This window comes from Streptomyces sp. NPDC101151, assembly GCF_044768335.1.
GTDB lineage: Bacteria > Actinomycetota > Actinomycetes > Streptomycetales > Streptomycetaceae > Streptomyces.
The window spans coordinates 1-56192 of sequence record NZ_JBIWPP010000029.1; the positions used below are offsets into that span (position 1 = coordinate 1).

Annotated in this window: 53 protein-coding genes, 1 pseudogene and 1 riboswitch (1 of these 55 running past the window's edge); of the genes and pseudogenes, 13 read left to right on the forward strand and 41 right to left on the reverse strand. The window is 70.8% G+C overall.

The features are described from left to right. Positions 1–244: 244 nt before the first annotated feature. From serA to ACIRU3_RS35725, 6 genes are all read right to left on the reverse strand, one after another. Positions 245–1834 carry a phosphoglycerate dehydrogenase gene (gene serA, locus ACIRU3_RS35700; RefSeq protein ID WP_404065546.1) on the reverse strand — a complete coding sequence of 530 codons (1590 nt, stop codon included), beginning with the start codon at positions 1832–1834 and terminating at the stop codon, positions 245–247. A 228-nt stretch (positions 1835–2062) separates the two neighbouring features. Next, the gene (ilvC, locus tag ACIRU3_RS35705) at positions 2063–3061 is read right to left on the reverse strand and encodes a ketol-acid reductoisomerase (protein WP_404065547.1); all 999 of its coding nucleotides are present in this window, start codon (positions 3059–3061) and stop codon (positions 2063–2065) included. A 112-nt stretch (positions 3062–3173) separates the two neighbouring features. Next, positions 3174–3698 (reverse strand): acetolactate synthase small subunit, encoded by a 525-nt coding sequence (ilvN, locus tag ACIRU3_RS35710; protein ID WP_317445551.1) that lies wholly within the window; start codon positions 3696–3698, stop codon positions 3174–3176. 29 nt (positions 3699–3727) lie between these two features. Then, positions 3728–5581 carry an acetolactate synthase large subunit gene (locus ACIRU3_RS35715; RefSeq protein ID WP_404065549.1) on the reverse strand — a complete coding sequence of 618 codons (1854 nt, stop codon included), beginning with the start codon at positions 5579–5581 and terminating at the stop codon, positions 3728–3730. Between the two features lie 237 nt (positions 5582–5818). Then, positions 5819–8839: a putative bifunctional diguanylate cyclase/phosphodiesterase gene (locus ACIRU3_RS35720; protein ID WP_404065551.1), complete on the reverse strand. Its 3021-nt coding sequence runs from the start codon at positions 8837–8839 to the stop codon at positions 5819–5821. A 374-nt stretch (positions 8840–9213) separates the two neighbouring features. After that, a complete protein-coding gene (locus ACIRU3_RS35725) occupies positions 9214–10167 on the reverse strand; it encodes a 2-hydroxyacid dehydrogenase (RefSeq protein WP_404065553.1) in 954 nt (317 codons plus the stop codon). A gap of 74 nt (positions 10168–10241) precedes the next feature. Between ACIRU3_RS35725 and ACIRU3_RS35730 the strand changes: the two genes are divergently transcribed. Both ACIRU3_RS35730 and ACIRU3_RS35735 read left to right on the forward strand, forming a co-directional pair. Further along, positions 10242–11237, forward strand: a complete 996-nt coding sequence (locus ACIRU3_RS35730) for an aldo/keto reductase (protein ID WP_404065556.1) — start codon at positions 10242–10244, stop codon at positions 11235–11237. 100 nt (positions 11238–11337) lie between these two features. Then, complete coding sequence (locus ACIRU3_RS35735; protein WP_404065558.1) at positions 11338–12498, forward strand: PQQ-dependent sugar dehydrogenase; 1161 nt, start codon at positions 11338–11340, stop codon at positions 12496–12498. A 20-nt stretch (positions 12499–12518) separates the two neighbouring features. Here the strand turns inward: ACIRU3_RS35735 and ACIRU3_RS35740 are convergent, their stop codons facing one another. From ACIRU3_RS35740 to ACIRU3_RS35795, 12 genes are all read right to left on the reverse strand, one after another. Continuing rightward, positions 12519–12719: a DUF6191 domain-containing protein gene (locus ACIRU3_RS35740; protein ID WP_404065561.1), complete on the reverse strand. Its 201-nt coding sequence runs from the start codon at positions 12717–12719 to the stop codon at positions 12519–12521. A gap of 37 nt (positions 12720–12756) precedes the next feature. Further along, positions 12757–15801 (reverse strand): AAA family ATPase, encoded by a 3045-nt coding sequence (locus ACIRU3_RS35745; protein WP_404065564.1) that lies wholly within the window; start codon positions 15799–15801, stop codon positions 12757–12759. A 194-nt stretch (positions 15802–15995) separates the two neighbouring features. Next, complete coding sequence (locus ACIRU3_RS35750) at positions 15996–16187, reverse strand: hypothetical protein (protein ID WP_404065566.1); 192 nt, start codon at positions 16185–16187, stop codon at positions 15996–15998. A gap of 196 nt (positions 16188–16383) precedes the next feature. Continuing rightward, positions 16384–16959 carry a hypothetical protein gene (locus ACIRU3_RS35755; RefSeq protein ID WP_404065569.1) on the reverse strand — a complete coding sequence of 192 codons (576 nt, stop codon included), beginning with the start codon at positions 16957–16959 and terminating at the stop codon, positions 16384–16386. 54 nt (positions 16960–17013) lie between these two features. Further along, positions 17014–17568 (reverse strand): GNAT family N-acetyltransferase, encoded by a 555-nt coding sequence (locus ACIRU3_RS35760; RefSeq protein WP_404065572.1) that lies wholly within the window; start codon positions 17566–17568, stop codon positions 17014–17016. Between the two features lie 153 nt (positions 17569–17721). Beyond that, the gene (locus tag ACIRU3_RS35765; protein WP_404065575.1) at positions 17722–18036 is read right to left on the reverse strand and encodes a hypothetical protein; all 315 of its coding nucleotides are present in this window, start codon (positions 18034–18036) and stop codon (positions 17722–17724) included. A 189-nt stretch (positions 18037–18225) separates the two neighbouring features. After that, the gene (gatB, locus tag ACIRU3_RS35770; RefSeq protein WP_404065577.1) at positions 18226–19740 is read right to left on the reverse strand and encodes an Asp-tRNA(Asn)/Glu-tRNA(Gln) amidotransferase subunit GatB; all 1515 of its coding nucleotides are present in this window, start codon (positions 19738–19740) and stop codon (positions 18226–18228) included. A gap of 16 nt (positions 19741–19756) precedes the next feature. Next, positions 19757–19996: a hypothetical protein gene (locus tag ACIRU3_RS35775; protein ID WP_020942391.1), complete on the reverse strand. Its 240-nt coding sequence runs from the start codon at positions 19994–19996 to the stop codon at positions 19757–19759. Next, the gene (gene gatA, locus ACIRU3_RS35780; RefSeq protein WP_404065579.1) at positions 19993–21486 is read right to left on the reverse strand and encodes an Asp-tRNA(Asn)/Glu-tRNA(Gln) amidotransferase subunit GatA; all 1494 of its coding nucleotides are present in this window, start codon (positions 21484–21486) and stop codon (positions 19993–19995) included. Before gatA ends, ACIRU3_RS35775 begins: the two co-directional genes overlap by 4 nt. 2 nt (positions 21487–21488) lie before the next feature. Then, positions 21489–21785 (reverse strand): Asp-tRNA(Asn)/Glu-tRNA(Gln) amidotransferase subunit GatC, encoded by a 297-nt coding sequence (gene gatC / locus ACIRU3_RS35785; RefSeq protein ID WP_018531282.1) that lies wholly within the window; start codon positions 21783–21785, stop codon positions 21489–21491. Between the two features lie 106 nt (positions 21786–21891). Then, a complete protein-coding gene (locus ACIRU3_RS35790) occupies positions 21892–22386 on the reverse strand; it encodes a cupin domain-containing protein (protein ID WP_404065582.1) in 495 nt (164 codons plus the stop codon). Positions 22387–22418: 32 nt separating this feature from the next. Next, the gene (locus tag ACIRU3_RS35795; RefSeq protein ID WP_404065584.1) at positions 22419–22790 is read right to left on the reverse strand and encodes a DUF4267 domain-containing protein; all 372 of its coding nucleotides are present in this window, start codon (positions 22788–22790) and stop codon (positions 22419–22421) included. A gap of 87 nt (positions 22791–22877) precedes the next feature. Between ACIRU3_RS35795 and ACIRU3_RS35800 the strand changes: the two genes are divergently transcribed. Next, positions 22878–23456, forward strand: coding sequence for a TetR/AcrR family transcriptional regulator (locus ACIRU3_RS35800; protein ID WP_404065587.1), 579 nt, complete (start codon positions 22878–22880; stop codon positions 23454–23456). Between the two features lie 98 nt (positions 23457–23554). Here ACIRU3_RS35800 and ACIRU3_RS35805 read toward each other — a convergent pair whose 3' ends face one another. From ACIRU3_RS35805 to ACIRU3_RS35830, 6 genes are all read right to left on the reverse strand, one after another. Then, complete coding sequence (locus ACIRU3_RS35805; protein WP_404065590.1) at positions 23555–25795, reverse strand: putative bifunctional diguanylate cyclase/phosphodiesterase; 2241 nt, start codon at positions 25793–25795, stop codon at positions 23555–23557. A gap of 259 nt (positions 25796–26054) precedes the next feature. Next, the gene (ligA, locus tag ACIRU3_RS35810; RefSeq protein ID WP_404065593.1) at positions 26055–28253 is read right to left on the reverse strand and encodes an NAD-dependent DNA ligase LigA; all 2199 of its coding nucleotides are present in this window, start codon (positions 28251–28253) and stop codon (positions 26055–26057) included. A 15-nt stretch (positions 28254–28268) separates the two neighbouring features. Continuing rightward, positions 28269–29276 carry a methionine synthase gene (locus tag ACIRU3_RS35815; RefSeq protein ID WP_404065596.1) on the reverse strand — a complete coding sequence of 336 codons (1008 nt, stop codon included), beginning with the start codon at positions 29274–29276 and terminating at the stop codon, positions 28269–28271. A gap of 32 nt (positions 29277–29308) precedes the next feature. After that, entirely contained in the window at positions 29309–29707 is a 399-nt protein-coding gene (locus tag ACIRU3_RS35820) for a hypothetical protein (protein ID WP_404065598.1), read from the reverse strand. Beyond that, positions 29704–30402 (reverse strand): SDR family oxidoreductase, encoded by a 699-nt coding sequence (locus ACIRU3_RS35825; protein ID WP_404065601.1) that lies wholly within the window; start codon positions 30400–30402, stop codon positions 29704–29706. The genes ACIRU3_RS35820 and ACIRU3_RS35825 overlap by 4 nt, the downstream gene beginning before the upstream one ends. Positions 30403–30409: 7 nt before the next feature. Next, complete coding sequence (locus ACIRU3_RS35830; RefSeq protein WP_404065604.1) at positions 30410–30949, reverse strand: TIGR00730 family Rossman fold protein; 540 nt, start codon at positions 30947–30949, stop codon at positions 30410–30412. 51 nt (positions 30950–31000) lie between these two features. Between ACIRU3_RS35830 and ACIRU3_RS35835 the strand changes: the two genes are divergently transcribed. After that, positions 31001–31324 (forward strand): DUF427 domain-containing protein, encoded by a 324-nt coding sequence (locus ACIRU3_RS35835; protein WP_404065607.1) that lies wholly within the window; start codon positions 31001–31003, stop codon positions 31322–31324. A 63-nt stretch (positions 31325–31387) separates the two neighbouring features. Next, positions 31388–32170 (forward strand): alpha/beta fold hydrolase, encoded by a 783-nt coding sequence (locus ACIRU3_RS35840; protein WP_404065610.1) that lies wholly within the window; start codon positions 31388–31390, stop codon positions 32168–32170. Positions 32171–32215: 45 nt separating this feature from the next. On the opposite strand, the gene mnmA is transcribed toward ACIRU3_RS35840, so the two are convergent. Beyond that, entirely contained in the window at positions 32216–33346 is a 1131-nt protein-coding gene (mnmA, locus tag ACIRU3_RS35845) for a tRNA 2-thiouridine(34) synthase MnmA (RefSeq protein WP_404065613.1), read from the reverse strand. Between the two features lie 60 nt (positions 33347–33406). Between mnmA and ACIRU3_RS35850 the strand changes: the two genes are divergently transcribed. Next, on the forward strand, positions 33407–34069 hold the full coding sequence (locus ACIRU3_RS35850; RefSeq protein ID WP_404065616.1) for an N-acetylmuramoyl-L-alanine amidase: 663 nt from the start codon (positions 33407–33409) through the stop codon (positions 34067–34069). Positions 34070–34167: 98 nt separating this feature from the next. Here ACIRU3_RS35850 and ACIRU3_RS35855 read toward each other — a convergent pair whose 3' ends face one another. The 3 genes from ACIRU3_RS35855 to ACIRU3_RS35865 all read right to left on the reverse strand — a co-directional run bounded on the left by ACIRU3_RS35855 (position 34168) and on the right by ACIRU3_RS35865 (position 35981). Next, positions 34168–35337: a cysteine desulfurase family protein gene (locus ACIRU3_RS35855; protein ID WP_404065618.1), complete on the reverse strand. Its 1170-nt coding sequence runs from the start codon at positions 35335–35337 to the stop codon at positions 34168–34170. Positions 35338–35502: 165 nt separating this feature from the next. Then, entirely contained in the window at positions 35503–35781 is a 279-nt protein-coding gene (locus ACIRU3_RS35860; protein WP_404065620.1) for a DUF4190 domain-containing protein, read from the reverse strand. 32 nt (positions 35782–35813) lie between these two features. Beyond that, positions 35814–35981: a hypothetical protein gene (locus ACIRU3_RS35865; protein WP_404065622.1), complete on the reverse strand. Its 168-nt coding sequence runs from the start codon at positions 35979–35981 to the stop codon at positions 35814–35816. 145 nt (positions 35982–36126) lie between these two features. Here ACIRU3_RS35865 and ACIRU3_RS35870 point away from each other — a divergent pair, with 145 nt between their 5' ends. Further along, on the forward strand, positions 36127–36753 hold the full coding sequence (locus ACIRU3_RS35870; protein ID WP_404065625.1) for a TetR family transcriptional regulator: 627 nt from the start codon (positions 36127–36129) through the stop codon (positions 36751–36753). Between the two features lie 31 nt (positions 36754–36784). On the opposite strand, the gene ACIRU3_RS35875 is transcribed toward ACIRU3_RS35870, so the two are convergent. Next, positions 36785–37174: a hypothetical protein gene (locus tag ACIRU3_RS35875; protein WP_404065628.1), complete on the reverse strand. Its 390-nt coding sequence runs from the start codon at positions 37172–37174 to the stop codon at positions 36785–36787. A 94-nt stretch (positions 37175–37268) separates the two neighbouring features. Next, positions 37269–37966: pseudogene (locus ACIRU3_RS35880) on the reverse strand (helix-turn-helix transcriptional regulator); the annotation flags it as partial. Positions 37967–37980: 14 nt separating this feature from the next. Between ACIRU3_RS35880 and ACIRU3_RS35885 the strand changes: the two are divergent. Next, on the forward strand, positions 37981–38277 hold the full coding sequence (locus tag ACIRU3_RS35885) for a hypothetical protein (protein WP_404065631.1): 297 nt from the start codon (positions 37981–37983) through the stop codon (positions 38275–38277). On the opposite strand, the gene ACIRU3_RS35890 is transcribed toward ACIRU3_RS35885, so the two are convergent. Beyond that, positions 38264–39160, reverse strand: coding sequence for a thioesterase family protein (locus ACIRU3_RS35890; protein ID WP_404065634.1), 897 nt, complete (start codon positions 39158–39160; stop codon positions 38264–38266). The two genes, ACIRU3_RS35885 and ACIRU3_RS35890, sit on opposite strands and share 14 nt — an antisense overlap. A gap of 186 nt (positions 39161–39346) precedes the next feature. On the opposite strand from ACIRU3_RS35890, the gene ACIRU3_RS35895 reads away from it, so the two are divergent. Continuing rightward, positions 39347–40603: an alpha/beta hydrolase gene (locus ACIRU3_RS35895; protein ID WP_404065637.1), complete on the forward strand. Its 1257-nt coding sequence runs from the start codon at positions 39347–39349 to the stop codon at positions 40601–40603. On the opposite strand, the gene ACIRU3_RS35900 is transcribed toward ACIRU3_RS35895, so the two are convergent. The 7 genes from ACIRU3_RS35900 to ACIRU3_RS35930 form a co-directional block, all read right to left on the reverse strand. Beyond that, positions 40512–41171, reverse strand: a complete 660-nt coding sequence (locus ACIRU3_RS35900; protein WP_404065640.1) for a trimeric intracellular cation channel family protein — start codon at positions 41169–41171, stop codon at positions 40512–40514. The genes ACIRU3_RS35895 and ACIRU3_RS35900 overlap by 92 nt on opposite strands. 47 nt (positions 41172–41218) lie before the next feature. Beyond that, entirely contained in the window at positions 41219–42610 is a 1392-nt protein-coding gene (locus ACIRU3_RS35905) for a M1 family metallopeptidase (protein ID WP_404065643.1), read from the reverse strand. A gap of 96 nt (positions 42611–42706) precedes the next feature. Then, on the reverse strand, positions 42707–44101 hold the full coding sequence (locus ACIRU3_RS35910) for a dipeptide ABC transporter ATP-binding protein (RefSeq protein WP_404065645.1): 1395 nt from the start codon (positions 44099–44101) through the stop codon (positions 42707–42709). Between the two features lie 23 nt (positions 44102–44124). After that, positions 44125–45222: an ABC transporter ATP-binding protein gene (locus tag ACIRU3_RS35915; RefSeq protein ID WP_404065647.1), complete on the reverse strand. Its 1098-nt coding sequence runs from the start codon at positions 45220–45222 to the stop codon at positions 44125–44127. Further along, positions 45219–46217, reverse strand: coding sequence for an ABC transporter permease (locus ACIRU3_RS35920; RefSeq protein WP_404065650.1), 999 nt, complete (start codon positions 46215–46217; stop codon positions 45219–45221). Before ACIRU3_RS35920 ends, ACIRU3_RS35915 begins: the two co-directional genes overlap by 4 nt. Positions 46218–46327: 110 nt before the next feature. Continuing rightward, complete coding sequence (locus tag ACIRU3_RS35925) at positions 46328–48121, reverse strand: ABC transporter substrate-binding protein (protein ID WP_404065653.1); 1794 nt, start codon at positions 48119–48121, stop codon at positions 46328–46330. Between the two features lie 69 nt (positions 48122–48190). Next, positions 48191–49198, reverse strand: a complete 1008-nt coding sequence (locus ACIRU3_RS35930) for an ABC transporter permease (RefSeq protein WP_404065656.1) — start codon at positions 49196–49198, stop codon at positions 48191–48193. A 622-nt stretch (positions 49199–49820) separates the two neighbouring features. Here ACIRU3_RS35930 and ACIRU3_RS35935 point away from each other — a divergent pair. Then, a complete protein-coding gene (locus ACIRU3_RS35935; RefSeq protein WP_404065658.1) occupies positions 49821–50369 on the forward strand; it encodes a hypothetical protein in 549 nt (182 codons plus the stop codon). Positions 50370–50435: 66 nt separating this feature from the next. Here ACIRU3_RS35935 and ACIRU3_RS35940 read toward each other — a convergent pair whose 3' ends face one another. From ACIRU3_RS35940 to ACIRU3_RS35950, 3 genes are all read right to left on the reverse strand, one after another. Then, positions 50436–51215 (reverse strand): enhanced serine sensitivity protein SseB C-terminal domain-containing protein, encoded by a 780-nt coding sequence (locus ACIRU3_RS35940; RefSeq protein ID WP_404065765.1) that lies wholly within the window; start codon positions 51213–51215, stop codon positions 50436–50438. A 211-nt stretch (positions 51216–51426) separates the two neighbouring features. Then, positions 51427–52218, reverse strand: a complete 792-nt coding sequence (locus ACIRU3_RS35945) for an enhanced serine sensitivity protein SseB (protein ID WP_404065661.1) — start codon at positions 52216–52218, stop codon at positions 51427–51429. 73 nt (positions 52219–52291) lie between these two features. Then, a complete protein-coding gene (locus ACIRU3_RS35950) occupies positions 52292–52957 on the reverse strand; it encodes an AAA family ATPase (RefSeq protein WP_404065664.1) in 666 nt (221 codons plus the stop codon). Between the two features lie 177 nt (positions 52958–53134). Further along, a riboswitch (glycine riboswitch) is annotated at positions 53135–53232 on the forward strand. Positions 53233–53388: 156 nt separating this feature from the next. Between ACIRU3_RS35950 and gcvT the strand changes: the two genes are divergently transcribed. The 3 genes from gcvT to glyA all read left to right on the forward strand — a co-directional run. Continuing rightward, positions 53389–54507 carry a glycine cleavage system aminomethyltransferase GcvT gene (gcvT, locus tag ACIRU3_RS35955; protein WP_404065667.1) on the forward strand — a complete coding sequence of 373 codons (1119 nt, stop codon included), beginning with the start codon at positions 53389–53391 and terminating at the stop codon, positions 54505–54507. A 117-nt stretch (positions 54508–54624) separates the two neighbouring features. Continuing rightward, positions 54625–55002, forward strand: coding sequence for a glycine cleavage system protein GcvH (gcvH, locus tag ACIRU3_RS35960; RefSeq protein ID WP_404065670.1), 378 nt, complete (start codon positions 54625–54627; stop codon positions 55000–55002). Between the two features lie 14 nt (positions 55003–55016). Beyond that, positions 55017–56192, forward strand: partial view of a serine hydroxymethyltransferase gene (glyA, locus tag ACIRU3_RS35965; RefSeq protein WP_404065674.1) — the 5' portion only. Its footprint extends 102 nt past the window's final position; only the first 1176 of its 1278 coding nucleotides appear in the window; it begins with the start codon at positions 55017–55019; its stop codon lies off the right edge, out of view.

Consider the following 56192-nt stretch of genomic DNA (forward strand, 5'->3'; position numbering starts at 1 on the left):
GCTCGTTGTTTGTTTGGGGGGGGGGGGGGGGGGCGGGGGGGGGGGGGGGGGGGGGGGGGGGGGGGGGGGGGGCCCCCGCCCCCCCCCCCCCCCCGGGGGGGGGGGGGGCCCCACCCCCCCCCCCCCCCCCGGCGCTCTGCACCACTGCGATCGGCCGGCGGTTCGGCCCGTCCGCCGTCGGGGGACGAGGCCGTTCGGCCGAAGCGGGGGTCCGGGGGGCCGCAGCCCCCCGGTGACGGCGACCTCAGACCAGGTTGACCGAGCGTGCGGACGTGGCCCCGATCTCCTCCGCGACCTCGGCCAGCACACCGGCGGCAACCGTGGTGTCCACGGTCAGCACCGCCAGCGCCTGTCCGCCCACCACGTCACGAGCGACCTGCATGCCGGCGATGTTGATGCCCGCCTCGCCGAGGATGCGGCCGACGGTGCCGACGACACCCGGGCGGTCCTCGTAGCGCAGGACGACCATGTGCTCGGCGAGGGCGAGGTCGACGTCGTAGTCGCCGACCGCGACGATCTTCTGGACGTGCTTCGGACCGGCCAGCGTGCCGGAGACCGACACCTCCTCGCCATTACCGAGCGTGCCGCGCACGGTCACCACGTTGCGGTGGTCGGCGGACTCGGAGCTGGTGGTCAGGCGCACCTCGACGCCACGCTCCTGCGCGAACAGCGGCGCGTTGACGTACGACACCGTCTCGTCGACGACGTCCTCGAAGACACCCTTGAGCGCCGACAGCTCCAGCACCTTGACGTCGTGCTGGGTGATCTCGCCGTAGACCTCGACGTCGAGGCGGACCGCGACCTCGCCCGCGAGCGCGGTGAAGATGCGGCCGAGACGCTCGGCGAGCGGCAGACCCGGCTTGACGTCCTCGGCGATGACGCCGCCCTGGACGTTCACCGCGTCCGGCACCAGCTCACCGGCGAGCGCGAGGCGCACCGACTTGGCGACGGCGATACCGGCCTTCTCCTGCGCCTCGTCCGTCGAAGCGCCGAGGTGCGGGGTGGCCACGACCTGGTCGAACTCGAACAGCGGGGAGTCCGTGCACGGCTCCTTGGCGTACACGTCCAGACCCGCGCCCGCGACGCGGCCCTCCTTGAGCGCCGAGTACAGCGCCTCCTCGTCGACGATGCCGCCGCGCGCGGCGTTGACGATGCGCACGCCGGGCTTGACCTTGCGCAGCGCCTCGTCACCGATCAGGCCGAGGGTCTCGGGGGTTTTGGGCAGGTGGACGGTGATGAAGTCGGAGACCTCGAGCAGCTCGTCCAGGGACAGCACCTTGACGCCCATCTGGGCGGCCCGCGCGGGCTGCACATAGGGGTCGTAGGCGACGACCTTCATACCGAAGGCGGACATGCGCTGCGCGACGAGCGCACCGATGCGGCCCAGGCCCACGACGCCCAGCGTCTTCTCGGCCAGCTCGACACCCGTGTACTTGCTGCGCTTCCACTCGCCGTTCTTGAGCGCGGCGTTCGCCTGCGGGATGTTGCGCGCGGTGGCGACGATCAGGCCGCAGGCCAGCTCGGCGGCCGTGACGATGTTGGAGGTGGGGGCGTTGACGACCATCACGCCGGCCTTGGTGGCGGCGGAGACGTCGACGTTGTCGAGGCCGACGCCGGCTCGGGCGACGACCTTGAGCTTCTTGGCGGCGGCGATGGCCTCGGCGTCGACCTTGGTGGCGGAACGGACCAGGATCGCGTCGACCTCGGCGATGGCGGGGAGCAGTTCGGCTCGGTCGGCTCCGTTGCAGTGCCGGATCTCGAAGTCCGGGCCGAGCGCATCGACGGTCGCGGGCGACAGCTCTTCAGCGATGAGTACGACGGGTTTCGAGCTCACGTGAGTCCTCACAAGTCCAATGCGGACGGCCGTCCCGACGGCCGCTGGCGGTGGAGGGGCTAGCCGCGGAAGACGCACGACGCTGTGGGCCTGACGCGTATGTTGTGCAGCAGTGTAGTGGCGTGACGGAGGCCGTCTTGCGCCGCTGCGGAAGGATCACCCGTCCGGGGCTGGACGGGATGGACAACGGGGGCCGGAGCAGTCTGCCCCGACCCCCTGACGTGGGGCTTACGCCTCCTCGTTCACCCAGCTCATCAGCTTGCGCAGCTGCTTGCCGGTGGTCTCCAGCAGGTGCTCGGCGTCCTGCGTCTTGTACTCGTTGTACTTCTTCAGACCGCCGTGGTACTCGTCCATCCAGTTCTGGGCGAAGGTGCCGTCCTGGATCTCCGTGAGGACCTGCTTCATCTCGGCCTTGGTGGCGTCGGTGATGATGCGCGGGCCGGTGACGTAGTCGCCCCACTCGGCGGTCTCGGAAACGGACCAGCGCATCTTCTCCAGGCCGCCCTCGTACATGAGGTCGACGATCAGCTTCAGCTCGTGCAGGCACTCGAAGTAGGCGATCTCCGGCTGGTAGCCCGCCTCGACCAGGGTCTCGAAGCCGGCCTTGACCAGGGCGGAGGTGCCGCCGCACAGCACGGCCTGCTCGCCGAACAGGTCGGTCTCGGTCTCCTCGGTGAAGGTCGTCTTGATGACACCCGCGCGGGTGCCGCCGATGGCCTTGGCGTACGACAGGGCCAGCGGGAAGGCGTTGCCGGTGGCGTCCTGCTCGACGGCGGCGATCGCCGGAACGCCACGGCCCTCCTCGTACTGGCGGCGCACCAGGTGGCCCGGGCCCTTGGGGGCGACCAGGGCGACGTCGACGCCGGCCGGGGGCTTGATGAAGCCGAAGCGGATGTTGAAGCCGTGGGCGAAGAACAGCGCGTCGCCGTCCTTCAGGTTCGGGGCGATCGACTCCTCGTAGACCTGGGCCTGGATCGGGTCCGGGATGAGGATCATGATGACGTCGGCCTCGGCGGCGGCCTCGGCCGGAGTCACCACGCGCAGGCCCTGCTCCTCGGCCTTGGCCTTGGACTTGGAGCCCTCGTGCAGACCGACTCGCACGTCGACGCCCGAGTCACGCAGCGACAGCGCGTGGGCGTGGCCCTGGCTGCCGTATCCGATGACCGCGACCTTGCGGCCCTGGATGATGGACAGGTCGGCGTCGGCGTCGTAGAACAGCTCGGCCACTTTGGGTTCTCTCCTTGGTGTGCAGGTTGTGCGTCCCACCGTATGACGGTGAGGGGACGGGAAGTCTCGTGGTCTCGGCATACGGGCGGCACGAGACCGCCCGTACCCAGCCTTACGCGGATCGGTCGAGGGCGCGCAGCGAGCGGTCCGTGATCGAACGGGCTCCGCGTCCGATCGCGATCGTGCCGGACTGGACCAGTTCCTTGATGCCGAACGGCTCCAGCATCTTGAGCATGGCGGACAGCTTCTCGGTGGATCCGGTGGCCTCGATGGTGACGGCCTCCGGGGAGACGTCGACCGTCTTGGCGCGGAACAGCTGGACGATCTCCACGATCTGGGAGCGGGTCTCGTTGTCGGCACGCACCTTCACCAGAACGAGTTCGCGCTGAACGGCCTGGCCGGGCTCCAGCTCGACGATCTTCAGCACGTTGACGAGCTTGTTGAGCTGCTTGGTGACCTGCTCGAGCGGCAGGTCCTCGACGCCCACCACGATGGTGATGCGGGAGATGTCGGGGTGCTCGGTGACACCGACCGCGAGCGAGTCGATGTTGAAGCCACGGCGGGAGAACAGGGCGGCGATCCGGGCGAGGATGCCCGGCGTGTTCTCCACCAGGACGGAGAGCGTGTGCTTGGACATGTCTGGTTGCTCTTCCTTGCCAGTCGTCGTCAGTCGTCTTCGTTGTCGCCGAAGTCGGGGCGGACGTCCCGGGCGGCCATGATCTCGTCGTTGGAGGTGCCTGCGGCGACCATCGGCCACACCATCGCGTCCTCGTGGACGATGAAGTCGACGACGACCGGGCGGTCGTTGATGGAGTTCGCCTCTTCGATGACCTTGTCCAGGTCCTCCGGCCGCTCACAGCGAATGGCGTAGCAGCCCATGGCCTCCGACAGCTTCACGAAGTCGGGGACGCGGGTGCCGGCGCTCGGCTGCTTGCCGTCCGCCTCCGGGCCGCTGTGCAGCACGGTGTTGGAGTAACGCTGGTTGTAGAAGAGGGTCTGCCACTGGCGGACCATCCCGAGTGCGCCGTTGTTGATGATGGCGACCTTGATCGGGATGTTGTTCAGGGCGCAGGTGGTCAGCTCCTGATTGGTCATCTGGAAGCAGCCGTCGCCGTCCACCGCCCAGACCGTACGGTCCGGCATGCCGGCCTTGGCGCCCATGGCGGCCGGGACCGCGTAGCCCATCGTGCCGGCGCCGCCGGAGTTCAGCCAGGTGGCCGGCTGGTCGTACCCGATGAAGTGCGCGGCCCACATCTGGTGCTGGCCGACGCCCGCCGCGAAGATCGAGCCCTCGGGTGCGAGCTGCCCGATGCGCTCGATGACCTGCTGCGGGGACAGCGAGCCGTCCTCGGGCTGGTCGTAGCCGAGCGGGTAGGTCTCGCGCCAGCGGTTGAGGTCGCTCCACCATGCGGTGTAGTCGCCCTTGTTGCCCTCGCTGTGCTCCTTCTGCACGGCCTGGACCAGGTCGGCGATGACCTCGCGGGCGTCGCCGACGATCGGCACGTCGGCGGCGCGGTTCTTGCCGATCTCGGCCGGGTCGATGTCGGCGTGGACGATCTTGGCGTACGGGGCGAAGCTGTCCAGCTTGCCGGTGACACGGTCGTCGAAGCGGGCTCCGAGGGCGACGATCAGGTCGGCCTTCTGCAGCGCGGTGACGGCGGTGACCGCACCGTGCATGCCCGGCATTCCCACGTGCAGCGGGTGGCTGTCGGGGAACGCGCCGAGCGCCATCAGGGTGGTGGTGACGGGCGCTCCGGTGAGTTCGGCGAGGACCTTCAGCTCGGCGGTGGCCTGCGCCTTGAGGACGCCGCCGCCGACGTAGAGGACGGGCCGCTTGGCCGAGGTGATCAGCTTGGCCGCCTCGCGGATCTGCTTGGCGTGCGGCTTGGTCACCGGGCGGTAGCCGGGCAGGTCCATGGTGGGCGGCCAGGAGAAGGTGGTCTTCGCCTGGAGGGCGTCCTTGGAGATGTCGACCAGGACCGGACCCGGGCGGCCGGTGGAGGCGATGTGGAAGGCCTCCGCGATGACCCGCGGGATGTCCTCGGCCTTGGTGACGAGGAAGTTGTGCTTGGTGATCGGCATGGTGATGCCGACGATGTCCGCCTCCTGGAAGGCGTCCGTGCCGATCGCCTTCGAGGCGACCTGGCCGGTGATCGCGACCAGCGGCACCGAGTCCATGTGCGCGTCAGCGATCGGCGTGACCAGGTTGGTGGCGCCGGGACCCGAGGTGGCCATGCACACGCCGACCCTGCCGGTGGCCTGCGCGTAGCCGGTGGCCGCGTGGCCGGCGCCCTGCTCGTGCCGGACCAGCACGTGGCGGACCCGGGTGGAGTCCATCAGCGGGTCGTACGCCGGGAGGATCGCACCGCCGGGAATACCGAATACCGTCTCAGCGCCGACCTCCTCGAGGGAGCGGATGAGGGACTTCGCACCCGTGACGTGCTCGACGGGGGCGGACTGTCCTCCGGATCGGGGCCGGGGCTGCGGATGGGCCCCGGTGGCCTGCTCGGTCATCGGCATTCTCTTCTCGATGCTGAGGGTTTTTGCGAGGTTTAGGCGTATTTCAAGCAGTGCACGAAAGGCGCTCGTGCAACAAAAAACCCCTCGTGCCGTAGGGCAAGCGAGGGGAGCGCGCCGGTGAAGTTGCTGGGGATTCCGGATCGTCCTCCGGTGGGTCCCAGCTCAGCCGACGCGCTGTCCAAGTACGAGAATTCGGGTGCGCATGGCACTGACCCTCCCCCCGGCACGCACCACGTGTCAAGTGGGTGGGACGGGAGTCTCATTATGTGAGCGAAGGGCACTGCCACCTCCGAAGACGGCGGACACACCTCCGGTGTACACCCCCGCGCCCCCGCCCGCGAACGCCGGCTCGGCCGGCGCGTGCGGCACGGGATAATGGCCGGATCCGAGCGCCCGGCGCAGCCGGTACTCGTCCAGCGGCCCCGCGAACGCCATGCCCTGCCCGTGGGTGCAGCCCATCGCGCGCAGCGCGACCACCTGTTCCGGCAGGTCCACGCCCTCGGCGACCGACTGCAGGCCGAGATCGCCGGCGATGCGGAGCAGCCCGCTGGTGATCTTGTGCAGCCGTGCGGACTCCACGACGCCCTCGACCAGACCGCGGTCGAGCTTGAGTACGTCCACGGGCAGCCGCCTCAGGGCCGTGATCGCCGCGTAGCCGCTCCCGAAGCCGTCCAGCGCGATCCGCACGCCGAGCCGGTTGAGCGCGGTCAGGCGCCGCTCCAGCTCCTCGAGCGAGGTCCTCGGGTCGGTGTCGGACAGCTCGACGACCAGTGCGCCGGGCGGCAGCCCGTGCCGGGTCAGCAGCGCCTCCACGGAGCCGAGCGGCACCGAGCGGTCCAGCAGCCGCCGGGCGCTCATCCGCACGGCCACCGGCACCACGGTCCCGGTGGCGGCCCGCTCTGCGGCCTGCTCCACGGCCTCCTGGAGGATCCAGCGGTCCAGCTCGGCGGTCTTGTCGCCGTCCTCGGTCACCCGCAGGAACTCGGCCGGGGTGAACAGCACCCCTTGGGAGGAGCGCCAGCGCGCCTGCGTCGAGACGGAGGTGATCCGGCCGCTCTTCAGACAGACCACCGGCTGGTGCAGCAGCGCGAACTCGCCGTCGTGCAGCGCGGCGCGCAGCCGTGTGGCCAGCTCCGCCTTGCGTACGACGTCCTGCTGCATCTGCGGCTTGTACAGCTCGACGCGGCCCTTCCCGGCCGACTTCGCGCGGTACATCGCCAGGTCGGCGTTGCGCAGCAACTCGCCCGCGCCGAGCCCCGTCTCGGCGAAGGCGACACCGATGGAGGCGTTGACCCGGACATCGTTGCCGTCGATGGCGTAGGGCTGGGAGAGGGTCACCCTGAGGCGGTCGGCGAGCTCCAGGATGTTGCGCTCCCGGGCGGCACGGTCACGGGTGCCGTCCCCGACGATCAGGGCCGCGAACTCGTCGCCGCCCAGCCGGGACGCGGTGTCCCCGTGCCGGACCGCGTCCTGGAGTCTGCGGGCGGCCTGGACGAGCAGTTCGTCCCCCGCCTGGTGTCCGATCGTGTCGTTGACGGCCTTGAAGCCGTCCAGGTCGATGAAGAGCACGGCCGTGCCGCGCAGGGCGGCGCCCCGGTCGGTGGAGCGGCGGCCGGACACGGCCTGCTGGACGCGCTTGGTGAACAGCGCCCGGTTGGGCAGGTCGGTGAGCGGGTCGTGCTCGGCGTTGTGCTGCAACTGAGCCTGCAGCCGCACTCTTTCGGTCACGTCCCGGCTGTTGAAGATCAGGCCGCCGTGATGCCGGTTGACGGTCGACTCGACGTTGAGCCAGCCGCCCTCGCCGGACCGGAAGCGGCACTCGATGCGTGTGGTGGCCTCCTCCAGCGGGCTGACGGCGAGGAACCGGCGCACCTCGTGCACCACACAGCCCAGGTCCTCCGGGTGGATCAGAGCGGCCAGCTCCGTGCCCACCAGCTCCTCGGCGGTCCGTCCGTAGACCCCGGCGGCGGCCGGGGAGACGTACCGGAGGATGCCGTTGGGTGCGGCGATCATGATGACGTCGCTGGAGCCCTGCACCAGGGAGCGGAAGTGGTTCTCCTTCTGCGCCAGTTCCTGGGTGAGGGTGATGTTGTCCAGCAGCATGATGCCCTGGCGGATGACGAGTGCCAGTACGACGGCACCCGCGGTGATCAGCACGACATGGTCGGGCTTGCGGCCGTTGAGGACGTTGTACAGGATGCCCAGGGTGCACACGGCGGCGGCGAGGTACGGGGTGAGCGCGGCGAGCGAACCGGTGAGCGGCCGTCCGGCCGGGTACCGGGTGTGATCGCCTCCCGGTGCCGGCGCGGGCACGTACGGGTGGCCCGTGCTGCGCTGTCCGGGCACGTGCTCGTGGACCACGCGCGTGTACCCGTCCGGTACGTGCCGCTCGCCGTCCTGTGCTCCCGGGCGCCGTGGGGCGGCCCAGGGGGCGTAGGCGAGCAGCAGCGAACCGGCGAACCAGCCCGCGTCCAGCAGCTGTCCGGAGCGGTAGCTGCTGTGCAGCAGCGGCGAGGTGAACAGCGCGTCGCACATCACGGTCAGGGCGAGCGCGCCGATCGCCGTGTTCACCGCCGTGCGGTTGCCCGGGGAGCGGCGGAAGTGCAGCGCGAGCACCATGCTGACGAGCGCGATGTCGAGCAGCGGGTACGCGAGGGACAGCGCGGTGTGCGCCACGCTCGGCCCGTCGAACCGGGCCGCCTGGGCGAGTGCGAGGCTCCACGACAGGGTGAGCAGCGAGCCGCCGATCAGCCAGGCGTCCAGCGACAGGCAGATCCAGCCCGCCCGGCTCACGGGCCGTTTGGCGAGGACCAGCAGACCCACGATGGCGGGAGGCGCGAAGCACAGGAAGAACAGGTCGGCGTAGCTCGGGCTGGGCACGGGGCGCCCCAGCACGACCTCGTACCACCCCCAGACCGCGTTGCCCAGGGCCGCCATCGCCGAGGAGAGCGCGAACAGCAGCCAGGCCGGCCGGAAGCGGACCCGCGGGCTGCGGGCGTAGAGGAAGCAGGAGACGGCGGCGGCGCCCGCCGCCGCGCTCAGCCCGAAGTCGCCCATGATCAGCGCGATCCGGCCGGAGCCCCAGTCGAAGGTGGACCCGATGGCATAGGCGCCGCAGGCCAGGGCGAGGACGAGCTGATGGACCAGCCGCGGTCCGTCGCCGACGGCCGGCGGACGGGACGGCACGGGTGCCCCCGGCGACTGTGCCACGTACAGCGCGCCCTCGAGGGTGGTGGTCACGGAGGGCGGCGCGTTCACCGGGGCCTCCCGGTCCCTGCCGCCCCCGGGTCCCGTGGGTCCCGGTGCGCATGCCTCCTGCGGCCGCCCGGCTTGCGGTGGTGGCTGTGATGGTTCGTGTGGTGGCCGTGTCTGCGCGCCGCCGAGCGCCAGGGTCGCCGTCGGCGGCTCCGCCGCGTCGGATCGTTCGTCCATAGGCCGTGCATCGCCCGTCGCCCCCCTCACAAAATCTGAAATGTCCATCCCCGGCGCCAAAAGTCAGCGGCGCAGCCCCTGTCGGGACGATACACCAGGATCGTCACTCAGGGACATAGCTTCTCTACGCTCCGTGACGATCAGTGGAGGTGCGAGTACGGCCCGCGTCCGAAGGATTGCAGAGGGTGCCGGAAAGCGGATTACGCCCCCGTTGTGAGGATCACGTTCCGCAGGGGCTCCCGGTTCACGAAGCGGGTCAACTGGTCCACGAGCAGCCGCTTTGCGCGCGGCAGGAAGGCCGAGCTCGGCCCGCCCACGTGCGGGCTGATGAGCACGCCGGGCGCCTGCCACAAGGGATGTCCCGGCGGCAGCGGCTCGGGATCGGTCACGTCCAGGGCCGCGGTGATGCGCCCGTTCTCCAGCTCCGCGAGCAGTGCCTTGGTGTCGACGACGGGCCCTCGGGCGACGTTCACGAGCAGCGCCCCGTCCTTCATCCGGCCCAGGAATTCGGCGTCGGCCAGGCCTCGGGTGTCCTCTGTCAAGGGCGTGGAAAGGATCACGACATCGGCGTCCGGAAGCAGTGAGGGCAATTCGGTGAGCGGGTGCACCAGACCGCGCGCCGTGGTGCGCTGGGAGCGCGCGACGCGCGCCACCCGCGCCACTTCGAAGGGTGCGAGCCGGTCCTCGATGGCGGTGCCGATGGCGCCGTAACCCACGATGAGGACGTTCTTGTCGGCGAGGGAGGGGCGGAAGCCGCCCTGCCAGTGGCCCTCCTGCTGGGCCCGGACGAACCCGGGGATGCCGCGCAGGGAGGCCAGGGTCAGGGTCAGCGCGAGTTCGGCCGTGCTCGCCTCGTGCACACCGCGCGCGTTGCACAGCCGGACGCCGGGCACGATGGCCGACAGCCGGGCGGTGATGTCGTCGACGCCCGCGGTGAGCGTCTGGATGACGCGGACGTTGGTCAGATGCTCCAGCGGGCGCACCTTGACCGGCCACCGCTTCATGTACGGCACCACGTACAGGACGCAGTCCGCGGGGTCGCCGGGAAACGCCTGGTCGCCGTCCTCGCCCCCGTCCCAGAACAGGTACCTGGGCCCTGCGGGAAGCCCCTCGATCTCCTCCGGCGCGATGGGAAGCCACACGTCTGCACTCATGGCAGGAGGCTATGTCAGTCGTACAGGTGTGCAGAGGTTAGGTTGGGGCCCAGGAGAGGGAGGTTCACGAGCAGGTGGAGCGCAGGACGATCGGCGCGGGGGCGCTCGCGGTGGGGGCCGTCGGACTCGGGTGCATGCCGATGAGCTGGGCGTACAGCGGTTCCCGGCAGCGGGGCGACGAGTCGCTCAGAACGGTGCACCGGGCGCTGGACCTGGGCTCGGCCCTCCTGGACACGGCCGACATGTACGGCCCGTTCACCAACGAGCTGCTGCTGGGCCGGGTGCTGAAGGAACGGCGCCGGGACGCCTTCGTGTCGACGAAGGTGGGGCTGCTCGTGGGCGAGCAGCACATCGTGGCCAACGGCCGCCCGGGATATGTGAAGCGGGCCTGCGACGCCTCGCTGCGGCGCCTGCAGACGGATGTGATCGACCTCTACCAGCTGCACCGCGCCGACCCGGAGGTCCCCGTCGAGGAGACGTGGGGTGCGATGGCCGAGCTGGTGCAGGCGGGCAAGGTACGGGCGCTGGGCCTGAGCGCGATGGGCGCGCGCGGCGGGCGCCGCTCCGGGTCCCTGCACGACGCGACCCTGCGCCAGCTCCAGCGGATGCAGCAGGTCTTCCCGGTGACCGCGGTGCAGGCCGAGCTGTCGGTGTGGTCGCCGGAGGCGCTGGACGCGCTGCTGCCGTGGTGCGCGGCGCGGGGCGTGGGCTTCCTGGCGGCGATGCCGCTGGGCAACGGCTTCCTGACCGGCACGCTCACCCCGGGCGAGGGCTTCGAGCCGGACGACCTGCGCGCCCGCCACCCTCGTTTCACGGCCGAGATGATGGCGGCCAACCAGCCGATCGTCGCCGGTCTGCGCCGCGTCGCCCGCCGGCACGGCGAGGACGTCACCGCGGCCCAGGTGGCCCTGGCCTGGGTGCTCGCCCAGGGCCGTCATGTGATTGCGCTTCCCGGCACCAAGCGGGAGCGCTGGGCCGAGGAGAACGCGGCCGCGGCCGCCGTGCGGCTGAGCGCGGAGGACCTGGCGGAGGTGTCCCGGCTGCCGGCCGCGCAGGGGTCCTGGGACTGAGCGGTTCCGCATGCGGTTCTCGCGGACCGGGAACCCGGGTGGGGCGAGCGGTGTATGAGAGGGAGAGGCTGTCGTAGGACCGCCGCTGTCGAAAGGGACCATGATCGTGCAACGTCGAGCTGTGACGGCCGTGTTGGCCGTGTCCGCGCTCCTGCTGACGGCGGGCTGCTCCTCCGGCGGCGGTGGCTCGCCGGCCGCTCGCGGGAGTACGACATCACCGGGTGCCGCCGCCTCCTCCGCCCGGGCCACCGAGTCGGCTCCACCGGCCAAGGGCTCGGTGAAGGTGCTGCGCACGGTGGCCGAGGGCCTGAAGACACCCTGGGGCCTGGCCCCGCTCCCCGGTGGCGGCCTGCTGGTCTCCTCCCGGGACGACGGCACGATCACCCGGATCGACGAGAAGACGGGCCGGAAGACCGAGCTGGGCACGGTCTCCGGGGTCTCCCCGGCCGGCGAGGGCGGCCTGCTGGGCATCGCCCTGTCGCCCGACTACGCCTCGGACCACATGATCTACGCCTACTTCACCTCGGCGTCGGACAACCGCATCGTCCGGATGCTGTACGACGAGCAGAAGCCGGCCGGCGAGCAACTGGGCGCGCCCGACACCGTCTTCAAGGGCATCCCCAAGGGGATCATCCACAACGGCGGCCGCATCGCCTTCGGCCCCGACAAGATGCTCTACGCGGGCACCGGCGAGAGCGGAGACCGCGGCCTGGCCCAGGACAAGGAGTCCCTGGGCGGCAAGATCCTGCGCCTGACCCCGGAGGGCGAGCCGGCCCCCGGCAACCCGTTCCCCGACTCCCCGGTGTACTCGTACGGCCACCGCAACGTCCAGGGCCTGGCCTGGGACCCCGAACAGCGCCTGTTCGCCTCGGAGTTCGGACAGGACACCTGGGACGAGCTGAACGCGATCAAGCCGGGCGACGACTACGGCTGGCCGGACGCCGAGGGCAAGTCCTCCGACGCCGGCGTCCACAACCCGATAGCCCAGTGGCACACCGACGATGCCTCCCCCAGCGGTATCGCCCAGGTCAACGGCGTGGTCTGGATGGCCGGCCTCAAGGGACAACGCCTGTGGCGCATTCCCCTGCAGGGCACCAGCGCCTCGGCAGCCCCCCAGTCCTTCCTCAAGGGTGAGTACGGCCGCCTGCGCACGGTGGTTGCCGCGGGCGGCGACAAGATATGGCTGGTCACGAGCAACACGGACGGCCGCGGGACGCCCAGGAAGGGGGACGACCGGGTGCTGGAGGTGGAGGTGAAGTAGCGCCGGGTCTCATCGCCCGCTCACTCGTCGTCGTCCCCGGGTTGCGTATCGGTGGAAGGCTGCTTGGGCGGGCGTACGACGACCTTTCCCGATGCGAGATCTATGGGCCCCCGGCCGGGGTCGTTGTCCCCGACGTCCTCCCGGCTCAGCTCCAGACGCTTCTCCTCGTCGTGGGTGTGTTTGCGACCGGGTGCGAACAGTTCCTCGAAGGCGTTGAACACGGCTTCTCCCCCCTGCCGGTTTCCTCCAGCGTACGTCTCAGCCCGCCGTAGGGGCGGTGAGCGTGTCGGCCGGGAACAGGCCCAGCCGATGCGCCACCGCCGCTGCCTCTCCCCGGCCCGAGACACCGAGCTTGGACAGGATGTTGGAGACGTGGACGCTCGCGGTCTTCGGGGAGATGAAAAGTTCCTCGGCTATCTGGCGGTTGGTGCGGCCGGCCGAGACCAGACGGAGGACGTCCCGTTCCCTGCTGGTGAGGCCGAGTGCCTGTGCCGGGTCGGCGGGTGCGAGGGCCCCCCGTGGGGTGCGGGCGAGGGTGAGGCGGGCGCGCTGGGCGAGCCGGGTGACCGCGTCGGCGAGCGGGCGGGCGCCGAGGTGGTCGGCGACGGCCCCGGCGAGCCTGAGCAGCTCCACGGCCCGGTCGCGCTCGTCCTCACCGCCGTGGGCGAGCAGGGCCTGCGCGAGGCGGTGGCGGACCCGGGCGAGGTCGTAGGGGCGGTCCAGGCACTCGAAGGAGCTGACCACCGGTGCCCAGGTGTCGACGGTGTCCCTGCTCTCGGCCCGGTCCAGTTCCGCACGGGTCCACCGGCTGTAGGCCGCCCACAGGGGTACGCCGGTGGTGAGCCTGCGGGTGGCCTCGGAGAGGCGGTCGAGCAGCTCGGCGCGGCCGGGCTCGGCGGCGGGCACGGTGCGGGCGTCGGCCTCGGCGATGGCGGCGGCCAGCAACAGGGGCCAGGCGTAGCGGTGGGTGCCGGGCGGGAAGCCGGCCTCCACGGCGGTGAGCAGTTCGGCGCGGGCGTCGAGGATCCGGCCCTCCTCGGCGGCGACTCCGACGGTGATGCGGGCGAGGGGCAGCCCCTGCTGGGGCATCGGGTCGTGGGCGCCGAAGCGGGTGCGGGCGGTGGCCAGTTGGCGGCCGGCCTCGGCGATGTCACCGCGGGCCAGAGCGAGGTTCGCCAGGCGCAGGGCGCCCGCGCCCTGGGGTTTGGCACTGTGGCCGATGCGCATCGCCTGCCCGGCGGCCTCGGCGGCCTCCTCCCACCGGCCGAGCGCGTACAGCGTGTCGGAGAAGTTGCCCCACACCCATGCCTGGGAGTCGAGCAGCCCGAATCTGCGGGTGAGGGCGATGCCTTCGCGCAGGATGGGCTCGGCCTCCCGGTCGCGGCCGACGGCCTGCAGCGTGGCCGGCAGGTTCACATAGGCGCGGCCCACCACATGGGTCACGCCCTCCGTCAGGGCGTGCTCCTTGACGTGCCGCATCTCCGCGAGCCCGGCCTCCACGTCGCCGGCGTCCACCGTGAGGCCGCCCAAAGTGAGGCGGGCGTTGAGCTCGATCTCGCGGGCACCCACCATCCGCGCATACTCGACGGCGCGCTCGGCGGCCGCGAAGGCCTCGGACCCGGGTCGGTGCAGCATGGACCAGCTGGCGGCCTCCGCCAGCACCTCGGCGTGCACCTCCGAGGGCCGCAGACCCCGCACCAGCTCCTGCGCGGTGGCCAGTTCCTGCCATCCGTCGCCTCGGGCCAGCACCTGGACCACACGGGAGCGCTGCACCCAGAACCAGGCGGCGCGCAGGGGATCCGGTTCGTCCTCCAGCAGCCGCAGCGCCCGCTTGATGATCTTCAGGGCGCGTTCGCGTTCCCCGCCGAAGCGGCCCGCGATCGCCGCCTCGGCCATCAGGTCGAGATAGCGCAGCGGCGTGGTCGCCGGGTCGCAGCCGCAGGGCGGGTAGACGTCGGTGTAGTCGACCGGGCGCAGGGCGGAGCGGACCTCCTCGGGGGCGGTGTCCCACAGCTCCATCGCCCGCTCCAGGAGCCGCAGTTGCTCGGTGTAGGCGTGCCGGCTGCGGGCGACGACGGAGGCGTCCAGGACGGCGGGCAGGGCCCGGGCGGCGTCATGGGCGTGGTACCAGTAGCTGGCCAGGCGCATCACGCGTGCGTCGGCGGGGACGAGCGTGGGGTCGCCCTCGACTGCCTCGGCGTAGCGGCGGTTGAGGCGGGAACGTTCCCCGGGCAGCAGGTCGTCGGCGACCGCCTCGCGGACCAGGGCGTGCCGGAAGCGGTAGCCGTCGCCCTGCGGGGTCGCGGTGAGGATGTTGGCTCCCACGGCGGCCCGCAGCGCCTCGATGAGGTCGTCCTCGGTGAGCCGGGCGACGGCGGCGATCAGCCGGTACTCCACGGTGGAGCCGCCCTCGGCGACGATCCGGGCGACCCGCTGGGCGCTCTCGGGCAGCGTCTCGACCCGGACCAGGAGCAGATCGCGCAGGGAGTCGGTGAGGCCGGTGCAGCAGCCCTCGCAGGCGGCGACGGCGAGTTCCTCGACGAAGAAGGCGTTGCCGTCGGAGCGTTCGAAGATCTCGTCGACCTGGGCCGGGTCGGGTTCGGCGGCGAGGATGCCGGCGATCTGGCGGGCGACCTCCGCGCGGGTGAAACGGGCGAGTTCCAGCCGGTGGACGGTGCGCAGCCGGTCGAGTTCGGCGAGCAGGGGGCGCAGCGGGTGGCGTCGGTGGATGTCGTCCGCGCGGTAGGTGGCGAGGACGAGGATGCGGCCGGTGCGCAGGGTGCGGAAGAGGTAGGCGAGGAGGTGGCGGGTGGAGGCGTCGGCCCAGTGCAGGTCCTCCAGGACGAGCACGACGGTGTGCTCAGCGGCGACGCGCTCCAGCAGCCGGACCGTGAGTTCGAACAGGCGGGCCATGCCCTGCTCGTCATGGCGGCTGGAGGTGGCCTCCCCCAGCTCGGGCAGCAGCCGGGCCAGTTCCTCCTCCTGTCCGGCCCCGGCGGCGGTGAACTCCGCGGGCAGGGCGTCGCGCAAGGCGCGCAGCGCGGTGGAGAACGGGGCGAAGGGCAGCCCGTCGGCGCCGATCTCCACACAGCCGCCCACGGCGACCACGGCGGCCGAGCGGCAGGCGGCCATGGCGAACTCCTCGACGAGGCGGGTCTTGCCGACCCCCGCCTCACCGCCGAGCAGCAGCGCCTGCGGCTCCCCCGCGGCGGCACGGGCGAGCGCGTCGTTCAAGGTGGCCAACTCGTCGGTGCGGCCGACGAACACGGGACTGACGGACCTGGTCTCCACGGGCCCGAGCATCGCACGAGGGCCGGACGGCACGGCACCCGTTTTCCACAGTTGCGGTGCGATGGTCCTACCAAAGGGTGGGACGGTCGTAGGGACAGGCGAAAGGGTCGTACGACGCTCCGGGAGAGTCGTACGACCCTGGGACGGACGGCGGCCGACCCCCGTGCGGCCGCCGTCCGTGCTGCCGGCTCCCGCCGGACCGGCGCTCACGCGGTGCGCGGGAGCCGGTGCCGGCGGGGGCGGTCGGTATGGGTCTCGGCAGCCGCGGTGCTGTCCTGGGCAGCCGCCGTGCGGCGGGCGGTGCGGCGGGAGCGGCGGACCTCGCGGGCGAGGCGCTCCTGTGCGGCCTCCTGGCGCAGCTCGGCGGAACGCATCCGATGGAGTTCGAACTCGAACATGGCCCGTCCTTCGGGAGAGGTGGTTTCGTTCATCGCTTTCCGCGATGCCTCTACCTTCGTCTCCCAGGCGGGTGCGCCACATCGGGAGAGTTCCGCATCTTCACGCGTGTGGCCGGCCCTGGATGCGCGTAAGGGGCCTCAGGGGCTCCGTAAGGTACTCACGGATTCCCTAAGGCCCCTGGGGACCTGCGGTTCTTCAGCCGGTCGAGGGCAGGGCGAGCAGCGCGTCGGAGTACTTCAGGACGGCCAGGACCAGGCCGAGGACGCCGAGCGAGACGCCCGCCCAGGCGACGGACTTGATCCAGGCGGCCTGCGGGCGGCCCGGGGCGCCGAACGCGGGCCGGGCGAGCACCACCACGCCGGTGATCAGCGCGGCGAGCGCGAACAGGCCGGCCCACAGCGCGGTGGTGTGCCACGCGTCGCCGTAGACCTCCTTGACCTGCTGGGCGACGCTCGCGGTGGACGAGGTCTTCAGCTGGCCGACGAGGGTCTCACGGGCGGCGGCGACCGTGCCGATCCAGCCGCCGCTGAGCGAGACCAGGCCCAGCGCGGCGGAGACCACGGCACCGGCACCCTGGCCGACCCCGGAGGGGGCCTTCTCCTCCGGCGCCTCCTCGGACCCCTCGGGTGCCGTCTCGGTCCCGCCCTCCTCGGCCGGCCGGCCGTCCGGTTCCGCACCGTCCGCTGCGGCGTCGGCGGCCGCGGCCGCCGTTGCCTCCTCCGGTGCCTGCTCGTCGTCGGTCTTGGTGACGTCCTGTGTCTTCGTTGCCATGCCCGGCACCGTACGGACGCTGTCTGAGAGGTCTCTTAATGATCGCTGTGAGCGCTACGCGCGCGCGGCACGCCAATCGGCGGCCAGCACCGACCAGATCTCGGTGTCCGTGCGCACGCCCCGGTGCGGGTAGTTCTCCCTGAGGACGCCCTCACGGGTCATGCCGAGCCGCCGGGCCACCTTGATGCTGGGCTCGTTGGCCGACGACACCTGCCACTCCACCCGGTGCATGCCGCGCTCGTCGAACGCCCAGTCCAGCAGTACCCGCAGGCCGCGCGTCACGAGTCCGCGCCCGGCCGCCGCCGGTTCCAGCCAGCAGCCGGCCTCGCAGACGCCGCTCGGGGTGTCCCACACGCGAAAGAGCAGACCGCCCACCAGCTTCCCGTCCAGCCACACCCCGTGCAGGCTGCCGGCGTCGGCGGCGCGTTTGTCGGCGTACGAGCGCAGGTAGGCGCGGGCGGCGTCCAGGTCGGTCACCACGTCCGGCAGACCGATGTGGCGGCCGATGAACTCCCGCCCCCGGTCGATGTTGGCGAGCAGCTCGGCCGCGTGCCACACCTCAAGGGGCCGCAGTTCGGCGCCGTCCTCACCCAGGGACATCGCGTACATCGTGCTGCTGCTCCTCCCGCAGTTCCGCCACCGAGACCCTGCTCAGCCTCTCATGGGCGGCGCGGCACCCCGGCGGCTCGATGCAGGCGGAAGGTGATCGACCGCCGCGTGGGCTCTGTCGCACCTGGAGCACTTCGGATGTTTCGGGATGCTTCAGTCGAACTGGTCGCCGAGCGCCATGATCATCGTCCCCACGATCAGCATCCACAGCGCGCGTCGGGTACGGCCCCGGGAGCCGAGGACGGCGGCGACGGCGCACACGGCGGCACCGAGGCCGTAGGCGGCGGGCACCAGGGCCGGGGCGGAACCGGTGAGGCGGAGCAGCGCGGCAGCCAGTCCCGCGAGGGTGAGCAGAACTCCGGCGCCGGCCGCGACAAAGCGGGCCCGGCGGGCGTCCGAGACGTGGTCCGCCGCGTCCTCCGCCTCGGTTATGACGGGGTCGGTGTCGGAATCGGTGCGTCCACTCATGGCAGGGCGAGCGTAGCGCGTCCGGCTGGGACACCAGGCGCGGGGCCGTGCCCCTGGCGAACGGACGGGACCGCACGCGCTGTGGCTGCTGGACGGACCGGCGCCCGTGCGGGCTACCCGGTCGTGGGGCGCCGCAGGCAGCGGTACGGCCCCGGAGGTGGTACCTCCGGGGCCGTACCGAGCGGGGACTCAGCCCTCGCTCACACCCAGCTTCTCCAGGATCAGTTCCTTGACGCGGGCCGCGTCGGCCTGCCCCCGGGTCGCCTTCATGACCGCGCCGACCAGGGCGCCGGCCGCGGCCACCTTGCCACCGCGGATCTTGTCGGCGACGCCCGGGTTGCCGGCGATGGCCTCGTCGACGGCCGTACCAAGGGCCGAGTCGTCGGAAACCACCTTGAGACCGCGCTTCTCGACGACCTCGTCCGGGGTGCCCTCGCCCGCGAGGACGCCCTCGATGACCTGGCGGGCCAGCTTGTCGTTCAGTTCGCCGGAGTTCACCAGCTCGGTGACCCGGGCGACCTGCTCCGGCGTGATGGACAGCTCGTCCAGCGCCTTGCCCGACTCGTTGGCACTGCGCGCCAGTTCGCCCATCCACCACTTGCGGGCGGAGGCCGCGTCGGCCCCGGCGTCGATCGAGGCGACGATCGGGTCCAGCGCACCGGCGTTGAGGATCGCCTGCATGTCGGTGGCCGAGATGCCCCAATCCGCCAGCAGGCGGTTGCGGCGGGCCAGCGGCATTTCGGGCAGCCCCGCCCGGATCTCCTCGACCCACTCGCGCGAGGGGGCCACCGGCACCAGGTCCGGCTCGGGGAAGTACCGGTAGTCCTCGGCTTCTTCCTTCACTCGGCCCGAGGTGGTCGACCCCGTGTCCTCGTGGAAGTGGCGGGTCTCCTGGACGATCGTCCCGCCGCCGTTCAGCACGGCCGCGTGCCGCTGGATCTCGAAGCGGGCCGCTCGCTCGACGGAGCGCAGCGAGTTGACGTTCTTGGTCTCGCTCCGCGTGCCGAACTTCGCGGCGCCCTTGGGCATCAGCGACAGGTTCACGTCGCAGCGCATCTGGCCCATCTCCATACGGGCCTCGGAGACGCCGAGCGCCTTGATGAGCTCGCGCAGCTCACGGACGTAGGCGCGCGCGACCTCGGGGGCACGCTCGCCGGCGCCGACGATCGGCTTGGTGACGATCTCGATGAGCGGGATGCCCGCGCGGTTGTAGTCCAGCAGGGAGTGGGACGCGCCGTGGATACGGCCCGTGGCGCCGCCGACGTGCGTCGACTTGCCGGTGTCCTCCTCCATGTGGGCGCGCTCGATCTCCACGCGGAAGGTCTCGCCGTCCTCCAGCTGTACGTCGAGGTAGCCGTTGAAGGCGATCGGCTCGTCGTACTGGGAGGTCTGGAAGTTCTTCGGCATGTCCGGATAGAAGTAGTTCTTCCGGGCGAAGCGGCACCACTCTGCGATCTCGCAGTTCAGCGCGAGGCCGATCTTGATCGCCGACTCGATGCCGATCGCGTTGACGACCGGGAGCGCGCCGGGCAGGCCGAGGCAGGTCGGGCAGGTCTGCGAGTTGGGCTCGGCGCCCAGCTCGGTCGAACACCCGCAGAACATCTTGGTCTTGGTGCCGAGTTCGACATGGACCTCAAGGCCCATGACGGGGTCGTACGACGCCAGCGCGTCCTCGTACGACTCCAGGTCGGTCGTGGTGGTCACGGTGAAAACTTCCCTCTCAGCCCAGCAGGACGTCGTCGTCGCCCAGCCGCTTCAGCTCGCGGTAGAGGATGGCGAGGCCGGTGACGATCGCGACGGCGGACACGGTGGCGTCGATCAGCCGCAGTGTGTCGTGCTCGGCACGCGCCTTCTTGATCTGCTTGGCCACACCGAACGCGCCGAACGCGGTCCCGGCCATCGACAGGTACGTGCCGGACTTCGACTTCTTGAAGCCCTTGGCCTTGTTCAGTGCACTCACAGCGACGGAGCCTCCTCGAGCAGCGGGTGCCCCCACTTTTCCACGAAGGCGGCCTCGACGGCGGCACCCACCTTGTACAGCCGGTCGTCCTTGAGCGCCGGCGCGATGATCTGCAGCCCCACCGGAAGGTTGTCCTCCGGGGCGAGGCCGCAGGGCAGCGACATGGCCGCGTTCCCCGCCAGGTTGGTCGGGATGGTGCACAGGTCCGCGAGGTACATCGCCATCGGGTCGTCGGCGCGCTCGCCGATCGCGAACGCGGTGGTCGGGGTCGTCGGCGAGACGATCACGTCGACCTGCTCGAAGGCCTTCTCGAAGTCGCGCGTGATGAGCGTGCGGACCTTCTGCGCGGAGCCGTAGTAGGCGTCGTAGTAGCCGCTCGACAGGGCGTAGGTGCCGAGCATGATGCGGCGCTTGACCTCGGGGCCGAAGCCCGCCTCACGGGTGAAGGAGGTGACCTCCTCGGCGGAGTGCGTGCCGTCGTCGCCGGTCCGCCGGCCGTAGCGCAGGCCGTCGAAGCGGGCGAGGTTGGAGGAGCACTCGGACGGGGCGATCAGGTAGTACGCCGACAGGGCGAGGTCGAAGGACGGGCAGTCCAGCTCGACGATCTCGGCGCCCAGCTCCTTGAGCAGCGCGACGGACTCGTCGAAGCGCTGGATGACGCCGGCCTGGTAGCCCTCGCCGCGGAACTGCTTGACCACTCCGACCCGCATGCCCTCGACGCTGCCGTTGCGCGCGGCCTCGACCACCGGCGGGACCGGGGCGTCGATGGAGGTGGAGTCGAGCGGGTCGTGCCCGGCGATGACCTCGTGCAGCAGGGCCGCGTCCAGGACCGTACGGGCGCAGGGACCGCCCTGGTCGAGGGAGGACGAGAACGCCACCATGCCGAAGCGGGAGACCGCTCCGTACGTCGGCTTCACGCCGACCGTGCCCGTGACGGCGGCCGGCTGGCGGATGGAGCCGCCGGTGTCGGTGCCGATGGCCAGCGGGGCCTGGAAGGAGGCGAGAGCGGCGCTGGAGCCGCCGCCGGAGCCGCCGGGGATCTTGGTGAGGTCCCAGGGGTTGCCGGTCGGCCCGTAGGCGCTGTTCTCGGTGGAGGACCCCATGGCGAACTCGTCCATGTTGGTCTTGCCGAGGATGACGACGTCGGCGGCCTTCAGCCGCTTGGTGAGCGTCGCGTCGTACGGCGGGATCCAGCCCTCGAGGATCTTCGAGCCGACGGTCGTGGGCACGCCCTCGGTGGTGAAGATGTCCTTGAGCGCGAGCGGGACGCCGGCCAGCGGGCCGAGCTTCTCGCCGCGGGCCCGCTTCTCGTCCACGGCGCGCGCCTGGGCGAGGGCGCCCTCGCGGTCGACGTGCAGGAAGGCGTGGACCTTCTCGTCCACGGCCTCGATGCGGGCGAGGTGGGCCTCGGTCACCTCGACGGCCGTCAGCTCGCCGGAGGCGATCTTCTCGGCGGTCTCGGCGGCCGTGAGCTTGATGATGTCCGTCATGGTCAGTCCTCCCCCAGGATCTGCGGCACCTTGAAACGCTGCTGCTCCTGGGCCGGGGCGCCGGAGAGCGCCTGCTCGGGGGTGAGCGAGGGACGGACCTCGTCCGCGCGCATGACGTTCGTCAGCGGCAGCGGGTGGGAGGTCGGCGGTACGTCTTGGTCGGCGACCTCGCTGACGCGTGCGACCGCGCCGATGATGTCGTCCAGCTGTCCCGCGAAGTGGTCGAGTTCTTCGGGCTTCAGCTCCAGACGCGCCAGCCGGGCGAGGTGGGCGACCTCCTCGCGCGTGATGCCAGGCATGCAGCGATCCTCTGGGGTGAGTGTGTGTGGTTTGGGCTCAATCCTATGGGGCGGGGCCCCGTGCCCGTTAAACGGTTTCCCGGGGCCCCGTCTCGGCCTCGGCTTCTCAGCCTCGGCGCCCGTCCCAGGCCTCGCTCCTCATGAAGTGGTTGTCGTACAGCTCCTGCACGTCCAGGAGGCTCTCCGGGGCGGCTTCACCGAGGGCGACACGCTGGAGGTGGCGGAAGTATTCGAAGCGCTCGACGCCCGGCGTGATGACGATGAGCAGGTCGGCGTCGGCGCCGGGTACGGCGGCGAAGGCGTGCGGCTTGCCGGGCGGGACGATGACGAGATCGCCCGGGCCCGCGGTGACGACGTCGTCGCCGGAGAGGATGTCGGCGGCGCCGTCCAGCAGGAAGAACATCTCGGCGGAGTTGTCGTGCCGGTGCGGCTTGGCGCCGTCGGCGCCGGCCGTGAGGGTGATGCGCTGGGTGGACAGGGCGCCACCGGTCCGGCTGCTGTCGGCCAGCAGGCGCACGGTGGTGGGCGCGCGGCCGACGACTTCGGCCTCGGCGTCCCGGACGATCACGGACTCGTCGAACTTCGGAACGATCAGCGACATGCTTCAGACCCCCGGTGATGATGCTGACGTGGTCAGACGAGGAACAGCAGTGCGGCGCTGATGAGTACAACGACCGCCGTGGCGAAGTGGATCCCGAAAGCCACGGCCTTTGCGCCGCCGCTGCGCAGGACTATCAGCGTGTCGCCGAGCGGGACAAGGGCCACGCAGACCATGAACCAGGCCTCGGCGTGCGCTCCGGCGAAGGCCAGCAGCGCCAGACCCAGCAGGCCGAAGGTGCCGTCTCTCAGACCCTTGACCGTGAGGTAGGCGCCGGCGTCGCCGTCCGGCCGGGCGGGGACGCCGTAGCCGGTCGCGGCGGGGCCGGGCTGGAACAGGAACCGGTACCCGAGGAACACGCAGAACAGGTCGAGCACAACAGCCAGGGTGTACGCGGTGACCGTCACGTCTTCTCTCCTTGCTAGCAGCGCTAGGGACAAGAGCGAAGCTAGCAGAGCGTCGACAGAATTGCTAGCGGTGCTAGAATCACGGTCATGTCGATCCAGACGCGCCGGGAGCGCGAACGAGCGGAACGCGAGCGGCTGATCGTCACAGCCGCACGGGAGCTGGCGGAGGCGGAGGGCTGGGACGCGGTGACCACGCGCCGGCTGGCCGCCGAGATCGAGTACAGCCAGCCGGTCCTCTACAGCCACTTCAAGGGCAAGGACGCGATCATGGCCGCGGTCGCGGTGCAGGGCTGCGCGGATCTGGCGGTGGAGCTGCGGGCGGCGCGCGCGGCGGCACCGGGCGCGCGGGAGTCACTGGCGGCGGTGGCGCGGACGTACACGTCCTTCGCCCGGCGACGGCCGGCCCTCTACGACGCGATGTTCACCCACCTGGTCGATCTGCCGTTCGCCACGGCCCAGGCCCCGGCGCCCCTGCGGGAGGCGTTCGGCGAGCTGTTCCAGGCGGTGGAGCCGATCGCCGTCGAGGGCGACGATCCGGGCCTCCTGACGGAGACGTTCTGGGCGGCCCTGCACGGCCTGGCGACCCTGATGCGCAGCGGACGCCTGCCGGAGGAGGGCCATGAGACGCGGCTGGCCCTGCTGATCGGACACTTCACGGGCAGCTGAGTACCCGCGGTCGCCGGCGGCGAGCAGCCCCACGGGAAGGGCATCCGTCCGGCCGAGGTGAACGGGCCGGCGGGAAAAGTCCCGGGAAACCGGGAAAGCTATTCGGCGGCCGGCAGCGCGGCGCGCGGTCGCTGCCAGCCGCGGGAGCCCCGGGCCAGCAGCCATGCCGTCGCCTCCTCCGGGGGCATCGCCGCGGCGACCAGCCACCCCTGCACCGCGTCACAGCCGAGGTCCCGCAGCCGCTCCCAGGTCTCGTCGTCCTCCACACCTTCGGCGACGACCAGCAGCCCCAGCGAGTGCGCCAGGTCGACCGTGCAGCGCACGATCTCCGCGTCCTCGGTGTCCACGGCCAGCCGGGCCACGAAGGACCGGTCGATCTTCAGCTCGCTCACCGGCAGCCGGCGCAGATGCACCAGCGAGGAGTACCCGGTGCCGAAGTCGTCCAGGGACATCTTCACGCCGTGCCCGGTGAGCCCGGCGAGGGTGTCGGCGGCCCGCTGCGGATCCTCCAGCAGCACATGCTCGGTTATCTCCAGCTGGAGCGCGCCCGCGGGCACTCCGTGCCGGGCCAGCCGGGCGGCGACGGAGCCCGCGAAGCCGGGCGTGTGGACGTCGCGCGGGGAGACGTTCACCGCCACCGGCACCCGCAGCCCCTGGGCGCGCCACCGGGCGACCTGTGCGAGCGCGGTCTCCAGCACGTACTCCGTCAGATGGGGCATCAGCCCCGAGGACTCGGCGATCGCTATGAACTCGTCCGGCGGCACCTTCCCGCGCTCGGGATGCACCCACCGCACCAGCGCCTCGAGCCCGGCGACCTGTCCGTCGAAGCGGACTTTCGGCTGGTAGTGCAGCTCCACCTCCTGCGCGTCCAGCGCCCGGCGCAGATCGCCCAGCAGGCCCAGCCGGTCCGGGGTGTTGGAGTCCCGCTTGGACTCGTAGACCTCGACGCCCGTACGGTCCCGCTTCGCCTGGTACATCGCCACATCGGCCCGCCGCAGCAGCCCCTCGGCGTCCAGCGCGTGGTCGGGGAAGACGGCGACTCCCGCGCTGGCCTCCAGGACGAGGGTGAGCCCGTCGAGGTCGAGCGGGGAGCTGAGGGCGGCGACGAGACCTCGGGCGACACGCGTGGCCGACGTGGTGGAGTCGGCTACGGGCAGTAAGACGGCGAACTCGTCACCGCCGAGCCGGGCGGCCTCCGCGCCGCGCGGCAGGGCGACCCGGAGCCGGTCGGCTATCTGCAACAGCAGCCGGTCACCGGCGAGATGCCCCAGAGTGTCGTTCACCGACCGGAAACGATCGAGGTCGATCAGCATGAGGGCGGCGCGCGCGCCGATCCGCTCGGCGTCGTCGAGGGCGGTCCAGATCCGCTCCAGCAGCCACTGCCGGTTGGGCAGCCCGGTCAGCGGGTCGCGCAGCTGCTCCTCGGCACGGGCCCGGGCCATCCACAGCGTGGAGTCGAGGGCGATCAGCGGGATGGCGAACAGCGGAAGCAGGATCGGCCGGGCATCGGCGACCACGCACACCAGCGGGGCGATGCCGAGCAGTGCGACGGCGACCAGACCCTGTCTGACCAGGGCGGTCCGGGCGACGGTGGGCAGTCCGCCACCGCGCGGTGCGTGCAGGTACCACAGCAGGCCGCGGCTGACCGCGAGGTAGGCGGCCGCCACGAGCACCACCTCGGGTGCGGTGGTGATGCTCCATTTGTCGGGACTCCAGGGGTCCTCGACGGTCGGTATGCGCCCGAAGGAGCCGAGCAGCAGGGCGCCGGCGCTGATCCCGAGGATGTCCACCGCGCCGTGCAGCACGCCCTGCCGCCAGCGGTTACGCCTGGCTATGCCCACCAGGACGACGACGGTGAGGCTGACCATCCCGGCCGGCACCCAGCCGTACAGCAGCAGGACGGCGAGCGTGAGGGCGGCGCCGGAGCCGGTGCCGCCCCACCAGCGGGCGCGGCCGAGCATCACGAGATGGCCGACGATGATGCCGGTGAGGACGGCCAGCGACCAGCCGAGCGTGCCACCCGGGAAGAGCGCGTGGTTGCCGCTGAAGGCGCGGTAGAAGCCCGCGCCGAGGGCGAATCCGGCGGCGGCCACGAGGCCCGCGGGCAGCGCGGGCCAGGACGGATGCCGTTCGGATTCGGTACCGGGCAGCGCGGGGGCGGGCTCGATGGCCAGGGGGATCGGTGTGTGTGTCTCGGCGGCGGTGACCGGTCCGGTCTTACGTGATCGGGTGCCCGTGCGCTCGGCGCCCCGTCCGGTCCAGCGGCTCCCCCGCCACGCGCCCGCGCGGCGGCGCAGGCGCAGCCGTGAGTCCGGGGCGGCGCTCTCGGTCGGTTCCATTCCCGTCCCTCTCACAGCCGGCGGTGCCCACGCCACGCGGCCCGATGCCCGACAACCATCAGCGGCTCCGCGTTGAAGAAACCTTCCCCGCGCCCTTCGCGGGCAGGGGGATGCCCCAACCGCAGCTGGGCACGGCAGGTGCACACCTCAACAGTAGGCCGCAGAAGGCTTCCTCGGGCAGCGGTCGTCGACGGTTGCCCGAAAGCGCCCGGGCCACCCGTATGCAACTGATATGCGCCGAACAGGTGGCCTTCAACCGCTACTCCTCGGTCGGAAGCGCGACTTCGGCCGCCGCTTCGGGGCCCTGCTCCAGAAGGACACCGAAACCGTCCTCGTTCAGAACAGGAACCTTGAGCTGCATGGCCTTGTCGTACTTCGACCCCGGATTGTCACCTACAACCACAAACGAGGTCTTCTTCGAAACCGAACCGGTCACCTTCGCGCCACGACTCTGCAGGGCCTCCTTGGCGCCGTCCCGGGTGAAGTCCTCCAGCGTGCCGGTCACAACAACGGTGAGCCCCTCCAGCGGGCGCGGCCCCTCGTCCTCGCCGGACGACTGGTCCTCCAGCGGAACTCCGGCCGCCTTCCACTTGCGGACGATCTCGCGGTGCCAGTCCTCGGCGAACCACTCCTTGAGGGCGGCGGCGATGATGGCACCGACGCCGTCGGTGGCGGCCAGCTCCTCCTCGGTGGCCTGTTCGATGCGGTCGAGGGAGCGGAACTCGCGCGCGAGGGCCTGCGCCGCCACCGGGCCGACGTGCCGGATGGAGAGCCCGTTCAGGAAGCGGGCGAGCGGACGGGACTTGGCCGCCTCGATGTTCTCCAGCAGCGCGAGGGTGTTCTTCTTCGGCTCGCCCTTCTGGTTGGCGAAGACCGTGACGACCTTCTCCTCGCCGGTCTTGGGGTCCCGCTTGGGCAGGCCGCTGTCCGGGTCGAGGACGTACGCCTTGATGGGCAGGAGCTTCTCGACGGTCAGGTCGAACAGGTCGCCCTCGTCCACCAGCGGCGGGTCGGCAGGCTCCAGCGGGCGGGTGAGCGCGGCCGCGGCCACCTGGCCGAAGTTTTCGATGTCCAGGCTCTCGCGGCCCGCGAGATAGGAGACGCGCTCGCGCAACTGGGCCGGGCAGGTACGCGCGTTGGGGCAGCGGAGGTCGATGTCGCCCTCCTTCATGGGCCGCAGGGGCGTCCCGCACTCGGGGCACTCGCCCGGCATCACGAACTCCCGCTCGCTGCCGTCCCGTAGGTCGGCCACCGGGCCGAGGATCTCCGGGATGACGTCACCGGCCTTACGGATCACCACGGTGTCGCCGATGAGCACGCCCTTGGTCTTGACGACCTCCTGGTTGTGCAGGGTGGCGAACTCGACCTCGCTGCCCGCGACCGTGACCGGTTCGACCTGCGCGTACGGCGTGACGCGGCCGGTGCGGCCGACGCCCACCTTGATGTCGATGAGCTTGGTGTTGACCTCTTCCGGCGCGTACTTGTAGGCGATCGCCCAGCGCGGGGCGCGCGCGGTGGAGCCGAGGCGGCCCTGGAGCCGGATCTCGTCCAGCTTGATCACGGCACCGTCGATCTCGTGCTCCACGGAGTGGCGCATCTCGCCGTCGTAGTGGGCGATGAACTGCCGTACGCCGTCGAGGTCGTCGACCACCCGGTTGTGCGTGGAGGTGGGCAGGCCCCAGGTCTTCAGCAGGTCGTAGGCCTGGGAGAGGCGGGTCATGCCCGTGAAGCCCTCCAGTGCGCCGATGCCGTGCACGACCATGTGCAGCGGGCGGGTGGCGGTGACCCTCGGGTCCTTCTGGCGCAGCGAACCGGCGGCGGCGTTGCGCGGGTTGGCGAAGGGCTTGTCGCCGGCGGCGACCAGGCGGGCGTTCAGCTCCTCGAACTTCTCCATCGGGAAGTAGACCTCGCCGCGGATCTCCACGAGGTCGGGGACGTCGTCGCCCTTGAGGCGGTCCGGGATCTCCGCGATGGTACGGACGTTCGGGGTGATGTCCTCGCCGGTGCGGCCGTCGCCGCGCGTCGCCGCGCGCGTGAGGCGGCCGTTCTCGTAGGTGAGGTTGACGGCGAGGCCGTCGACCTTCAGCTCGCACAGGAAGTGGTACTCCTGGTCGCCCAGCTCCCGGGCGATACGGTCGGCCCAGGCGGCGAGTTCCTCGTCGTTGAAGGTGTTGTCGAGGGAGAGCATCCGTTGGCGGTGCTCGACCGCCGTGAACTCCGTCGCGTACGACCCCGCGACCTTCTGGGTCGGCGAGTCCGGCGTGCGCAGCTCCGGGTACTGCTCCTCCAGCGCCTCCAGCGTCTTGAGGAACTGGTCGAACTCCGCGTCGCTGATGACGGGAGCGTCCTTCACGTAGTACCGGAAGCGGTGCTCCTCGACCTGCTCCGCGAGCTGGGCGTGCTTGTCGCGGGCCTCGGCGGGCACCGCCGTCGTCTCCGCTTGCTTGTCGCCGGCCACCGTGTTGTCCTCCCGTTACTCTGGGTTGTCCGCGAGTGATCTCGCCGCCCGGACGCAGTGGGCGAGCACCTGGCGCGCGTACGCGGGTGATGCGCCCGCGAGACCGCATGCCGGGGTGACCGTGACCGCCTCCGCCAGCAGCCCGGGACGCAGCCCCAGCCTGCGCCACAGCGTCCTGACACCCATGACGCTACCGGCAGGGTCCGACAATGGGCCGTCCGTGCCCGGCACGACACCGGCGAACAGCCGGGTGCCGGCTTCCACGGCCTCACCGATGGCGTCGTCATCACGCTCGGTGAGGAGTGAGAAGTCGAAGGAAACGGCGGCCGCACCCGCCCGGCCCAGCAGGGCGAACGGGACCTCGGGCGCGCAGGAGTGGACCACGACCGGTCCGTCGCCGTGCACCCCGACGACGTCCCTGAGGGTGGCCTCCACGATCTGCCGGTCCACGGCCCGGTGGGCGCGGTAGCCGCTGGCCGTGCGGACCTGCCCGCGCAGTACGGCGGTGAGGGAGGGCTCGTCGAGCTGGAGGACGAGCCGGGCACCCGGGATCCGGCGCCGCACCTCGGCGAGATGCTGGCGCAGGCCCTCGGTCAGCGAGGCGGCGAGGTCGCGGCAGGCGCCGGGGTCCGACAGGGCGGCCTCGCCGTTCTTCAGCTCCAGGGCGGCGGCGAGCGTCCACGGCCCGACCGCCTGCACTTTGAGGTCGCCCTCGTACCCCTGGGTGAACTCCTCCAGGGCGTCGAGGTCCTCACCCAGCCAGGACCGGGCCCGTTTGGTGTCCCGGCCGGGCCGGTCGCCGATGCGCCAGCCGCTCGGCTCCACGCGCGCGTACAGCTCGACCAGCATCCCGGCGGTACGGCCGATCATGTCGGCGCCCGGCCCCCGCCCGGGCAGCTCGGCGAGGAACGGAAAGTCCTCGAAGCTGCCGGTGACGGTCTTGGCCGCCTCCCGTGCGTCCCCTCCGGGCATGGACCCGACCCCGGTGGCTCCGCCGAACCTGAACTCCCTGTATTCGCTCACCCCGGCAGGGTACGTAACGTCGGCGGGTGCCCTCACAACCAGTGAGCGCCGTACCGGCTCAGGAAGGCCCGCAGACCCTCCGGATCGGCCACCACGAGGTTGTTCCGGAAGCGGCCGCGCTCCCACGCGAGGTCGGTACCGCCGTGGAGACTGCCGGCGCCGGTGAACTCGCACTCGGCGTCCAGCAGGGCCACCGTCAGGCTGCCGTGGCAGCGGCAGATGTCGCCGGCGAACTCGCCGGCGGTGGTGAGCGCGCGCAGCCGCGCGAGGCCGTCCGGGTCGAACAGCTCGCCGAGGACCGGCCGGTCGGCGAGCGGGCCACCGTGATCCCCGCCCGCCAGGATCAGCGCGGCCTCGGTCCGGGACCAGGTCTCCTCCAGCCAGGCCAGGACCTCGTCCCCGCTCGCCCGTCTCCGGCCCTCCCGGGTCACCGCCCCGGCCGCACCGTCAGATCGTTGACCTCCGCGTCCCTCGGCAGGTCCAGGGACATCAGGATCGCCGTGGCGACCGACTCGGGGTCGATCCACTGGGCGGGGTCGTAGTCCTTGCCCTCCTGCTGGTGGACCTTGGCCTGCATGGGGCTGGCCGTGCGGCCGGGGTAGACGGTGGTCACGCGGACGCCGTTGCCGTGCTCCTCCTGGCGCAGGGAGTCGGCCAGGGCCTTCAGACCGTGCTTGGAGGCCGCGTACGCGGACCAGGCGGCGTGGGCGGCAAGACCTGCGCCCGAGTTGACGAAGATCACATGGCCGTGGGCGGCACGGAGCTGGGGCAGGAAGTGCCGGGTCAGCTCGGCCGGGGCGATCAGATTGACGTTGAGCTGGTGGCGCCAGGACTTGGGGGTCAGCTCGCCGACCTCGCCGAGGTCCACGACACCGGCGATGTGCAGCAGTGAGTCCACCCGGTCCGGCAGTGTCTGGTGGGAGAAGGCCCAGGAGAGCTTGTCGGGGTCGGCCAGGTCGCCCACCAGGGTGCGCGCCCCGGGAAACTCGGCCGCCAGCTCCTTCGCGCGGCCCGCGTCGCGCGCGTGCAGCACGAGTTCGTCCCCGCGCGCGTGCAGCCGGCGGGCGACGGCGGCGCCGATGCCGGAACCGGCCCCGGTGATCACATGAGTAGCCATGCCCGCCATGCTCGCATCACCGGGCGCCGAGCGACTCCTCCAGGTAGGCCAGCGCACCCACCGGCTCCTCGGCGAAGAACACCAGCTCGGACAGCGGACGCGGCAGGAAGCCCTCGTCCTCCATGCGGCGGAACTGCTCCTTGAGGCCGTCGTAGAAGCCCGCCGTGTTCAGCAGCACCACCGGCTTCTCGGTGCGGCCGTGCTTCTTCAGCTCCAGGATCTCGGTGGCCTCGTCCAGCGTCCCGGTGCCGCCGACCATGATGACCACGGCGTCGGCCTTGTCCAGGAGCAGCTTCTTGCGCTCGGCGAGGTCGGCCGCGATGACCATCTCGTCGGCGCCGGGCCGTGCCTTCGTCGCGAGGAACTCGACGGAGACACCCAGCAGCCTGCCGCCCGCCTCCTGCACGCCGTCGGCGACCACCTTCATCAGACCGACGTTGGAGCCGCCCCAGACCAGCGTGTGCCCGCCCTTGCCGAGCAGTTCCGCGAAGTCGCGCGCGGGACGCGTGTAGCGCTCGTCGAGGTCGGCGGCGGAGAGGAAGACGCAGATGTTCATGTCCCCCACCGTACGCGGGAAGAAGTACGGGCCCGCCGGCGCTGTTCCGGCATGACCCAAGGACACACGATCACCATCGAACAGGGCGAGCGGCACGTGCGCGTGGTGCACGGCGGCCGGGTACTCGCGGAGAGCGACCGTCCCCTCGTACTGCGCGAGACGGGCTGTCCGGTGCGGTACTACATCCCGGCCGAGGACGTCCGCACGGATCTGCTCACCCCCTCCGACACGCACACCGTCTGCCCCTTCAAGGGCACCGCGTCCTACTGGTCGCTGCCGGACGCGCCCGACCTGGTGTGGGCCTACCCGGACCCGAGGCCGGACGTGGCGGAGATCAAGGACCACCTGTGCTTCTACGAGGTCGAGGTGTCGTGACCTTCGGCGGCACCGACGTGTCGTGAGCGATGAGTCGGCCGCCGTGCGGCAGTCTGCACCGGCATGGACAAGAAGACGACTTCCCGCGACGGCACGTCCCTCGCGTACGGAGTGCTCGGCCAGGGGCCGACGGTGATCCTGGTGAGCGGCGCGATGTCCACCGGCGGCACCGTGACGCCCCTGGCACACCGGCTCGCGGACCGCTGCACGGCCGTCGTCTACGACCGCCGGGGCCGCGGCGGAAGCGGTGACACGGCGCCGTACGCGGTGGAGCGCGAGGTCGAGGACCTGGCCGCGCTGATCGACGCGGTGGGCGGTACGGCGGCGCTGTTCGGGGTCTCCTCGGGCGGTGCGCTGGTGCTGGAGGCGGCGGCGAGCGGCCTGCCGGTGCGTCAGGCGGCGGTGTACGAGGTGCCGTTCGCGGACCACCTGGCGGGCGGCGCCGAGCGCATGGCCGAGTACACGACGAACCTGGGGACGGCGCTCGGCGCCGGCCGCCGCGGGGACGCCGTGGAGCTGTTCCTGCGGCTGACGGGCCTCGGCGAGGACATGATCCAGGGCGCCCGCCAGTCCCCGATGTGGGCCGGCATGGAGGCCGTGGCGCCGAGCCTGGCCTACGACAACGCGGTCATGGGCGGCGGCCTGCTGCCCCGCGAGCGCTTGGCCGCGATCTCCGTGCCCGTGCTGTCGGTCGCGGGCGGGGCGAGCCCGCAGTGGCTGCTGGAGGCCGGCCGGGCGGTCGCGGAGGCGGTGCCGCAGGGCTCGTACCGGGTCCTGGAGGGCCAGACGCACATGGTGGATCCGCAGGTGCTGGGGCCGGTGCTCACCGAGTTCCTCACCGGATGAGCGGGCGCCCCGGCCGGGTCCGGCCGGGGTTCCTGCCCAGGGCCGCTACACCGCCGCCGCGGTCACGCGCGTGGTCGACGCGATGGTCGCCGAGCCCACCACGCGCGTGCCGTCGTACAGCACGACGGCCTGGCCCGGGGCGACGCCGCGGACCGGCTCGGTGAAGCTGACGCGCAGTTCGCCGTCGACCGGTTCCGCGGTGACCTCGGTCTCGCCGCCGTGGGCGCGGAGCTGGGCGGTGTAGGTGCCGGGGCCGGTGGGGGCGGTGCCGCACCAGCGGGGCTTGATCGCCGTCAGCGCGGTGACGTCCAGGGCGGACGCCGGGCCGACCGTCACCGTGTTGTCGACCGGGGAGATGTCGAGGACGTAGCGCGGCTTGCCGTCGGGGGCCGGGGTGCCGATCCGGAGTCCCTTGCGCTGGCCGATGGTGAAGCCGTACGCCCCCTCGTGCGTGCCCAGCCTGGCACCGGACTCGTCGACGATGTCGCCCTCCGCCCTGCCGAGCCGCTGGGCCAGGAAGCCCTGGGTGTCGCCGTCGGCGATGAAGCAGATGTCGTGCGAGTCGGGCTTCTTGGCGACCGCCAGGCCCCGGCGCTCGGCCTCCGCGCGGATCTCCTCCTTGGTGGTGACCGTGTCGCCCAGCGGGAACATCGCGTGGGCGAGCTGCTGCTCGTCCAGGACGCCGAGGACGTACGACTGGTCCTTGGCCATGTCGGAGGCGCGGTGCAGCTCGCGGGAGCCGTCCTGGGTGAGGATCACCTTCGCGTAGTGACCGGTGCAGACGGCGTCGAAGCCGAGCGCCAGCGCTTTGTCCAGCAGCGCCGCGAACTTGATCTTCTCGTTGCAGCGCAGGCACGGGTTGGGGGTGCGGCCGGCCTCGTACTCGGCGATGAAGTCCTCGACGACGTCCTCGCGGAAGCGGTCGGCGAGGTCCCACACATAGAACGGGATGCCGATGACGTCGGCGGCGCGGCGGGCGTCGCGCGAGTCCTCGATGGTGCAACAGCCCCGCGCGCCGGTACGGAAGGATTGAGGGTTCGCGGAGAGCGCGAGATGGACGCCGGTCACGTCGTGGCCGGCTTCCGCGGCGCGCGCGGCGGCGACGGCGGAGTCGACTCCGCCGGACATGGCTGCGAGGACGCGGAGGGGGCGGGTGCGCTGCGGGGTGTCAGTCATAGCCCTTCCAGAGTACGGGGGCGCGGGAACCGGGACCGCCGGATATCCGTTGACGATCACATGGGGGCGAGAACCGGGGCGGCAGCGAGCGACGGGGACCGGCGGCTGGGGCGGCGGGCCCTGCTCGTCGGCGGCGCCGCGGCCGCGGTGGGCACGGCCGTGCTGGCCCGCGAGGAGCTGTCCCGTCTGTGGTGGCGGCTGCCCGGGGTGGTCAAGCCGCGGGTGGCCGGGGCCGTCGACTTCCGGGGCGCGCGCTGGGTGGCGGCCTCGCCGGCGAACTACCGGCGGGCGGACCGGCCGGACGACTACCGGGTCGACCGGGTGGTCATCCATGTCACGCAGGGCGGCTACGCATCGGCGGTGAAGGTCTTCCAGGACCCGGCGCACGGAGCCGCCGCGCACTACATCGTGCGCAAGGACGGCCGGATCACCCAGCTGATCCGCGAGCTGGACGTGGCCTTCCACGCGGGCAACCGGGAGTACAACGAGCACAGTGTCGGCATCGAGCACGAGGGCTTCGTGGAGGACCCCTCCTCCTTCACGGAGGCGATGTACGCCGCCTCGGCCCGCCTGACGGCCGCGATCTGCGGGCGCTACGGCATACCCGCCGACCGGGAGCACATCCTCGGGCACGTGGAGGTGCCGGGGACGGATCACACGGACCCCGGGCGGCACTGGGACTGGGACCGCTATCTGCGGCTGGTACGGCAGGCGCGGACCTGAGGCGTCGAGCGGGGCCCAGGACCTGTCCGGCGGATCGGGCCGGCTGCGGACCGCGGTCCCTCATCACCGCGATTCCGGCATGATCCGCCGGACATGCCCTACGTCAGCCCGGCCGCCCGGGCCCGCTCCACGGCCGGGCCGATCGCCTTCGCGACGGCCTCGACGTCGGCGTCCGTGGACGTGTGGCCGAGGGAGAAGCGCAGGGTGCCGCGGGCCAGCTCCGGGTCGGCGCCGGTGGCCAGCAGGACGTGGCTGGGCTGGGCGACGCCCGCGGTGCAGGCGGAGCCGGTGGAGCACTCGATGCCCTGGGCGTCCAGCAGGAGCAGCAGGGAGTCACCCTCGCAGCCGGGGAAGGTGAAGTGGGCATTGGCCGGGAGACGGCCCTCGGGAGCCGGGTCACCGCCGAGGATCACGTCCGGTACGGCCGCGCGGACGGCGTCGATCAGCCGGTCCCGCAGGGCGCCGATCTCGGTGGCGAACCACTCGCGCCGCTCGGCGGCGAGACGGCCGGCCACCGCGAAGGATGCCACGGCGGGGACGTCGAGGGTGCCGGAGCGGACATGGCGTTCCTGGCCGCCGCCGTGCAGGACAGGCACGGGGGTGTACTCACGGCCGAGGAGCAGGGCGCCGACGCCGTAGGGGCCGCCGACCTTGTGGCCCGACACCGTCATTGCGGCCAGACCGGAGGCGCCGAAGTCGACCGGGACCTGGCCGAAGGCCTGGACCGCGTCGGCGTGCAGCGGGATGCCGGACTCCGCTGCCACGTCGGCGAGTTCGCGGACCGGCATGATCGTGCCGATCTCGTTGTTGGCCCACATCACGGTGGCCAGGGCGACGTCGTCGGGGTTGCGGGCGACGGCCTCGCGCAGGGCCTCGGGACTGACGCGGCCGCAGGAGTCGACCGGGAGGTACTCGACGGTGGCGCCCTCGTGTTCACCGAGCCAGTGCACGGCGTCGAGTACGGCGTGGTGCTCGACGGGGCTGGCCAGGATGCGGGTGCGGGCCGGGTCGGCGGCGCGGCGGGACCAGTACAGGCCCTTCACCGCGAGGTTGTCGGCCTCGGTGCCGCCCGCGGTCAGCACGACCTCGCTGGGCCGGGCGCCCAGCGCCTCGGCAAGGGTTTCGCGGGACTCCTCGACCGTACGGCGGGCCCGGCGGCCGGAGGCGTGCAGGGAGGACGCGTTGCCGGTGATGCTCAGTTGGGCGGTCAGGGCCTCTGCCGCCTCCGGGAGCATCGGGGTCGTGGCGGCGTGGTCGAGATAAGCCATGGTGTGGCCGATTCTACGGGCCCCCCGTGGCGCCCTTGCGGGCCGCCTCGGCCACGGCTGTGGTGGACGGCTGGCGTATCTGCTCGCCCACTGCGGTAGTGCGCCGCTACGGCCGCGCCCCGTCGTCCTCGGGGCCCTGCCGTCGTCAGGCGGTACTGCTCGGGCTCAGAGGCTCCACGACACCGTGTTGGACATCTCCATGGCGACCACCAGGACCGCCAGGTCGGCAATGCCCAGGCCCAGGCCCAGATACGCGCGCCCGCGCCGGGACGTGCCCCGCCAGAGGGCGACGGCGGCCAGGACGATGGCGATCGGGCCGAGGAAGACGTTGAGGACGAGCAGGCCGAGAAGGCCGAGGATGAAGGACGCCACGGCCATGCCGTCGGCGTCGCGCATGCGCGAACGGGTTTCGGTGCGGCCGGTGGCCGGTGCGGTGAGTTGCATGGTGCTCAGCTCCTGGGAGTCGTTTCGGACGGTCAGTTGGCCGAGGTGCTGCGGCGGCGGCCGTGGCGCTCGCGGATCGCGAAGACGGCGAGCCAGGCGGCGATGACCGCGGCGGCGACCGCGGTGACGGCCAGCGGTGCGTGGGCGACGGTGCCCAGCACCACACCGAGCAGCATGAGTGCGGCGACTAGGAACAGCATGGGATCAGATCCCCCCTCCGAGATGCCTTGTGTGTGGCGTCTGTAAAGTCTCGGTGAACAGTTGTAGTAACAGTTGTTCACTGACTTTGAGTCTAGCGCGTCCCGCGGCTTTTAAATTCCAGAGAACAGTTGTTAACTGGATGACATGAGTCACACCCTCGGCATCCGGCAGGCCCAGAAGCAGAAGACCCGGCAGGCGTTCCTGGACGCGGCGCTCGCGCTGCTGGAGGAGCAGAGCCTGAGCAGCCTCGGCCTGCGCGAGGTCACCCGTGCCGTCGGTGTCGCCCCGACCGCCTTCTACCGGCACTTCCGCTCCACCGCCGACCTCGGTGTCGCCCTGGTCGACGAGGCGCTGGGCAGCCTGCACCCGATGGTGCGCACGACGGTGTCCACGGCGGGCGACAGCGAGGAGCGCATCACACGCGCGATCGAGCTGATCGCGCACCACGTGGACACATATCCCGCGCATGTCCGGTTCATCGCGCGCGAGCGGCACGGCGGGGTCCAGCCCGTGCGCGAGGCCATCCAGGCCCAACTGGCCCGGTTCGCCGAGGAGGTGAAGGCCGAGCTGGCCAAGGACCCGCAGGCCGAGGGCTGGAACGACGACGACGTGCTGATGCTCGCGCACCTCTATGTGGACCAGATGCTCATCACGGCCTCGCTCTTCCTCGAGGCCCTGGAGGCTCCGAACGACGAGCGGGAGCGCGTCGCCCAGCGCGCCACCCGGCAGATGCGGCTCATCAGCATCGGCCGCCGGCACTGGCTGGGCTGACGCGCTCGGGCCGCCCTGGCGTCCCTTACGGTCAGCCCTGCTGAGCCTGATCCCCGGCGGCCTGTCCACCGGTCTGTCCTCCGGCCTGGCCGCCGCCCGCAGCGCCGCAGCCGCCCCGGCCGCCCCCGGGGCCGCCCTGGCCGCCGCCGGGCGCACCGCTCGGCATGCCCGAGGGCGCACCGCTCGGCCGGCCCGACGGTGTCCCGGCCGGCTCGGCGGTGGAGGCTCCCGAGGGCGCGCCGGACGGCGCCCCGCCGGGACGGCGCGCACCGCCCGTCGGCATGCCGGACGGAGCCCGACAGGCCTGTCGGCCGGAGTCGCCGCCGGTCGAGGAGGACGCGTCGCCCGAGCCGCACGCGCTCAGCAGCAGCGGGGACAGTGCCAGGAGGGCGACGGCGGGGACGAGGCGTGCACGCTTCATGAGAGACAGCTCCACGAAAGATGAGGGAATCCTGAGGCGGGCACTCAACCAATGGCGGCTAGGGCGTTCTTGGGGCCACCCTGTCCGCCGGCTGTCAATCGGGTAAAGCCGGCCTCAAGTACCGCCACCCACCTGGTTTTTCATCCTCGGCCGGGCCCACCCCCTGGTACAGGGCCGTGACACAACGGGCCGCCCGCAGCAGTTCCGCGCGCCCCGGGCGGGCCGAGGACCTCCACCTGGCCGGATAACGCCGGCAGTCGGCGCACCGCACGCAGCAGCGGGTACGACGGCCGGGAGGTGACCCGGTCGCTCTCACCGTCGCCGTCGGGCAGTCCGGTCAGCTGCGCGGCCGCCATGCGCTGGAACAGGTCGAGGCGTTCGCGGCGGATCCGCACGGTGACGTCGATCGGGCTCTCCGGCCGATCCTCCACCTGGCGGCGCAGTACCTCCCGGACGCCGGCGGGTTCGACGCCCGTCCGGCGGCGCACGGGATCGTCGAGCAGGCGAGCCGAGCGCACCCGGTCGGCGCGGAACAGCCGTGGCGCGCCCCGCCGGTCGGCGACCAGCTACCGGACCCCGGCCTTGGCGACCAGGCCGTACGGGTCCACGGCGCACGCCCGCGGCTCCCGCTCCCCGCTGTGCCGGCAGCGCAGCTTCAGCCGCCGGTCCGAGAACACCGCGTCCTGCAGCGCCTCCAGGTCGACGGCCTGGTGCGGGCCCGCCCTTCCACCGGGCGGCGTCGACCAGGATCCGGCGGCTGGTGACCTCGGCCGCGGTTCCTGAAGGCCTGGGCGAGCGACGACCGGATGGCGACCCCGGTGCAGGTGCCCCGCGGCACGGTCCCCGGCCACGCGGCGCTCTCGGGCTACGTGATGGGGATCGTGGCCCACACCTGGGACTTCGCCGAGGCCCTCGGCCACCCCCACGGCCTCGCCCCGGAGCCGGCCGGCTCCGCGCTCGCCACCGCCCGCCAGGTGCTCCCCGGCTTCCGCCCCCGCGACGGGCGAACCCCCTTCAGCGCCCGCAGGGAAGCAGCCGAAGACGCCGGGCCCTACGAGCAGCCGGCGGCCTGGCTGGGCCGCACACCGCTCAGCCGAGCCTGACCCGGGCGAGTTGGCGGGACTGGGCGACCAGGCGGTCCTCGCTGTCCCAGACCTCCGCGTCCTCCTCCAGGAAGCCGCCGGCCAGGTTGCGCGTGGTGATCGACACGCGCAGCGGGCCGGGGGCCGGGCGGTGGCGGACGTGGACGGTGAGTTCGACGGTGGGCACCCAGCCCTTGAGGCCGATCTCGAAGGCGGTGGGCGGCAGGGCGTCCACCGCGAGGAGGAGGGAGAGCGGGTCGGCGTCACGGCCGTCGGCGAGGCCGAACCAGGCGCGCATCTCGCCCTTGCCGGAGGGTGCGCCGAGCGCCCAGCCGAGGGTGGCGGGGTCGAGCTTGAGCATCAGCCGGTCGGTGATGGCCGAGCTGCCCGGGATCGGGGCCGGGGAGTCGTCCGGGCCGAAGCACTCCGCCTGCGGCGGGATCGCGGGCGGGGCCGCCGTCGTACGGACGTCGTCGGGAAGTGTGGCGAGGTCGCCGTAGGAGGCGAGGACGCGGATGCGTTCCACCTCGTTGCCCTGCTCGTCGTACTGGAAGAGCGAGGCCTGGCCGGTGGAGAGGGTGCGGCCGGTGCGTACCGTCTCGGTGCGGACGATCGCCGGGCCCGGCTGGGACGCGGTCAGGTAGTGCGCGGAGACGGTGAAGGGGTCCGGGTGCGGGAGGGTGTCCGCGAGGGCCCGGCCGAGGACGGCCAGCAGATAGCCGCCGTTGACGGCGTTGATGATGGTCCAGCCGGCGGAGAGGTCGATGTCGTAGACCCCGGGCTCGCGCCGGGTGACCGCCGTGTCGCGATCGAACTCGCTGTCGCCGATCACGGCCCGCGTCGGGGGTCCCCCCGCTCGAGCGAAGCCGAGAGTGGGGGAGGGTACGGAAGCTGCTTCTGGCATACCTGAACGGTACAACAGGAAATTACTAAGCGGTAGCTTTGGATGGTGCGGGTGGATGAACGGATCCGGCCCGACCGGTGACGAAATCCGGCCGGTTCCACCCTGCCGAGTGAGGTTCCGGCAATTTCTAGGTAAGTGCCCCGACACGTCCACAACCCCGAACCCTGGATTCCCCTCTATGAGGGCATGAGCCTCACCGGGACTCCGTTCCTCTACACGACCGTCGTGCTGTCGGTGGTCGCCGTCATATTGCCGCTCGTCCTGTGGTCGAGGATGCGGGGGCCCAAGCCCCTGCGCGCCGCCGCCCGGGTGCTGATGCTGCTGTTCGCCCAGGGCACGGCGGTCACACTGGTCTTCGTGCTGGTCAACAACCAGAACAACCTGTACGACAACTGGGCCGACCTGCTCGGTACCGGCAACCATGTCCAGCAGGCCGCCGACCTCGGCCGGGACGGCACCGGTGGCATAGCGCTGAAACGGTTGCCCAAGGTCAAGCAGGACTTCAGAACGGCCGGCGGGCCCGGTATGCACGCGGCCGGCGGGGTGCGCGTCACCCAGCTCAAGGGCCGGGTCTCCGGCGTGAACGCCGAGGTCTACGTCTGGCTGCCGCCCCAGTACGACGACCCGGCGTACCGCAACAAGAAGTTCCCGGTCGTGGAGCTGCTGCCCGGCTACCCCGGCTCCGCGAAGGCCTGGTTCGGGGCGATGAAGGCGCACGAACAGTTGCTGCCGCTGATGAGGAGCGGCGAGGTGGCGCCCTTCATCCTGGTCGCCCCGCGCACCAACCTGCTGGCCGGTGTGGACACCGGCTGCGCCAACATCCCCGGCCAGGTCAACGCCGACAGCTGGCTCAGCATCGACGTACCGAAGATGGTCATGGACAACTTCCGGGCCCAGCCGGCACCCCGGGGCTGGGCGCTGGCCGGGTACTCGGCGGGCGCGCACTGCGCGGTCAAGCTGGCCGCGGCACACCCGGACCGGTACCGGGCCGCGGTGAGCATGTCCGGCTACAACGACCCGATCGGCGAGCGCAACTCCCTCGCCGCACAGAGCCCCACCCTGCGCGCCGAGAACAATCCCTACCTGATCCTCAAGAAGGCGGCCGTGCCGCCCCGGATCGCGCTGTACGTCTCCGGCGAGTCCGGCGACGGCTACCAGGCGGGCGTGGCCCTGGAGTCCATCGCCAAGGCGCCGACGACCGTGCATGTGGTGTTCCTGCCGCGCAGCGCGGGCGGGCACACCATGGCGCTGTGGCAGCCGCAGGTCACCACGGCGTTCCGCTGGCTGACCCTGCAGATGGGCCAGAATCACGCCCAGGGCCAGGACCGGTCCCTGACCGGGGCCGCCGGGGCTACTCCTCTCTCACCGTCGAACGACGGTTCCACGCGCGCGGCGCTCGCCAGTGGTACTTCATCGCCAGCAGGCGCAGGACGAAAGCGGTGACGACCGCGAGCCCGCTGGTGAACGGGGTCAGGGCGTCGTAGCGGATGCACAGCACCACCATCGTGGCGCCCACGATCGCCGGTACCGCGTACAGGTCGCGGTCCCAGCGCAGCAGCGAGGGAACCTCATTGGCGAGCACGTCGCGGAGCACACCGCCGCCGACCGCGGTGGCGAGGCCCAGGGTCGCGGACGCGGTCAGGTTGAGGCCGTAGGAGTACGCCTTCGTCGTGCCGGTGACACAGAACAGGCCGAGGCCGGCCGCGTCGAAGACGAGGACTGCCGCCTGGATGCGCTCCACGTGCGGATGCAGGAAGAAGACGACGAGTGTGGCGATGAGCGGGGTGAGGAAGTACCCGAGGTCCGTGAAGGCCGCCGGGGGCACGGCCCCGATGACCACGTCACGGAACAGCCCTCCGCCCAGCGCGGTGACCTCGGCGAGCACGGCGATGCCGAACACGTCGAAGTTCTTCCGGACGGCGAGCAGCGCGCCGGAGATCGCGAACACGAAGATGCCGATGACATCGAGCGTGTGCTGGACGGAGGGACTGAAGAGTTGCTGCAGCTGCACCCTGACATTCTCACCTGTCAAGGGGTGTGCACCTTACAAAGCCAGGCCTAGAGGGTCGGCTTGCCTGTCGTGAACAGCCAGGTGTCGAACAGATCGTCCAGCTGCCGCCCGCTGATCCGCTCGGCGAGGCGGATGAAGTCGGCCGTGTCCGCGTTGCCGTACCGGTGGAGCCGGGTCCAGGCGGGCAGCAGCCGGAAGAACGCCCGGTCGCCGATCCGCTCCCGCAGCACCTGGAGCGTCATCGCGCCGCGCTGGTAGACGGCGGAGGCGAACATCGTGTCCCGTTGCGGGTCGGCCACCTTGATCTGCCAGAAGGAGGAGTCCGCGGGGCGGGTGTCGTAGGCGGCGACGAAGGAGTCGTGGGCCGAGCGGGTGCCCTGGTGCTCAGCCCACAGCCACTGGGCGTAGGTGGCGAAGCCCTCGTTGAGCCAGATGTCCTTCCACTGCGCCACGCTCACCGAGTCGCCGAACCACTGGTGGGCCAGCTCGTGCACGATGGTCGTCTCGTTGCGCACCGCCGAGTAGGCGGGCTTGCTCTGCACCTCCAGCGAGAACCCGGCCTCGGGCATGTCGTCGACGATCGCGCCGGTCTCCTCGAAGGGATACGGCCCGAAGACCTGCGACCAGTAGTCGGTGGCGGCGGCGGTGACGGCGTACACGTCGACGCTGTTGCCGTTCTTCAGCACGGGGTCGATGGCGACGTAGATCGGGATACCGCCGGGGGTGCGGCCGGTGCGCACATCGAACTTCCCGATGGTGGCGGTCGCGAGGTACGTGGCCATCGGCCGCCTCTCCCGCCAGTGGGTGTACGTCGAACCGCCCCGGTCGTACGTCGACACGAGCCCGCCGTTGGAGACTCCGGTCAGGCCCCTGGGCGCCTTGATCCGGATGTCGTAGGTGGCCTTGTCGGCGGGGTGGTCGCTGGACGGGAACCAGGTGGAGGCGGCGTTGGGCTCGCAGGCGACGAAGACACCGTCGCCGGTCTTCATCCAGCCGTACTTGGAGCCGAAGACGATGGGGCCGCCGAGCGGCTCGGGTATGCCGCCGTAGGTGACCGACACGGTGAACTCGCGGCCCTTGGCCAGGGTTCGGCGCGGGGTGACGGTGACCTCGTCGCCGTCACGCGTGAACCGGGCGCGTCTGCCGTCGACCTCGACCCTCGTGATCTCCAGCTGCTGCAGGTCGAGGTCGAAGGAGGAGAGGTTCTGGGTGGCGCGCGCGATGAGGGTCGCACGGCCGTCCAGACGGCCGGTGTCCGGAGCGTAGGCGATGTCCAGGTCGTAGTGGCGGGCGTCGAAGCCGCCGTTGCCGAGCTTCGGGAAATAGGGGTCGCCGATACCGGGAGCGCCCGTGGTGGGGGCGGAGGAGGCGGCGATGACGAAGAACGAAGCCGCCGCGGTGGCGACAGTTCCTAAGCGTGCCGAACGGGAGAGTTTCATGAGTCGTCCCTTCGAGCGTGTGCCGATCAGGCGAACACGGACGACTCTGAACTCTCCCATTCAGGCATGTACATGACTTTGCCAACCCGTCATGCGTTACTTCTCGGTTGGCTGCTGACCCTCGTCCTCCTCGGCGGACTCGGTCGACTCGCCGGACTCAGTCGACTCGGCAGACTCGCCGGACTCAGTCGACTCGGCAGACTCGCCGGACTCAGTCGACTCGGCAGACTCGCCGGACTCAGTCGACTCGGCGGACTCGCCGGACTCGGTCGAGTCGCCGGACTCGGCGGACTCGGTCGAGTCGGCGGACTCGCTCACCTCCGCCGCCAGCGCCGCCGAGGTCTCCGCCGACTCGGCAAGTACCTCGTCGGCGACCAGCTCGGCCGCCTCCTTGGCCACGGTCAGCAGCACCGTGTCCTGCGGGGCCTGGTCCTCGAAGTTCTCCGGGTGGTGGCAGGCGACCTGCTGGCCGGGCTTCAGCTCCACGAGCTTCGGCTCAGTGGTCTTGCAGATCTCCGTCGCCTTCCAGCACCGGGTGTGGAACCGGCAGCCGCTCGGCGGGGAGATCGGCGAGGGCACGTCGCCCTTGAGCAGGATGCGCTCGCTCTTGGCGTTCTTGCGCCGCGGGTCCGGGATCGGCACCGCCGACATGAGCGCCTTGGTGTACGGGTGCATCGGCTCCCTGTACAGCGACTCACGGTCGGCCAGCTCGACGATCTTGCCCAGGTACATCACCGCAATCCGGTCCGAGACGTGCCGGACGACCGAGAGGTCGTGCGCGATGATCACGTACGTCAGGCCCAGCTCCTGCTGGAGGTCGTCCAGCAGGTTCACGACCTGCGCCTGGATCGACACGTCCAGCGCGGAGACCGGCTCGTCCGCCACGACCAGCCTCGGGTTCAGCGCGAGCGCCCGGGCGATGCCGATGCGCTGGCGCTGGCCGCCCGAGAACTCGTGCGGATAGCGGTTGTAGTGCTCGGGGTTGAGACCGACCACCGACAGCAGCCGCTGCACTTCCTTCTTGATGCCGCCCTCGGGCTCGACGCCCTGGAGCTTGAAGGGGGCGCCGACGATCGTGCCGATGGTGTGGCGCGGGTTCAGCGACGAGTAGGGGTCCTGGAAGATCATCTGCACGTCGCGGCGCAGCGGGCGCATCCCGCCGACGCCGAGGTGCGTGATGTCCTTGCCCTCGAACTCGATCTTCCCGGCGGTCGGTTCGAGCAGCCGGGTGATCAGCCGGCCCATCGTCGACTTGCCACAGCCGGACTCGCCCACGACGCCGAGGGTCTCGCCGGCCTTGACCTCGAAGTCGATGCCGTCGACCGCGTGCACCGCGCCGACCTGCCGCTGGAACAGCCCCTTCTTGATGGGGAAGTGCTTCTGGAGACCGGTCACCTTCAGCAGGGTCTCGCCGGGAGCGGCGTCCTCGGTGAGGGTGGCCGTGCCGGAGACCTTGGGCTCGGCGCCGTCGCTCTGTGCAGGGATGCTCACTGCCTTGTCCTCTGCGTTCTCGCTCACAGCTTCGGCGCAATCTCTTCGGTCCAGATACGCTCCCGCTGCTCCTGCGTCATGTGGCAGGCGGCCCAGTGCTGGCCACCGACCTCGGTCAGCTCGGGGCGCACCGTGCGGGTGACGTTGTCCTTCGGAACGTCGGCGTACGGACAGCGCGGGTTGAAGGCACAGCCGGACGGGACGTTGATCAGGGAAGGCGGGGAGCCCTTGACCGGGATCAGGCGCTCCTGCTGCTCGCGGTCCAGGCGCGGCATCGAGCCGAGCAGACCCCAGGTGTAGGGGTGCCGGGGCTCGTAGAACACCTTCTCGGCCGGGCCCCGCTCGACACAACGGCCGCCGTACATCACCAGGATGTCGTCGGCCAGTTCGGCGACGACGCCCAGGTCGTGGGTGATGATGATGACCGCGGAGCCGAACTCCTTCTGAAGATCGCGGATGAGGTCGAGGATCTGCGCCTGGACGGTCACGTCCAGGGCGGTCGTCGGCTCGTCGGCGATGAGCAGCTCGGGGTTGTTGACCAGCGACATCGCAATCATCGCGCGCTGGCGCATACCGCCGGAGAACTCGTGCGGGTAGCTGTCGACCCGCTTGTCCGGCTGTGGGATGCCCACCCGGTCGAGCATCTCGACCGCACGGCGCTTGGCGGTCTTCTTGTCGACACCGTGGTGGACCCGGTACGCCTCCACGATCTGCTGGCCGATCGTGTAGTACGGGTGCAGCGCGGACAGCGGATCCTGGAAGATCATCGCCATCTGGCGGCCGCGCAACTTGCGGACGTGGTCCGGGTCGGCGGACAGCAACTCGGTGCCGTCCAGCCAGATCTCGCCGGAGATCTGGGCCTTGCGCTTGCCGTACTGGCCGGCTGTGTGCAGGCCCATGATGCCGAGCGAGGTCACCGACTTGCCGGAACCCGACTCGCCCACGATGCCGAGGGTCTTGCCCTTCTCCAGCTTGAAGCTGAGACCGTCCACGGACTTCACCAGGCCGTCGTCGGTCGGGAAGTGCACCTTCAGGTCACGCACTTCCAGGAAGGAGGTCGGAGTGGGCGAGGCGGCAGTGGGCTCGCCCACGGCGGCTCCGCTCTTGCTCAGCTCGGTCATGAAAGCCTCACTCGGGGGTCGATCACGGCGTACAGGATGTCCACCACGAGGTTGGCGATCAGCACCGCGAGAGAAGTGATCAGGGTGACGCCCAGGATGATGGGCAGGTCCTGGTTCTTGATGGCGTCGAGCACGGCGCGGCCGAGGCCGGGCAGGTTGAACGTCGACTCCGTCAGGATGGCGCCGCCTATGAGGGCGCCGAGGTCCATGCCGAGCATGGTCAGGATGGGCGTCATCGTGGAACGCATGGCGTGCTTGCCGATGACGACCTGCTCCTTGAGGCCCTTCGCGCGCGCCGTGCGGATGTAATCCTCGCCGAGGATCTCCAGCATGGTGGCGCGGGTGATCCGGGCGTACATCGCCGCGTAAAGGAACGCGAGGGTGATCCAGGGAAGGATCATGCCCCCGAACCAGCCGGTGAAGCTCTCGTCGAGGGGCACGTATTTCGCGTCGAACCACTTCAGGCCGAAGGCGAAGACCGCGAGAGAGAGCATGCCGGTGAAGTAGATGGGGAGGGAGACACCCGACAGCGCGACGACCATCGCGCCGCGGTCCCAGAGGCTGCCCCGCTTGAGCGCGGAGAGCACACCCGCCGAGACACCGAGGAGCAGCCACAGCACGGCGGCGCCGAGCGCGAGACCCAGGGTCACCGGGAAGCGGTCGGTCAGCACCGGCCACACGGCCTGCTCGCTGCGGAAAGAGTAGCCGAAGCACGGCGCGGCGCAGTGGGTGACGTCGCCGCCGGCCGCGTAGGTGCGGCCCGCGAAGATGCCCTTGAAGAACTCCCAGACCTGAACGTAGATCGGGTCACCGAGTCCCAGCTTCACACGCACCGCTTCGACGGCGGCCGGGTCGGCCTGCTTGCCCACGAAGCTCGTGGCGATGTCCACGCCCGCCCACTTGGGGACGAGGAAGAAGATGCCGAAGACCACCATGATGATGACCACGAGCATCACTGCGGCGGCGAACAGCCGCCTGATGAGGTAAGCGAGCACAGCTTGCGGCCCGCTGCGGACCGTGGGCCACCAGAGGTCTTCCGGTGGCCCACGGTCACGCCGCGCCGGCCTTCACCTGCCTTTCGTGCCGTACGGCGGGTGTGCCGGGTTTACTTCGCGGACTTCAGGCCGAGGTTGACGAAGTCGTACGTACCGCTGTAGCCGTCGGTGGTGTACACGTTCGCCAGGTTGTCCCCGCGCCAGTTGATGAACTTCTCGAAGACGAAGGGCAGGTAGTACGCGCCCTCCATGACCTTGTGGTTGATCTCCGTGGCGACCTTGGTCTTGCCGGCGTCGTCCAGGGTGTTGACGTAGTCGTCGAACAGACCGTCGATCTTCTTGTCGTTGATCAGCGCGTAGTTGTTGTTACCGCTCTGCGCGATGTACTTGCTGTCCCACAGCGGCAGACCGAAGCCCTGGACGGACGGGAAGTCCGGACCCCAGCCCATGATGATGATGCCGTAGCCCTTCTTCTTCACGTTCGAGGGGCTGCCGATGATGCCGGTGGTCTGCGAACCGTCGTACTGGTCGATCTGCGCGGTGATGCCGATCTTCTTCAGCGACGCCTGCAGGGACTGGGCGGTGGCCACCTCGACCGGCTTGTTGTTACGCACGGCGATGGTGGTGGAGAAACCGTTCGGCTTGCCGCATGCCTTCAGCGCTTCCTTGGCCTTGGCGACGTTGCCGCCCTTGTTGGCGCTGGAGAGCTCGTACGGGTCGTACTTCTGGCCCTCGGCACCCGGGACGGACGGCGGGAGCATGTTGGTGCCGATGTCGCCACCGGCGACCGGGCCACCACGGGCGGTCTGCAGCGACACGTGGTCGGCGCCGAGGATGACAGCCTTGCGGCACTCGATGTTGTCGAACGGCTTCACGCTCTGCGGGAAGACCGCGTAGCGGATGTAGCCGGAGACCGGGTTGTCCAGGTTGGCCTTGTGCTCCTTCAGGGCGGTGGTGCGGCCCTGCGGCGACATGCCGGTCTGGTTGATGTCCAGGTCCAGGTCACCGTTGAGCAGGCGCTGGTCCAGCTGGTTGGCGTCCGAGAAGAACTGGACGGTGATCTTGTCCGGGTACGCCTTGCGGAGCGGGTCCGAGGCCTGCTTCCACTGGTCGTTGCGGACCAGGGTCAGGTCCTTGCCCGGGCTGTAGGACTCGAACTTGTACGGGCCCGAGGAGAACGGGTGCAGGGCGTACTTGGACTTGGTGTCCTTGTCCTGGCGGACCGGGGACGCCGAGATCAGGGCCAGCATCTCCTGGAAGTCCGAGTTGGCCTTCGGCAGGTGGAAGACGATGGTTTTGTCGTTCGGCGTGTCGATCGCCTTCAGACCCAGCTTGTCCTTGGAGGTGTCCTTGTACGGGCCCTTGTACTCGGCCTTGGGGTCGAGGACGTCCTTCAGGTACGTCGGGCCGCCGGACAGCACGTCCTGCGCCCAGACGCGCTCGATGCCGTACTTGACGTCCTTGGAGGTGATCGGCTTGCCGTCTTCCCAGGTGACGCCGTCACGCAGAGTGTACGTGTAGGTCTTGCCGTCGTCGGTGACCTTGGCGAGCCCGGTGGCGAGGTCCGGGGTCAGCTCGGCGCCGGCCTTACCGGGCTCCGGCTTGTTCGTGACGAGCTGGCGGCTGTAGTAGCGCGCGAAGTTCCACATGAAGCCGTAGTAACCGCGCGTGGTGTCCCACGAGTCGGCGTCCTGGGCGCCACCGAACCGCAGCGTGCCGCCCTTCTTGGCGAGGGATGCCTGGGCGACCTTGTTGTTGGCCGCGTCGAAGCCGGCAGCACCGTTCTTCGAGCCCTTGCCGTCGTCGCTGCCGCCGCCGCACGCCGCCGTGGTGAGCAGCGCAGCCACCGCGGCAGCAGCGGCCAAGGCCTGCTTCCGCCGCCCTGAGGTGCCTTGGGTAGTCACGATCTCGGATCCTCCGGATTTGATGAGAGACCCCGTGTTGGTGCCACGGGACACTTGGGGTACGGCAGTTCAGCGGGACCCCTTCGGGTCCAGCGCGTCTCGCACGCCGTCGCCGAAGAGGTTGAAGGCAAGAACCGTGATGAAGATCGCCACGCCGGGGACCACCATGTACATGGGGTCCGACTCGTAGTAGTCGATCGCGCTCGAAAGCATCTGCCCCCAGGAGGCAGTGGGAGGCTTGACGCCCACGCCCAGGAAGCTGAGTGCCGCTTCGGTGAGGATGTTGGTGGGGATCATCATGGTCGTGTACACGATGATCGGCGCAACGAGGTTGGGCAGTAGCTCCTTGAACAGGATGTAGAAGCGCCCGGCGCCCAGCGATCGGGCGGCTTCGACGTACTCACGCTCACGCAGCGAGAGGGTCTGGCCGCGCACCACGCGCCCGATGTAGGGCCAGCCGAAGAAGCCGATGACCACGATCATCACGAAGACGCGCACGCTGGAACCGGTCAGACCGAGCATGTTGTTCGGCATGACAGACACCAGGGCGATGGTGAACAGCAGCTGCGGGAAGGCGAGCAGACCGTCCATGACCCGGCTGATGACGGCATCGATCCAGCCGCCGAAGAAGCCGGCAAGGATACCCAGGACGGTGCCCAGAACGACGGCGACCACGGCGGACAGGAAGCCGACAAGAAGGGAGATCTGGGCGCCGTAGAGGATGCGCGCGAAGATGTCGCGGCCGTTGACCGGCTCAACACCCAGCAGATGGTCGCCACTCAGGCCGCCCAGCGAGCCCTTGGGCGTGCCGAACAGCGGGTCGATCAGGCTCTCGTTGTAGGCGTCCGGATCCTGCCCGAGAAGGCTGGTGATCACCGGAGCGAACACGGCGACCAGGATGAGGACGAGCACGACGATGCCGCCCGTGAGGGCGAGCTTGTCCCGCTTCAGACGCTCCCAGGCGATCCGGCCGAGCGAGCGACCCTGGACGGTCTCCGCTCCGGTGGTGGCAGCCGCTGCCTCCTCGGCCGCGCCCGGAGCCGCTTCCGCTGTCGGCTCGTGCAATGGTGCCGTCATTAGGCAGGGACCCCTCTCAACCGGCGGTAGCCGGCCTGCACTTGCCGCTGGTAGCGGCATCAATCAGTCCGTCGTACACAGGGACCGCGGGCCCCTTGAAGAGGGAGTCTTCAACGGTTGCGCGATCAGCCGCCAGACTCGACGGCGAATGGATGCGCAACCGTGATGCAGGCTGCGGTTTCACGCTATCCGGACGGCGAGTCGCGGGGATCGAACGCCGACAACTGCCCACGATTCATTGCGACCTGGCCCGACCCGCCCCAACTCGCGCCATTCGGCACCATTCCGTGCCACCCACCTCACTGTGACGGCGATCACATCACGCGGTAAAGGTGTCGCCCTTGCATCAGTTGGGGCAGTTTCTCCGCCGGTACGGGATACGCAATAGGGACATCGAGACAGGCCCAACCATTGCAGCCTAAACGACTATTGAGGGTTCCTTGAGCATGGCCACCCGACCCTCTCGGATTTCCCTTGTAGCCGCCCCGTCACCCGAGTAAATTCCTTTCCCGTCGGGGTGATCGGCAGGCAGGAAGAGCGCCAAAACCCCGCGACCACAACAGCGCAAACAACAGCGCAAACAACAGAAGAATACGGGGAAACAAACATGACACTTCTCGGAATGACCAGCCGAGCGGTGGCCACCTCGGCCCTCCTGGTCGGCGCGTCCTTCGCCGTGCCGGCGGCGGCCTCCGCCACCGAGGTGCACCCGAACAGCTGCGGCACGGGGCACTTCTACAACGTCGACGAGGTGGGCCCCCGGTACTACCAGGCGTCGGGCGACACCGTGGGCGAGTACAACGACAGCCCTAGGGCCGCGACACTCAAGTACACCCTCAGTGTCACCAAGTCGCGGACCTCCGGCTGGACTTTCGGCGGCGGCCTGTCCGTCAAGTTCGCCCTGGCCGAGATTGACGGGAACGTTTCGTACCAGGTATCCAAGGCGAACACCACCGGAATCTCGGTGGAGCACGACCTCAGTGTGCCCGGAAAGCGCTACGGCTATGTGACGCCCAAGGTGGAATTCCAGAAGTTCCACATCGAGAAGGCGCACTACGGCCCGAATTGCAAGACCATTGTCGACAAGGACTACGGCGTGTTCCACGCCGTGACCGCGAAGCTCTTCTACTCCACGTGCGTCTCGAAGCACAGGTGTACGGCGAAGCCGTGACCCGGTGACAGCTGCCGAGTGAGCTGACTGTGCCCGTCTCTCGACCGAGAGACGGGCACAGTGCTGTCAGTAGCCGCCGTGCACCGGCGGGTACCCGTATCCGGCGGCCGGGGCCTGGGGCTGGACCTGGAGTTGGGGCTGCGGCGCGGCCGCGTGGGATTCACGGTCGTAGAACGGGCGGGCGTTGGCCCGCATCCACATCACGACCGGGTCGTAGTCGTCGGTCATCGCGACCGTCGACACCGGCAGCCCCTCCGGGACCGCCCCGACGGACTGCTGCATCATGGCGCGCACCGAGTCGACCGCGGCCGGCGAGGTGTCGTACACGTCCAGGCCGACGGCGAGGTACGGCGCCCCGAGCGCGGGCTGCACCCAGGCGCGGCGCAGGGCGCGCAGGGCCGGGGTGCGGTGGGCGTTCTGCGCGAGCAGGGCGTAGAACTGCGGGATCTCGATGCCGGGTTCGGACAGGCGCAGGGGGCCGGCGGGCTGGCGGTCCAGGCCGGTGGCGATGCGGCGCAGGTCCAGCCAGGGGATGCCGACGCCGCCGCCCTGGGCGTGCGGGTTGAGCCAGAGGCCGTAGTGGTCGGGGTAGAGAGTGCGGGCGACGTCCAGTCCGTCGACCACTTCATAGGAACGGTTCCAGCCGCTCGCCGAGAGTTCCTGTGCGGAGGTGACACAGGGGGCGTAGCTGAAGCCGTCGACTTCCATGTTCCCGTACTGGGCGTCGGGCGAGCCGGCCTGGCCGTGCCACAGGAGCATCCAGATCTGGCCGGAGGAAGGGGTGGCGAGAGCGCGCAGCAATGCCTCGTAGGCGTCGTAGCGCCCGGGGGTGACCTGGCGCAGCATGTGCTCGACGCTGCCGCTTGGGCTCGCGCTCACCTGTCTTACCGCCCCTTCAATTCTTGCCCCGCGTTCGGACACAGCTTAAGCGCCCGGCAGCTCGGAGCCTCGTGTTCGTCGGCGAGTGCGGGTTCGTGGTGGGTTCTCGTGCCCCGCGGCGAGCCGCATATCGGACACGGCCCCAAGGCCCCTCGGTCGGTGTCCCGGAGCCGGCTGGTCAGTGACCGTGCTGGTAGAAGGGGCGGACGTGCGCCTTCAGCCACTCGCCCACGGGGTCCTGGGCCACGTCGAGCAGGACCAGGTTGACCGGCCACGGGACCGGACCCTTGCCGAGGGCCCTGCCCAGAGCCTCCAGGGGAAGGGCTCGCAGGTCGCCCTCCCACTGGGAGAGCTCCACCCCCACGAACATCACCGGGTCGGCCGTCTCGATGGCGGCGAGGCAGCGGCGGGCGCTGAGGACCACGCCCGTCGCGGCGAACTCGGCGGAGGCGGCGGCGAGGAAGTCCACCGGGTCGTCCTGCCAGTCGGGCTCGAAGAGACGGACCCGGCCGCCGACGCCGGGGCCGTCCAGCGGGGTGCGGCCCGCGCGGCACAGCTCGGCCACCGCCTCGGGCGGGAGCGGGACACCGACCACACCGCCGGGATTGACGGCCATCCCGGCCTGCGGGGGCAGGCCGCGCGCGAACTCCACCGCCGGGGCGATGGTGTACGACATCTGGGAGCCGGCCGCCTGCCGGAGCTGCTCCTCGGAGCTGAAGACCGGGACGTACACCTGGCCCTCGATCTCCATGGTGGGCAGGTCCAGCGGGCCGCTGTGCGGACCGCCGCCGCCCGGCAGGGGGATCCAGACGAAGCTGCGGCCCAGGACCTCGATGATCCGTCCGCCCGCGGAGGGTATGCCGAGGGAGGCCGAGAGCACCTCCTCCAGCTCGTTGCCGGGCCAACCGCCGTGCGGGTGGGGGTGTGCCTGTGCCGGGAAGTCCGCGGGAATGTCCGCCGGGAAGTCCATCTGCCTACCGCCTGCTGGGAACCATGCTGTGGATCAGAAGGCTAGCGGGTGCCTGTGACAGACCTGGGTCCGATCAGCCGGAGAAGGCAATGCGGTGCAGTACGTCCGCCGCGTCCCGGTCCAGCAGCACCGCGGAGCCGCAGCCGGCGGGCAGCTCGCCCCGCTCCACCTCGCGCAGCAGCCGGGCGGTCGTACGGCGGTGGCGGCCGAAGGCGTACCGGGACACGCCGCGGCCGCGTTCACGCTGGCCCGCCCGGGCGATGCCGGGAGTGACGTCGAGGAGGACCAGGTGCAGGGTGCCGCCGCGGCGACGGGCCTCGCGGGCCAGCCAGCCGCGCACCCAGGCCTGGGTGCCGCAGTCGTGCACGACGACTCCCTCGCCGGTGCGCAGGGCGCGGCGCAGTCCGGCGAAGTGGGCGAGGCGGACCAGGGGGCGGTAGAGCGCGTAGGGGAGGAAGCGGGGCGTGCGGGCGTCCCAGCGGTCGCGCGCGTCCTGGGAGTCGATGCGGTGGCCGGGGACCGCGCGGTGCATCAGGGTGGACTTGCCGCTGCCGGGCAGGCCGGTGATCACCACCAGGTCCTGGGGGTCGAAGAGCAGGGCGCGCGGGCTGCGGCCGGCGCGGTCGCGCAGGTCCCGGACGACCGGGGCCGGGCGCTCGGCGCAGCGCTCGCGGGCCGGGACGGAGGGCTGCTTCGGCATCGCGATGCCGGTGGTGGCGTAGGCCGTCGTCCTGTTCACCGTGATCGTCCTCCCCTGTGGGCTCGGGAAACCCTTGCCCTAAGAATGTAAAGAGAAGGTAATGCGCCGTGTCCAGTGGTTGGGTGCGCGTAGTGCCACAGGTCGGTTACAGATGCGGCCCTGACGGGTGAGGGCGTGGCGTGCAATGATGTGCGCGCCAACTGCATACCGGCCGCTTGAATCCGCGCGGGAGAGTTCCCAGCAGTCTTCGCTGGGACGCCGAAGGAGCAAGTCCCTCCCTTGAATCTCTCAGGCCCCGTTACCGCGCGGGCGAGGCACATCTGAAAAGCGGGTCGCTGTGACAGTGGCTCCACCCAAGGTGCAAACCGTGATCGTCCCTGTGGCGGTCTCGGCGAACCTCTCAGGTTCCGATGACAGATGGGGAGGAACGTTCCTCGCCCGTCATGCCTGCCCTGGGAGACGACCGACCGATGAGCAGTACCGAACCCCGTCTTACCGCGCTCGATGCGCTGCATCGCTCGCTCGGTGCGACGATGACCGACTTCGCCGGCTGGGACATGCCCCTGCGCTACGGCTCCGAGCGCGACGAGCACCTCGCGGTGCGGACCAAGGCCGGTCTCTTCGACCTCTCGCACATGGGCGAGATCACCGTGACCGGACCGCAGGCGGCCGCCCTCCTGAACTTCGCCCTGGTGGGCAACATCGCCTCCGTCGGCGTCGGCCGCGCCCGCTACACCATGATCTGCCGGGCCGACGGCGGCATCCTGGACGACCTGATCGTCTACCGGCTGGCCGAGACCGAGTACATGGTCGTGGCCAACGCCTCCAACGCCCAGGTGGTGCTGGACGCGCTGACCGAGCGGGCCGAGGGCTTCGACGCCGAGGTGCGCGACGACCGTGACGCCTACGCGCTGATCGCGGTCCAGGGGCCCGAGTCCCCCGGCATCCTGAAGTCCCTCACGGACGCCGACCTGGACGGCCTGAAGTACTACGCGGGCCTGCCCGGCACCGTCGCCGGCGTCCCCGCCCTGATCGCCCGCACCGGCTACACCGGCGAGGACGGCTTCGAGCTGTTCGTGAAGCCGGAGCACGCCGTGGAGCTGTGGCAGGCGCTGACCAAGGCCGGCGAGGGCGTCGGCCTGGTGCCCTGCGGCCTGTCCTGCCGGGACACCCTGCGCCTGGAGGCGGGCATGCCGCTGTACGGGCACGAGCTGACCACGTCCCTGACGCCGTTCGACGCCGGGCTCGGCCGGGTGGTGAAGTTCGAGAAGGAGGGCGACTTCGTGGGCCGCGAGGCGCTCAGCGAGGCCGCCTCCCGCGCCCAGGAGAACCCGCCGCGGGTCCTCGTCGGCCTGATCGCCGAGGGCCGCCGGGTGCCGCGTGCCGGGTACGCCGTCGTCGCGGGCGGCGAGGTCATCGGCGAGGTCACCTCGGGCGCCCCCTCCCCCACCCTGGGCAAGCCGATCGCCATCGCGTACGTCGACGCGGCGCACGCGGCGCCGGGCACCGAGGGCGTCGGTGTGGACATCCGGGGCAGCCACGAGCCGTACGAGGTCGTGGCGCTGCCCTTCTACAAGCGCCAGAAGTAGACACCCGGGCGCGGTCCGTACCGATCACGTGACCCTGCGCACACCTCACCTGCTCGCCAGCAGTTCCAGTAATCCCCCATTCATCAGCACTCCCGCGCGTACAGGAGAATTCAGGCCATGAGCAACCCCCAGCAGCTGCGCTACAGCAAGGAGCACGAGTGGCTGTCGGGCGCCGAGGACGGCGTCTCGACGGTCGGCATCACGGAGCACGCGGCCAACGCGCTCGGCGATGTCGTCTTCGTCCAGCTCCCGGAGGTCGGTGTCACGGTGACCGCGGGCGAGACCTGCGGCGAGCTGGAGTCGACCAAGTCGGTCTCCGACCTCTACTCGCCGGTCACCGGCGAGATCACCGAGGTCAACGAGGACGTCGTCAACGACCCGTCGCTGGTGAACTCCGCCCCCTTCGAGGGCGGCTGGCTGTTCAAGGTGCGCGTCACGGAGGAGCCGTCCGACCTGCTCTCCGCCGACGAGTACACCGCCGAGACCGCCGGCTGAGGAGTCCTAGCCCCATGACTGTCCTGAACACCTCCCTGCACGAGCTGGACCCGGAGATCGCCGCCGCGGTCGACGCCGAGCTGAACCGGCAGCAGTCCACGCTGGAGATGATCGCCTCCGAGAACTTCGCACCGCTCGCGGTGATGGAGGCTCAGGGGTCGGTCCTCACCAACAAGTACGCCGAGGGCTACCCGGGCCGCCGCTACTACGGCGGCTGCGAGCACGTCGACGTCGCCGAGCAGATCGCCATCGACCGGATCAAGGAGCTGTTCGGCGCCGAGTACGCCAACGTGCAGCCCCACTCCGGCGCCTCCGCGAACCAGGCGGCGCTGTTCGCGCTGGCCCAGCCCGGGGACACCATCCTCGGCCTGGACCTGGCGCACGGCGGCCACCTGACCCACGGGATGCGGCTGAACTTCTCCGGCAAGCAGTTCAACGTGGTCGCCTACCACGTGGACGACGCCGGTCTGGTCGACATGGCCGAGGTCGAGCGGCTCGCCAAGGAGCACCGCCCGAAGGTGATCATCGCGGGCTGGTCGGCGTACCCGCGTCAGCTGGACTTCGCCGAGTTCCGCCGGATCGCGGACGAGGTCGAGGCCTACCTGTGGGTCGACATGGCGCACTTCGCCGGGCTGGTCGCGGCGGGTCTGCACCCCAACCCGGTCGAGCACGCCGACGTCGTCACCTCCACCACCCACAAGACGCTGGGCGGCCCGCGCGGCGGCATCATCCTCGCGAAGAAGGACTTCGCGAAGAAGCTGAACTCGTCCGTCTTCCCGGGCTTCCAGGGCGGTCCCCTGGAGCACGTGATCGCAGCGAAGGCGGTCTCCTTCAAGGTCGCCGCCTCGGAGGACTTCAAGGAGCGCCAGCGCCGTACGGTCGAGGGCGCGCGGATCCTCGCCGAGCGGCTGACGGCGGCCGACGCCCGCGAGGCCGGTGTGAACGTGCTCTCCGGCGGCACGGACGTGCACCTGATCCTGGTCGACCTGCGTGAGTCCGAGCTGGACGGGCAGCAGGCCGAGGACCGTCTCCACGAGGTCGGCATCACGGTCAACCGCAACGCCGTGCCGAACGACCCGCGCCCCCCGATGGTCACGTCCGGGCTGCGGATCGGCACGCCGGCCCTGGCCACCCGCGGCTTCACGGCCGAGGACTTCGCCGAGGTCGCGGACGTGATCGCCGAGACGCTC

Bases quoted from the DNA above. Each gene is read 5' to 3' on its own strand.
- ACIRU3_RS35760 (WP_404065572.1), bottom strand. From the start codon at position 17,568: ATGTACGCGATGTCCCTGGGTGAGGACGGCGCCGAACTGCGGCCCCTT.
- ACIRU3_RS35855 (WP_404065618.1), bottom strand. From the start codon at position 35,337: ATGGCTTATCTCGACCACGCCGCCACGACCCCGATGCTCCCGGAGGCG.
- ACIRU3_RS35870 (WP_404065625.1), top strand. From the start codon at position 36,127: ATGAGTCACACCCTCGGCATCCGGCAGGCCCAGAAGCAGAAGACCCGG.
- ACIRU3_RS35800 (WP_404065587.1), top strand. From the start codon at position 22,878: ATGTCGATCCAGACGCGCCGGGAGCGCGAACGAGCGGAACGCGAGCGG.
- ACIRU3_RS35805 (WP_404065590.1), bottom strand. From the start codon at position 25,795: ATGGAACCGACCGAGAGCGCCGCCCCGGACTCACGGCTGCGCCTGCGC.
- ilvN (WP_317445551.1), bottom strand. From the start codon at position 3,698: ATGTCCAAGCACACGCTCTCCGTCCTGGTGGAGAACACGCCGGGCATC.
- gatA (WP_404065579.1), bottom strand. From the start codon at position 21,486: ATGACGGACATCATCAAGCTCACGGCCGCCGAGACCGCCGAGAAGATC.
- ACIRU3_RS35830 (WP_404065604.1), bottom strand. From the start codon at position 30,949: ATGAACATCTGCGTCTTCCTCTCCGCCGCCGACCTCGACGAGCGCTAC.
- ACIRU3_RS35905 (WP_404065643.1), bottom strand. From the start codon at position 42,610: ATGAAACTCTCCCGTTCGGCACGCTTAGGAACTGTCGCCACCGCGGCG.
- mnmA (WP_404065613.1), bottom strand. From the start codon at position 33,346: ATGACTGACACCCCGCAGCGCACCCGCCCCCTCCGCGTCCTCGCAGCC.
- ACIRU3_RS35755 (WP_404065569.1), bottom strand. From the start codon at position 16,959: ATGGCAACGAAGACACAGGACGTCACCAAGACCGACGACGAGCAGGCA.
- ACIRU3_RS35915 (WP_404065647.1), bottom strand. From the start codon at position 45,222: ATGACCGAGCTGAGCAAGAGCGGAGCCGCCGTGGGCGAGCCCACTGCC.
- ACIRU3_RS35765 (WP_404065575.1), bottom strand. From the start codon at position 18,036: ATGAGTGGACGCACCGATTCCGACACCGACCCCGTCATAACCGAGGCG.
- ACIRU3_RS35735 (WP_404065558.1), top strand. From the start codon at position 11,338: ATGATCGTGCAACGTCGAGCTGTGACGGCCGTGTTGGCCGTGTCCGCG.
- ACIRU3_RS35790 (WP_404065582.1), bottom strand. From the start codon at position 22,386: ATGTCGCTGATCGTTCCGAAGTTCGACGAGTCCGTGATCGTCCGGGAC.
- ACIRU3_RS35745 (WP_404065564.1), bottom strand. From the start codon at position 15,801: ATGCTCGGGCCCGTGGAGACCAGGTCCGTCAGTCCCGTGTTCGTCGGC.
- ACIRU3_RS35750 (WP_404065566.1), bottom strand. From the start codon at position 16,187: ATGTTCGAGTTCGAACTCCATCGGATGCGTTCCGCCGAGCTGCGCCAG.
- ACIRU3_RS35895 (WP_404065637.1), top strand. From the start codon at position 39,347: ATGAGCCTCACCGGGACTCCGTTCCTCTACACGACCGTCGTGCTGTCG.
- ACIRU3_RS35885 (WP_404065631.1), top strand. From the start codon at position 37,981: ATGGCGACCCCGGTGCAGGTGCCCCGCGGCACGGTCCCCGGCCACGCG.
- ACIRU3_RS35945 (WP_404065661.1), bottom strand. From the start codon at position 52,218: ATGGACTTCCCGGCGGACATTCCCGCGGACTTCCCGGCACAGGCACAC.
- ACIRU3_RS35940 (WP_404065765.1), bottom strand. From the start codon at position 51,215: ATGCTGCGCCAGGTCACCCCCGGGCGCTACGACGCCTACGAGGCATTG.
- gcvH (WP_404065670.1), top strand. From the start codon at position 54,625: ATGAGCAACCCCCAGCAGCTGCGCTACAGCAAGGAGCACGAGTGGCTG.
- ACIRU3_RS35930 (WP_404065656.1), bottom strand. From the start codon at position 49,198: ATGACGGCACCATTGCACGAGCCGACAGCGGAAGCGGCTCCGGGCGCG.
- ACIRU3_RS35825 (WP_404065601.1), bottom strand. From the start codon at position 30,402: ATGGCGGGCATGGCTACTCATGTGATCACCGGGGCCGGTTCCGGCATC.
- gcvT (WP_404065667.1), top strand. From the start codon at position 53,389: ATGAGCAGTACCGAACCCCGTCTTACCGCGCTCGATGCGCTGCATCGC.
- gatC (WP_018531282.1), bottom strand. From the start codon at position 21,785: ATGCCTGGCATCACGCGCGAGGAGGTCGCCCACCTCGCCCGGCTGGCG.
- ACIRU3_RS35715 (WP_404065549.1), bottom strand. From the start codon at position 5,581: ATGCCGATGACCGAGCAGGCCACCGGGGCCCATCCGCAGCCCCGGCCC.
- ACIRU3_RS35890 (WP_404065634.1), bottom strand. From the start codon at position 39,160: ATGCCAGAAGCAGCTTCCGTACCCTCCCCCACTCTCGGCTTCGCTCGA.
- ACIRU3_RS35835 (WP_404065607.1), top strand. From the start codon at position 31,001: ATGACCCAAGGACACACGATCACCATCGAACAGGGCGAGCGGCACGTG.
- ACIRU3_RS35860 (WP_404065620.1), bottom strand. From the start codon at position 35,781: ATGCAACTCACCGCACCGGCCACCGGCCGCACCGAAACCCGTTCGCGC.
- ACIRU3_RS35840 (WP_404065610.1), top strand. From the start codon at position 31,388: ATGGACAAGAAGACGACTTCCCGCGACGGCACGTCCCTCGCGTACGGA.
- ACIRU3_RS35865 (WP_404065622.1), bottom strand. From the start codon at position 35,981: ATGCTGTTCCTAGTCGCCGCACTCATGCTGCTCGGTGTGGTGCTGGGC.
- ACIRU3_RS35935 (WP_404065658.1), top strand. From the start codon at position 49,821: ATGACCAGCCGAGCGGTGGCCACCTCGGCCCTCCTGGTCGGCGCGTCC.
- ACIRU3_RS35850 (WP_404065616.1), top strand. From the start codon at position 33,407: ATGGGGGCGAGAACCGGGGCGGCAGCGAGCGACGGGGACCGGCGGCTG.
- ACIRU3_RS35875 (WP_404065628.1), bottom strand. From the start codon at position 37,174: ATGAAGCGTGCACGCCTCGTCCCCGCCGTCGCCCTCCTGGCACTGTCC.
- ACIRU3_RS35725 (WP_404065553.1), bottom strand. From the start codon at position 10,167: ATGAGTGCAGACGTGTGGCTTCCCATCGCGCCGGAGGAGATCGAGGGG.